The following is a 55,856-nucleotide window of genomic DNA, read 5'->3' on the forward strand; positions in this document are numbered from 1 at the left end:
AAGGCAGGTCCGACGGCGCAATCACGCGCGCGAAGGTCGAAGAGATCAAATGACCCACGCAGGCTCTCATCAACGCAAGCTCGCGGCCATCGCCATCGCGCTGGCAGCGCTGACGGCCGGCGCTGCCGCGCAGGATCCGCCGGCGGCACGCACCGCATTGCGCGTCTGCCAGGACCCGAACAACCTGCCCTTTTCAAACGTCAAGGGCGAGGGCATCGAGAACAAGATCGCCGAAGTGTTCGGAAAGTCGCTGGGTCTCCCGGTGGTCTATTACTCGTTTCCGCAGCGCCTGGCCTTCATCCGGAACACATTGAAGTTCAAGCTTCCAGGCCAGGAATATCCTTGCGACATCGTGATCGGCGTGCCCGCGGAATATGACCAGGTGTCCGCCACCAAGCCCTACTACCGATCGACGTACGCGCTGGTCTTCCCGAAGGGCAAGGGCCTGGACCAGGTGGCATCGGGCGAGGACTTCCTGAAGGTTGATCCGGCGAAGCTGAGCAAGATGCGCATCGGCATCTACGACCGTTCGCCCGCATCGGCCTGGCTCGCCAAACACAAGCTCGTCGACCAGGGCGTTCCCTACCCCGTGATGAACGCGGACCCGGATCAATACCCCGGCGAAATCATCGAAAAGGACCTCGCGGCGGGCAAGATCGACGTCGCCATTGTCTGGGGGCCGATTGCCGGCTACTACGCCCAGCGCGTGAAGACGCCCGAGCTCGCGGTGATCCCGCTGAAGTCCGAGCCCGGTGTGCAGTTCGACTACCAGATCGCCATGGGCGTGCGCTACGGAGAGCGCGAATGGAAACAGCAGGTCGAAGGCCTGATCGAATCCAACCGATCGCAGATCCAGGCAATCCTGAAGGACTACGGCGTACCGGTCGTCGACGCCTCTTACTCTTACGTTCCTCCGAAGCAATAGCGCTTCCCTCTCCCGATGAACGCAAACCCCGTGCTGAGACTGGCGCTCGCATTGATCCTGGGGATGCCGTGGCTGGCCTTCGCGGCGACCGATTACTCGGTCGCCGAGCAGGCGATTTTCATGGACGACCATCTCGGCAAGCTGCGGCCGCCGCTCACCCTGCACTACGTCTTCCGCAAGACCGGAACGCTGGAAGAGCCCTTCGACGACAAGGTCAACCTTCTGCTGACTGCGGAGCCCGACGGCAAGTGCTGCGCCGTTCGCGCGGAGTTCTTCAGCGGCGCCCGCGCTGTGCAGCAGCCAGAGGTGGAAAGCGCCCGAGGCAACCCCGCGATCCTGTACTTCCTCGAACGCGATATTCGCGAGATGCAACGCCTGACCAAGGGCCAGCCGAGCTACTTTCGCAAGCGCATTCGCATGGCGGTGTACCAGGGCGCCACGGTGCGCAACGTCAACCTGCCCTATCGCGGGCAGCCAGTGGCGGTGCGAGAGATCAGCGTCTCTCCCTACCTCGACGATCCGAACCGTCCGCGCTTCGAGAAACTGGCCAACAAGTCCTACGTCTTCCTGCTGTCGGACGCCGTGCCGGGCGGCCTCTACGGCATTCGCACAAGGGTTGACGCGCAATCCGCGGAAGCAGCACCATTGATGGTCGAGGAGATGCTTCTCGAAGGTGCCGGGCGCCAACCCTGACGGAACTCCCATGAAACGATCAATCACGACAATCGCCCTGCTGGGCTGGTGCACCTTGTCGATGGCCGCGGCCCCCACTCCAGTCAATGACTTTCCGACGCTGGACCGGGTGCAATACGTGCAGGAGTGCATGCGTGCGCACCCCGGGCCGACTTACGAGATGACGTCCAAGTGCTCATGCACGCTCGACGCCATCGCGAGCAGCGTGAAGTACAAGGATTACGTGACGATGAGCACGATCACCAAGGCCATGTCCATCGGCGGCGAACGTGGCGGCGCAATCCGCGACGTGCCGTCGTACGAGCCCGAGATCAAGCGTTTGCGCGAGCTCCAGGCCAAGGCCGAGAAAGGCTGCTTCATCACCGCCGGCCCGAAGTAGTTGCATCATGCCGGGCATCCCGCGTTCGATGCCGCTCCTGCTTGCCGGGATGGTGCTGGGCGCTTGCTGCGCAGCCGCGCCGGCGCCGGATTCCGAGGCCGTGCTGGCAATCACCGAAGTGAAGCCTGGCGTGTTCGTGCATGCCGGCATGCTGGACGACTGGGGGCCGGGCAACGGCGGCGACGTGGCCAACCTCGGCTTCATCGTCGGCCGGCGTTGCGTCGCAGTGATCGACACCGGGGGCACGCCGGCGGTCGGCCGGGCGCTGCTCGCCTCGATCGAACGCACCACACCGCTGCCCATATGCTGGGTGATCAACACGCATGCCCACCCCGATCACGTGCTCGGCAATGCGGCTTTCGTCAACGCGGGTTCGACGGCTCCGCACTTCGTGGCCCATGCGCGCTTCACCCCCGCGCTGGCTGCGCGCGAGACCTACTACCTGAACGCGCTGGAACGCGACTTTGGCCTCCACCTGACCCACGCCTCGATCGTCTACCCGGACACGGCGGTGGAAACATCGCTCGACCTGGATCTTGGCGATCGCGTCGTCACGCTGCGTGCCTGGCCCACGGCGCACACCGACAACGACCTCACGGTCTACGACCAGCGCACACGCACGCTCTTCACCTCCGACTTGCTGTTCGTGCAGCACCTGCCCGTGATCGACGGCAGCCTTCGCGGCTGGCTGGCGGTGATGGCGGACCTCGCGCGCATACCGGCCGACACCGTCGTGCCCGGCCATGGGAGCGTCAGCACCGACGAGTCGGCCGTGCTGGCCACGCAGGCGAGCTATCTGGAGGCCCTCGCGCGCGACACGCGCTCTGCCATCCACGACCATCGGACGATTCAGCAGGCGGTCGACAGCATCAAGATTCCCGCCGGCTCGCACTGGCTGCTTGGCGAACGCTTTCATCGTCGAAACGTCACTGCCGCCTATGCGGAACTGGAATGGGAAGATATTCCACCCACCACCGCCGAGGCGCCGCCTCGATCGCCTTCCAGCCCGCAGAAGTCGAGACCATGAAAAGCTGGGTCGTCCGATGCTTCCTGATGCGCGCGGCAGCGAGCTTCACGCTGCTCGCTGCGGGCCTGTTCTGCACCGGAGCCTGGGCGGAGATCAAGACAGCCGACAGCCCAGAGGCCAATCCCGTGTGGCAGAAGGTGCGCGCGAGCCTGTTCCAGTCCCGGCCGATCGCCGCTGCCAGCCACGATGTGATCTCGCTCGTCGTGCCCGCGCGGGCCGAAGATGCCGCCATCGTTCCGATTGCCATCCACACCCGGCTACTGCAGACGCCCACGCGCTACATCGACAAGGTCTATCTGATCATCGACAACAACCCTTCGCCCATCTCGGCGATCTTCCAGTTCACGCCGCAAAGCGGGCGGGCGGATATCGAGACGCGCGTGCGCGTCGACGAGTACACCCACGTGCGCGCGATTGCCGAAACCAACGACGGCCGGCTGCACATGGCGACGGCCTTCGTCAAGGCCTCGGGCGGCTGTTCGGCGCCGCCCGGCAAGGACGCGCAGGCGGCGCTCGCGACCCTCGGCCGCATGAGACTGAGCGTCGAGGGCCATGCAGAGGACAACCAGCCGCAGCTCGCGCAACTCATGATCAGCCATCCCAACAACTCAGGCCTGGCGCTGGATCAAGTCTCCCGCCTCTACACGCCGGCGTACTTCGTGCGGCAGGTCAACGTCAGCTACGCGGGGGTGCTGGTGATGTCGGCAGACGTCGACTTCTCGATCAGCGAGAACCCGAACTTCCGTTTCTATTTCTTGCCGCGCGGGGACGGCGAGCTCAAGGCCGAGGTGATCGACTCGCACGACTTGCGATTCCAGAGCACGCTGAAGTACCGGCGTGCGCAATGACCGGAAGGTGCATGCGCATGTGGCTGGCCGCATGGATCACCGCAGCAGCCGCCACGACGCTGCTCGCCGCCTGTGCGGCGTCCGGAGCGGCACAGGCGCCCGCCGTCGCAGAGCCAGTGGCGCTCGCTGCCGGCGTCTACATGGTGCAGGGTGCGCCCGGCGGGGTCGACACCCGCAACCTGGGCCGTGTCGGCAATGCGGGCTTCATCGTCGGCAGCAACGGCGTGCTGGCCATCGACACCGGCACTTCCTATCGTCAAGGCGAGCAGCTGCTGGCGGCCATTCGCAGCGTGACCGACAAGCCTGTGCGGCTGGTCTTGATCACCCACGCGCAGAAAGACTTCCTCTTCGGCGCAGCCGCCTATCGCGAGCACGGAATCCCGATCCTCATGCATCGCCAAGCCGCGGCGCTGATGGCGTCGCGCTGCGAACGCTGCCTCAAGATGCTCAAGGAAACGCTCGGCGAGGAGGAGATGCGCGGCACCGTGATGTTCACGCCGGACCAGGAATTCGAGGCCACGCAGAGCATCGATGTGATCGACCGGCCCCTCCGGTTGATGTACTTCGGGCACTCCAGCGGCCCGGGCGACGTCACAGTGCTCGATGCGGCTTCCGGCGTGCTGTTCGCCGGCGGCCTGCTCGACCATGGGCGCATCCCCGACCTACAGGACGGCGATCTCGAAGGCTGGTCGAACGCGCTGCAGGCCCTGAGAGCGCTGCCGGTCAAGGTCATCGTGCCCGGCCACGGGCCTCCGGCATCCATCGGGGACATCGACGCACAGCTTCGCTACTTTGCTCAACTGCAGGTGCGCGTGCAGGAATTGCTGCGCGCCGGCACCGCCCTCAGTGAGGTTCCCGATGCGGCGGCACTACCGGAATTCGCGCGCTGGGACCAGTACGAGAGCCTTCACCGGCGCAATGCGTCGATCCTGTTCGTGCGTCTGCAACGCGCGCAGTTGGAACGATGAGGAGCGAGACCCGCCTCAACAGCAGCCCACCATGCTGCGTCGCCACTGTCCGAGATAGGCGCCGCCTGGCGTCGGCATTCGTTGCAGGTCGGCGAACAGTCCGCTTCGGCGTTCGCCGCCGGCGGTGAGCAACGTCCGGTAGCTCTTCAGATCGTCGTCAGTCAGCGCCGTCGGCACGGCGAGTCCGCTTTTGTCGGCCGCAAGAGGCTGCGCGCCCAACGCGATCGTGCTTCCCAGCCCCGCGTAGAGACAACGTTCACCGAAGGCCTTCTGTAGCGCAGTGAATGTCGGTTCGCCGGTGCAATGGCCTGGTGCCACATAGGCGACCTTGAACGTGTCCCGCAGCGTCGTGATGGTGGTCTCGATCTCCGGATCCTTGGCGACCACGAGATGGAGACCACCGACGACGAACTGGATCTTCGGCTGGATCGCCACAGCCGCCTTGACGATCCTGTCGATGCCCGTGTGCGAGCAGCCTACCAGGATCACCATGCCGTCGGGTGCCTCCACCGCCAACGAGAGTTCGCGCAACTCGAGCGTGCCGGGCTTGTCGGACACCAGTGAAATCAGGTGGATTCCCGGCGCGATCATCGTGGGCTTGTCGACCAGTTCGATATTTGCTTTCGGCCAAGCACTTCCGAAGCGCATCACGTCAGGCGGCCTGCCGCCGTAATAGCGCTGCTCGGCCGGCAAGGACTCGTCCTTGCGAAAGAACGTGCTCGGGAGGTCGGCACCATAGACGCCGAAGCCTTCCTTGGGCGCGTAGATCCTGACCTTCGGATTGACGCTGAGCAGGTAGCCCATGCCTCCCATGTGGTCGCCGTGCCGATGCGACATCACGACAAAGTCGAGCCTCGCGAGATCCACGCCCATCACCGCCGCGTTCTTCGCCAACACGTCGGCGTTGTTGCCGGTGTCGAACAAGATGCGCCGCCCGTCGGCCTCCACGAACGCGGCATAGCCCCAGTCCTTCTGCAGCGCCGGATCTCTACTGAAAGCGTCGTAGCGCACCGTGATTTGCGCTTTCGTGGAGCGGCTGGTGTCGGGCGGTGTCGGGCTTGCGCAAGAAGCAAGCAGCAAATTTTGCGCTGCAAGCGTGGTGGTGATGAAGTCTCGACGCTTCATGACGACCTCCTGTTTTGGCGGGCGAACTCAATTGGCACCTCAGCGCCAGGACGCGGCGCTCATTTGGCGCCAAGCCGCTTCTCAAATCAAGAGATGGCACTGAGCCGGCGCGAGTTGGCCGGTTCGCGAAACACCAGCGGATGCTCCACGGCCTGCGCCGAGGTCAAGGCACCGGCGCGTTCGACGGCCTCGAGCACCCGATGGTGGTCCGGACTCTTCACGCAAGCGGGATCGGCAACGGCCGGATCGTTTGCCAGCATGTAGGCCTGGCAGCGGCATCCGCCCAGGTCCTGCTCGCGGAATTCGCAGCTCACGCACGGCTCCTTCATCCAGCCGGTGCCGCGATAGCGGTTGAAGCCCTCGGAGTTGAACCATATTTCGCGCAGGTTGTGCTCGCGCACGTTGGGAAAGCTCAGGCCCGGCAGCATCTTCGCGGTGTGGCACGGAAGCGCTGTGCCGTCCGGCGTGACGTTGAGGAAGGTGCTGCCCCAGCCATTGACGCAGCGCTTGGGCGTGCCCTCGTGATAGTCCGGCGCGACGAAGAAGATGCGCATGCGCTCGCCCATCCGCGCCCGCCAGAGGTCGGTCGTGCGCTCGGCCTGCTTCAACTGCTCATGCGTCGGCAACAACTGGTCGCGGTTGAGGAACGCCCATGAGTAGTACTGGGTATTCGCGAGTTCCAGATACTCGGCGCCGAGCTCGGCCGCCATGGCGATGATGCGATCGACGTGGTCGATGTTCATGCGATGGATCACCACGTTCATCACCATCGGCCAACCCTCGTCCTTGATGATTTTCGCGACCCGGCTCTTCAGCTCGAAGGTCTTCGTGTGCGAGAGAAAGTCGTTCATCTCCTTCGTGGAATCCTGGAACGACAACTGAACATGATCGAGTCCGGCTGCCTTCAGCGCCGCGGCGCGCGCCGCGGTCAGGCCAACGCCCGAGGTCAGCAGATTGGTGTAGTAGCCCAGCCGATGCGCTTCGCCCGTAATGGTCTCGAGGTCGTCGCGCACGAGCGGCTCGCCGCCCGACAGGCCGAGTTGCACCGCGCCCAGTTCGCGCCCCTGTCGCAACACCCGCAGCCAGTCGTCCGTGTTGAGTTCTTCCTCCTGGCGCGCGAAGTCGATCGGGTTGTAGCAAAAGACGCAATGCAGCGGGCATCGGTAGGTCAGTTCCGCCAGCAACCACAGCGGAGGCCCGGGCGTTGCCGCCGGTGGTGCGTGTTGCATCAGTCCCATGCGAGCCACCGTTGCTTGCCGGCGAGTTCGATGAAGGCCAGCACATCGTCACTCAGATCGCCGGTCGAGAAAGCCTGCTCCAGCTCGCCGACGATGGCCGCCACGCTGCGCTCGCCGTCGCAGCGTTTCATGATCTCGCCACCGCTCTGATTCAGCTTCACCATGCCCTCGGGGTAGAGCAGCACATGCGCGTTCTGCGCCGGCTCCCACTGCAGGCGGAAGCCCGTACCGACGCGAGGCCGGGAGGAAGTGCTCGGCGGCGTCACGAAGCCACTCCGTATTTCTGCGCCATCGCATCGTTCATGGCCCACAGGATGTCGAGCTTGAGCTGCAGCACCTCCAGCGCCCGTTCCTGCAACGGCCGGGTCGTGAAATGGGCAAGCGTGATCGCCAGTCCCTGTTCCACGTCGCGCCGCGCCTGGCTCACCCGATCACGAAAGTACGCCATCCCCTCCGGATCGATCCAGGGATAGTGTTCGGGCCAGTTCGCCAGCCGTTGCTTGTGGATCTCGGGGGCAAAGAGTTCGGTGAGCGACGAGCAGACAGCCTCCTGCCAGGGCGCGCGCCGCGCGAAGTTCACGTAGGCATCGACCGCGAAGCGCATTGCCGGGGCCACGTGGCGCAGGTCGAGCACCTCTTCGCGCGTGAGGCCCACGGCGGTGGCGAGTCGCAGCCAGGCTTCGATGCCGCCTTCGTCGCGCACGCCGTTCAACTCGAAGCCGTCGTGATCCAGGATGCGCTGCACCCAGCCCCTGCGGACCTCGCGCTCGGGGCAGTTGGACAACACCGCCGCATCCTTGATCGGGATCGCGATCTGGTAGTAGAAGCGGTTCGCCACCCAGCCACGCACCTGCTCGCGCGTCGCGCGACCGCTGTTGAGCATGACGTTGAACGGATGGTGGATGTGATACGCACGGCCGCGCTCGCGCAGCTTCGCTTCGAATTCGTCCCGCGACCATGCATCGGTGCTTTGAGTCATATGCAGATCTGCATGTTGTCCTCGCAGACCTCGATGCCGGCGTGCGTCAGCGTCGCGCGTTCGGGAGAGTCTTCGTCGAGGATCGGATTGGTGTTGTTGACATGGATGAGCATGCGCCGCGTGCGCGTCGGCAGCCTGACCATCCACTCCAGCATGCCGCCCGGACCCGACTGCGGCAGGTGGCCGATGTCCCGGGCCGTCTTGGCGCTGAGGCCGAGGCGGGGCATTTCGTCATCGGTCCAGAACGTGCCGTCGACCAGCACGCAATCAGCGAGCGACATGGCGTCGAAGACGGCCGGCGTGATCTGCCCGAGCCCTGGCGCGTAGAACGTGGTCTTGCCGCTGCGATCGTCGGAGATCAGCATGCCGATGTTGTCGCCCTCCACCGGCCTGTCCCGGTGCGGAGAGTAAGGCGCGGCCTTGCTCGACAGCGGCAACGCGCGGAAGCTCAGGTCGGCAACGCCGGCCACGGCGAACCGGCTGCCGTCCAGCGCGATGCAATGCCGCTCCACGCCACAGTAGTGGCCCAGGACGCGCAGCACGGGGTTTCCCTGCCTCAGGTCCTCATCGACCGGGTCGGTACACCACAACGGCAGCGCTCCATTGCGTTCGCGCAGCATGAAAAGACCGGTCGCATGATCGATCTGGCCATCCATCAGCACCACGCCGGCGATGGCCGTATCGCGAACCGAACGCGCAGGCTGCAGCGCAGGCTTGCTGCGGATCTGCTCGAGGATGTCGGGGGATGCGTTGAACAGCACGCCATCCACGCCGCCATCAGGGCGCACGAAGATCGACGATTGGGTGCGTGCCTTGGCGTTCAACGTGCCTGCGCGCAGGCCCGCGCAGTTGCGGCAATTGCAGTTCCACTGCGGAAAGCCACCACCTGCAGCCGAACCGAGGACAGTGATGCGCATCGGTGGCGTCGAAGGCCCCGACCCGTTGCGGCCAGGCCGGCACTCCGAAGACGAGTCCTGCGGAGCGCCGAGCGTGCCGTGACCCGGGTCAGCGGGCGGCGATGTACATCGTGATTTCGAAGCCGAGACGCAAGTCAGTCGCAGTAGGGGTTGTCCATTGCATAGAGGTCTCCTATGAGGATGACACGGGCGCCATGTGGCGCCGCGGGGATTGTTCTCTTCCCGTGAGCCATGGTCTCCCCTGGCGCTCCATTGGCACAGCCGCCGGATCATGATTGCGGGCTCATGATTTTCATGAATCGAACGCGCACAGCGCGGCGAGCCGCTACCATGACCCGCGTGTGTGTGCCAACCGGGCCCCGCGTCCGCTCATGAGCCTTCGGCTGAAGATCAACCTGATCGTCCTTGCGCTGACTGTTCTCTTCGCAGCAACCGTGCTCGCGCTGGAGATACGCAGCATGCGCGAGTCCGTGAACGAGGAAGTGGTGGCGGCCAACCGCGTCGCCGCACTGCTGCTGCAGGGCACCGCGGTGCGCTACGCAGCGCAGGGCACGCCGGCGATGCTGGCCTTCCTCCAGAGCATCGGACGGATTCGCTCGAACGATCTCACGCTGTTCGACGCGCAAGGCAAGGAGTTGTACCGCTCACCGCCGCCCACCTACAAGGCCGGACGAGACGCGCCCGATTGGTTCGGTGAGCTGATTGCGCCACCGCCGTCGGTGCAAGCCATCGCGTTCCCCGACGGCAAGCTGGTCGTGCGCGCGAATGCCACCCGTGCCGAGGTCGATGCCTGGGACTACGTGGTGACCCTCGCCGCGGGTGTGCTCGGATTTCTGGTCGTGGTCAACGCCATGGTGTTCTGGCTGGTCGGGCGGGCGGTGCGGCCCTTCGGCCAGATCGTGCAGGCGCTGAACCAGTTGCAGGCCGGGCGCTTCGACTCGGCACTCCCGCCACTGGCCGGGACCGAGGCCGCAGCGATCGGCGCGGCCTTCAACCGCATGGTCCGTGAGTTGCAGGGGCACATCGAGACAGAGCGCCGCGCGGTGCGGGCCGAACTGCAGCTCTCCGACAGCCGGGATCTCACGCAATGGATCGACAAGCACATCGAAGCCGAACGCCGCATGATCGCGCGTGAACTGCACGACGAGCTCGGCCAGTCGGTGACGGCGATGCGCAGCATGGCGCTGTCGATCGCCACGCGCGTGCACTCGTTCGATCCGCAGGCCGAACAGGCGGCGCGCCTGATTGCCGACGAGTCCTCGCGCTTGTACGACGCGATGCACGGCATCATCCCGCGCCTGACGCCACTGGTGCTGGACAACTTCGGGCTGGCCGAAGCATTGAACGACCTGGCGGAGCGCACTCAACGCGTCCACGCCGACGTGCAGATCGCCCTGAAGGTCGAACTGGCCGATGCGGCGCCGTGCGCCGACGTGTCGCTTGCCTTGTATCGGGCGGCGCAGGAGGGGATCACCAACGCGCTGCGCCACGGTCAGGCCCGCCATCTGCAGCTCAGCGTGGAACAGCACGCCGGCGATGTGACGCTGGACCTTGTCGACGACGGCAACGGCATGCCGCCCGAGGATCCCCGGCGCGCCGGCCACTACGGACTGCGTTGGCTTGCCGAACGCGTGGAGGGCCTGGGCGGCGCCGTGAGAATAGAGCGCGCGGTGCCTCGCGGCGTGCGGCTGCACGTGCGCCTGCCGATGTCCACCCGCAAGGAGGCTGCATGATTCGCGTGTTGCTGGTCGATGACCACAAGCTGGTGCGCATGGGTTTTCGCATGCTGCTGGCGGATGCACAGGTTGAAGTGGTGGGAGAGGCTGAAAGCGGCGAGCAAGCCTGCGTCGATTACCCGCGCGTCAAGCCGGACGTGGTGGTGATGGATCTCTCGATGCCCGGCATGGGCGGCCTGGAGGCCGTCCGGCGGCTTCTGGCGCAAGACCCAAAGGCTCGCGTGCTCGCCCTGTCGGCCCATGAGGACACTGCCCATCCACGGCGCGTGCTGCGCGCCGGGGCGCTTGGCTACCTGACCAAGCGCAGCGCGCCCGATGCACTGATCGCCGCAGTGACTGCGGTGGCACGCGGCGAACGCTACGTCGATGCCCAGACAGCACAGGCCCTGGCGCTGACACAGCTCGAAGGCTCCGCCAGTCCGGCCGACACGCTGAGCGAGCGCGAGTTCTCGGTCTTCATCCAACTGGCTCATGGCCAAAGCGTGGCGCAGATCGCCGAGACACTGAACCTGTCGCCGAGCACGGTCGGCACGCACCTCTACCACGTCAAGCAGAAGCTGGGCGCGAGCAACCAGTCGGAGCTGACGCTCGTCGCGCTGCGCTGGGGACTGATCCAGGCCTGAAAGAAGAACCGCTCACAGGTCGAGGATCGGCCATCCGGATGCCTCGGCGTGCGCACGCAGTCGTTCGTCCGGGCAAACCACCACGGGGTGCGAGACGGCATTGAGCAATGGCAGATCGCCCATGGCGTCCGAATAGAACCACGACTGCCCGAATTCGGCCAGGCCGTGCCGTGACCCAGATGGCTGCATGGCGAGCCAATCATTGACGCGCGTCACCTTGTGCTGCCGATAGCAGGGCTCGCCATCGATCTCTCCGGTGAAAGGGGCACCCTCCACACCATCCACGGTGGCGGGGCGCGTGGCCACCAGTTGATCGATGCCGAACAGGCGGGCGATCGGGCGGGAAATCAGTTCCGTCGTCGCCGTGACGATGGCGCACAGGTCACCCTTGCGCTGGTGACGCTTCACGAGCGCCAGGGTCGATGCCGGTATGCGCGAAGCCGTCTCGATTTCGAATTCACGTTGCCACTGCGCCAGCGTCGCGCGCGGAACCTGCAGCAGGGGTTGCATGTTCGCGCGGTGCATCGCATGGATGTCGAGCGTGCCTGCGATGTATTCGTGACAGTAGGCCAGGTAGCGCGCTTCGGCCTCGGCCGGCAGGATGCTTTTGCGTATGAGGAACTGCGTCCAGGCCATGCCGCTGTCGAAGGGGATCAGCGTGAGATCCAGATCGAACAGGGCGAGATCGCGGGAGACGGTGCGAGGACCCTTATCGGGCAATGATGATCTCCCCTCTTCCGTCCGCCGCCAAGTCGCCCAGGTGCCGTTCGGTGCGCCGTGCGGCCAGCGCTGCGAAGGGTCCGCCATGGCGCGCAAGATCACGCGCCAGCAGTTGCCAGAAGACCTCCGCCCCGCCGAGCGCGGGAACGAAGGTCGAGGAAATGTCCGAAGGTTCGGGCTCGCGGGCGAACACGACGCTGCCGCGTCGCATGCCCCAGCCCACATGTGCCCCGGCACGCCCGCCGATGGCGACGGTGCCGGCCACCAGGCGAGACGCGAGGAAGTCGCCGGCATTCCCATGGACGATGGCGCTGCCACGCCGCATGCGATCCCCGAATCGGGCACCGGCATGGCCCTTGACGACGAAGGTGCCGCCACGCATGCCGTCCATGCTGCCTGGCAGGGTGCACGCCGCGAAATCATCCACGTCGCCCTGCACCGTGAAGCTGCCGCCTGCCATTTCGCACGCGGCCAGCAAACCGGCCCGGCCTTCGACGACGAGCTCGCCCGCGCTCATGCAGCCGCCGGCATAGTGCCCGACGTTCCCGACCACGCGGATACGGCCTGCCGCCAGTTGCCAGCCCACCCGATCGAAACGCGACAGGTCGCCCTCGAAGATGAGCGAATCGCCATGGTCATGCGAATCGATCCGAAAGAACTCGGCCAGAGCAAGCCTTGCATTGCCGTATCCCAACTGCAGCCGTTCGACTTCGGCCGCCGAAAGTCCGGCCAGCGAGGTCGGCATCACGCCGCGCAGGTCCACCCGAAGCACAGGCGATGCCTTGAGCGTCAACCGCCAGCCGGTCATGGCCCGCCCTCCCCCAGCAGCCTGTGCAGATGGAAGTGGAACGGACCGAGCTTGCCGCCGTAGTTGCCGGCCGCGATGCGCAGCAATCCATTGGCAGCACCCCATGCGATGCCGGCCTGCATGCCCACGCGCATCGCCGCGCCGACGTCGGCTTCGGTCAGGCCATCGATCACGATCTCCATCACGCACCGCGTTTGCGGCGTCAGTTCGCTGTGCGCCACCAGGCCATGCAGGCTGGGGCAGAACGCATCGTTGGTCGACGCGTTGAGCGCGGCGTATTTGCTGCCCACCTTGGAGCCGGAGCGCACCACCCCCCCGGGGAAGGGCATGATCACATTGCGAAGCGCCTTCATCGCTCGCACGGCGGCCTCTGCGACGGCCAGCGCGCTGTCGGTGTCGCTGCACAGCAGCAGCAGGTTGCCGCCGCCCACGCCCTTCACCACCGCCGTGGTTTCCTGCGCAACGAACTCGCCATCCATCACCGGAACCCGCCAATAGCGGACGCCGTCAATCACCTTGGAGATCTGCCAGCCATCGCCGAAGAAGCGCAGGTTCTGTCCCAGCGCGATCGCCTCGCCTTCGGCGATGCCAGCGTAGACAGCCGTCGTCGGGCAGGTCAGTACGCATTGGCCGACACGCCGCTCGACCTGCTTGGCCAACTCCTTGCCCGACATCGAGAAGATCAGCACGCTCAGGCCTGGCCGTCCGTCGGGCGTCTCTTCGGAGCCGAGTTCGCGTTCGATGCCAGCCTCGCACCCGCAGGCAATCACCGAAGTCGCAAACCCGGTCGCCGACACCGCCGCGTGACGCGCCCAGGTGGCGTTGTGCGCGGTGATGACGATGCGCGTGGCCTTCATCGGAAAGGCTTCGGCAAAGCCATCGTCGATCTGTACGCCGTTGCGTATCAATGCATCGCTCACTGGGCAACCTCCGTGCTTCGCACTGCGGTGCGAGCTTGCTTGGAGCGGTCCGGCGCGGCGCTCATGAGACGCTCTTGAAGCACGCCGCCGGCAGAAGGCGCCCGCCATTGCAGCAACGGCACAGCTCGTCGTGCCCGATCGCAATGTGGTCGAAGCTCACGGAACCGTGCGACGCAAGATGCCGGCGCAAGGTCTTCTCGACACCGCGGTCGTAGTCCGGCTGGACGAAGTGCGTTCCGCCAACCGGCACCGCAGTGACGCGCCCTGCCCGCGCCACCAGTTCGCCATCCTTGAAGACGCACTCAGGCGTGGAGAACATGGCTTCGCGGTCAATCTGCTCGCGGTAGACCGCGATGTCTGCCGCTCCGCCCACGCCCAGGTGGCCGCGATCGCGCAGGCCCAGCAGCCTCGCCGGTGCGGCTCGCGTCATGATGGCGATCTCCCGTAGCGTCAACTCGCGCGCGATCGAACGCAGCGCGCAGTTCGCGACAACGTCCGGATGCAACCTGGCCAATTGCTCCTCGCGGAAGCTGCGATCCATGAGCAGGCGGATGAGGTGCGGGTAGCTGGTGAACGGTCCGCCGTTGGGATGGTCCGTGGTCAGCACCACGCGCCACGGGTCCGTGACAAGCAGGAAGATTTCCAGGCCGATGACCCACTGCAATGCATTCACGTAGCTCTGCTCGCGGTACTTGAACGGAACGACGCCGCAACCGGCCTCGCATTCGATGTCGCTGCCCGCCCACTTGCGCGGGCTGGCGAGTCCCGATTGGGCATGTTGACGCATCGAGTCGGCCGAGGCGGTGACGGTCTGGCCGAACATGATCTGTCCCACATCAATGCTGATGTTCGGGTTGGCATTGACCGCCTCCGCAAGTTGCAGTGCCGCCGATGAGAACTTCCTGGGTCCTTCGGTGCCGTAGGCGTGGAACTGCACATGCGTCAGGTGTGCGGGCAAGCCTTCGAGCGCCTGGATGGTCTGAAGGGTCGATTCGATGTTGCCCGCCACGCCCAGGTTGCTGCCATGGATGTGCAGCGGGTGCGGTACGCCGAGTTCCCGCAGGGCGCGTGCCAGCGTGTGCACGACTTGGCGCGGCGTCACCTGCCAGTGGACATGGCGCTCGTCGACGTCCAGCTTGCGCTGGTTGAACTTGAAGGCCGAGATGCCTGCGGGGTTGACCACCTTGACGCCCATGGCCTTGGTGGCGTGCATCGTCCAGCCCATGTAGTCGCGGATCGTCTCGAAGTTGTGGCCGGCCTCGCCGCCCTTGGCCAGCAGTTCGAGGAACAGCTCGTCATTGCCGAGCATCACATAGGCGCCATGGTCGAGGATCGGCGTGTCGCCCATCTCCATGTGCGCCTGGCGTGCGTTGCTCGCGATCATGGCCGGCTCGAAGGCTGCGGTGTAGCCCATCTCGACGTAGCGGTAGCCGGTGGCCAGCGTGCCGGGCGCGCAGCCGCCGCAGGACGCGAGTTCGAGCGGATTGCCGGGAAGCCCGATCGGATTGCCCTCGGCACGACGGTCCTCGGGCATCAGCAGGCGCGCCAGGTTGATCTTGCCACCGCCAATGTGCGTGTGCATGTCGATGCCGCCTGCCATCACGACGCATCCGGTCGCGTCGATCTCGGCATCGACCGGATCGCGCGCGTCGAGCGCGGCGATGCGTCCGTCCTGCACGCACAGATCGCGGATCGTGTCCGTGGGCTGCGTCGGATCGATGATCCTGCCGCCGCGAAGGCGAAGGCTGCTCATCGGCCGGCCTCCGCGTGCAACGCCGACACGCGCTGCGTGATGCTGCCGAGCACATCGCAAAGCATCGGCAAGGTGTCGCGATAGACCGGAACCAGCGGCAGCACCGCGCCGCCGTCGGCCCGAAAGAGGTGGCCGGGCGATCCGATGCCCGGTGTCGATACCGGAATGAAGATGCTCCCGGCGCGCCCAGCCGACGAAGCCAGATCGGGGTGCCCCAGCACGATAAGCGGCAGGGCCGTCGCGGGCGGCGTACAGGTGGCGTCGAAGCTCGAAATCCACAGCAGGCAGTCCACGGCCCCGTCCGCCAGCAGGCGCATGGCGTCGAAGCACAGCGGTTCGTGCTCCAGCCCGCCCGGGCCCGCACGCGAGCGCAAGGGCAATCCCGACGACCAGGTGAACACCTCGTTGACCGTGCGTGCGCCATTGCCGCCGCCGAGCCACATCGCGCCTGCGCGGGTGGTGGCATTCAAGATGGCGACGATCCGATGGACGCCTTCGATGATCAATGCACCGTGCGCCGGCAAGCGGTCCGTCTGGCCGACGATCACGGCGTAGCGCGCGGCGCGCAACCGCTCGGACAACGCTGCGAGCGGCAAAGGAACGTCGCGCACGGCGCGCCGCGCCACAAGCGCCGATAGCAGTGCGACCGTCGAGAACAGGTCGCCATGCAGAGGGATGGATTCGGTCGTGATGCCGCGGTGGTGGGCCAATGCCGCGAGGCTCGCCGAATCGGTCGCCCCATTCCCCAGGCAGACCACATGCCGCTGCGGCACCAGGCTCTCCTCCCCCAGCCCAGAACGCGCAAAGAACTCTGCGGCCGCGCCGCCGGGCAGTTCACCGATGCAAACGACGAGATCGGCGCGCGTGCGCACCTCGGCCAGCGTGGTGGCAAAGCCGCCGCGATCCTGCAGCGCTCGCACGGACTGCATGAGCGCGTCGCCGCCGGCGGGGTCGCAGATTGCGCCCGTCTTGCAGGCCAGACGGTAGATCCCCCGGGCGCCCGCGACGTCGGTGCCCAGGCCGCCGACGAGTGGCTGTCGGCTCTCGGCCAGGACGCTGGAAGCGGCAGAGACTGCATGGGCCAGTTCAACAGCTTGCCCATCGATCAGCGGTCTCGCCGCGGAGGGCTTGCCCGAAAACTGCGCGAGACCTATGCGCGCACTCGCGCATTCGCCGTCGGCCAGTTCCAGTGTTGTGCCGGATGCGCTGGGCCGAACGCTCAGGTTGTCACAAAGCAACAGACAGAAAGGACAGGTCCAGCGCACCGCGTCCCCTTTCGTCGCCAGCAATGGTTCGGTCATCGCGCTGCTTCACGCAAGCGATGTGCCACGGCGCACCACGACCATCCCCGCCCCCGCGCGAACGGACGGCCGTCAGAAGTGAAACACTGTGTGGCGCGCCGTGTTTCAGTTCTGACCTGAGCGCACCATCGCAGGCCCGCATGGCAACCGTATCGCGTTGGCACGAAACGTGATGCGGCAACGCCCATGATGCGAACCAACTCTGGCTTGGGTCAGCCGACTACGCGGGGCAACCCGCCATCATGCAGCGCGCTGGCCACCAGCCAGGCACCGGCACCGGCGTCGCTGGCTGCCTTCAGGTCGCTCTGGTTGCGGATGCCGCCGGCGCCGACGACGAAGGTCGTGGGAGATTTGCGACGCACGTCGGCCAACGTCTCCAGATCCGGACCCGCGCCTGCGCCGACGCGTTCGAGCGTCATCACGATCACGCGCCCAGGCCACAGCGCGGGTGCATCCCAGCAACCCGCGACATCCAGGTGCTGGCCGTCGCGGCGGTCCAGCGACAGCACGCCCTCCCCTCCATCGGCGAAGCAGCGCTCGAGTTCTTCGCGCGATGCCAGCGACTCGCTGCCGAAGACCGAAACGACCCGTTGGCTCGCGGCGCCGAGTTGGACCTTCATCGCGTCGGCCGCGCCTGCGCCGGCAAAGCCGGCATCGAGCCAAAGCTCGAGCCCCGGCATGGCTTGCAGAAGCGTGCGCAAGACTGCGGACTGGCTCGGGCCTCCCAGCAGGGCATCGAGATCAGCCACGTACAACTGGTGCGTAGCGCAGTGCTCGCACAAAATCTTCGCCACCGTGACCGGATCGCTGCTGCAGCACAGCCGCGACTCGATGGGTCGATACGACTGGCGGTTGCCGCGCACGGCACGCACCACTTGACCCTGCATGAGGTCGATGACGGGAATGAGGTTCATGTGGAGCGAGCCAAGAGGAGGAGACAGGTGGAGCGATGAAGCGGATCTTTGTCTATGAATACCTGAGCGGCGGCGGGGAGATGGCCTCCGGCAACCTGCTGGCGATGGGCCAGTCGATGCGCAACGCCATCATGGCCGACTTGCTTCGCCTTGGAAACCTCGATCTATCGGTCGCGACCTGCACGCTGGCGTCGCGCGTGCCGGAGCCGGCCCGGCCTGTGACGCCGCGCAACGGCGAACCGGCATTCGAGTTCGTCAGGCGCCAGGCCCATGCGCACGATCTCTCGTGGGTGGTCGCACCCGAAACCGATGGGCTTCTGGCGGGCTTGCGGCAATGCGTCGATGCGGAACGCTGGCTGGGCTGCGATGCCTCGGCGATCGAACTCGCGACGCGCAAGCGCATGACATTGACGACCCTGGCCGGATCCGGCATCGCCACGCCGTTGGCCTTCGAACACGAGCCCGAAGCCAGGCGCTGGGTGGTCAAGCCGGACGATGGCGCCGGGGCCGTCGAGACATGGCTCCACGACGATCAGGAAGCGGCGATGCAAGACTGGTCGATGCGCTCTCGCGCCGGCCGCGCGATGGCGATCGAGCCTTGGGTGGAGGGCATGCCGCTCAGCCTTTCGCTGCTGTGCGGCACGAAGGGATGCGAACTGCTGAGCATCAATCGCCAACACCTGGACGTCGACGCGCAGGGCCACCTGTCGTTTCTCGGCGTCGACGTGAATGCGGTGCCGCTCACCGATCCGCGCGGCGCGAGCTTGAGCGCCTTGTCCAGGCGCGTTCACCAGGCCGTTCCCGGTCTGCGCGGCTTCGTCGGCATCGACCTCGTGTGGCATCCACAGCGCGGCCCGGTGGTCATCGAGATCAATCCGCGCGTGACCAGCGCCTACGTCGGCCTTTCGCGCTCCGCGGGACGCAATCTCGCGGCCGAGGTGATCGCAATTCGGGAGGCGGAGCGGACCTCGCGATCGAAGGCGGCGCATGCCCATGGCTGAACGCATCGTGATCGGCTGGGACATCGGCGGCGCACACGCCAAGGCGTGCCTTCTGCAAGGCGGACAAGTGCTCGACGTGGCCCAATGGCCCTGCCCGCTATGGCTGGGCATGGACCGCCTCGATGCCGTGCTCCATTCGGCACGCCAGCGATGGAACGGCCTGGGAACGGCGCAGCACGGGGTGACCATGACCGGCGAGATGGTCGACCTGTTCGCAGACCGTGAAGATGGCGTGCGAAAGATCGCGGCGCAACTGTCGCATGCACTGGGGCCTGGTTCCGTTCACTTCTTCGCCGGCGACGTCGGCTGGTGCCGCCATGCCGATGTGCCGGACCTGTGGAACGCCATCGCCTCGGCCAACTGGCTCGCCACGGCGCGCCATGCCGCGCTGTACATCGGGACCGGCTTGCTGGTGGACATCGGCAGCACGACGACCGACCTGATCGCATTCAAGGATGGACGCATCCTCACCGGCAACCGCACCGACGCGCAGCGCCTCGCGAGTGGCGAACTGGTCTACCACGGCGTCGTGCGCACGCCGCTTTGCGCAGTGGCGCAGCGCATCGACTGGCGCGGCACGCCGCACAACGTGATGAACGAATTCTTCGCGACCAGCGCGGATGTGTACCGCCTGACCGGTGAACTGAAAGCGGCCCGCGATCTGTACCCCGGCGCCGACAACGCCGGCAAGGACCCGGATGCCACCCGGCAGCGGCTGGCCCGCATGATCGGGCTCGATCGGCGCGATGGCTCGACGGACGATTGGCTCGACTTTGCGCGGTCCTGGCGGGTGCTGCAGGTCGGCGTTCTAGGCAGCGAGATGCGGCGGGTGATCGGGGCACACGCGCTTCCGGACGGTGCGGTGATCGTCAGCGCCGGTTGCGGCGACTTCCTGGTGCCCGATGTGGTGGCGAGCGCAAGGGCTGGCACGCCCGGATCCCGATGCGTGCCTCATCATCTCGCGTACGGCCGCGATATTGCGCGCGCCTCCGCGAACGCTGACACCGACCGCGCTGCGGTACAGGAGTGGGCTCAGGTGTGCGCGCCGTGCGTCGCCGTCGCAACCCTCTTCGACATGGACCCCGCCGTATGTGGATCGTGAAGATCGGCGGAAGCCTGAACGCAAATCCGATGCTGCCGGTCTGGCTCGACCTGCTGGCCGAATGCGGCGGGGGACGCGTGATCGTCGTCTGTGGTGGCGGTGCCTTCGGCGACGAAGTCAGGCGCGCCCAGGCGCAGTGGCGCTTCAACGACCTCAGCGCGCACAACATGGCGATTCTCGCGATGGCGCAGACCGCCTACCTCATGCACGGCCTGAATCCCGCATTGCAGCTCACGCGAACCAAGTCGGACATCCACCGCGTGCTGCACAAGGGACAGACGGCGCTGTGGCTGCCGCTCGAACTGCAACGCAACCGGTCGACCGCCCAGACGAACTGGGAGTTCACGTCCGACAGCATCGCGCTCGATCTCGCGCATCGGTTGAATGCCGAGCGACTGGTGCTGGTGAAGGCGTGCGAGATCGACCCGAGGTTGAGCCTGGCCCAGTTGGGCGAGGCCGGCGTGGTCGATCGTTCCTTCGGGCCGCTGTCGGACGGCTCGGCCTTTCCGATCGACATCGTTCACTGCAACGAAGTGACGCGCGTACGTGCGTTGCTCCTTGGTCACGCCAGGTTCGACGATTGATGGGGCGTGCCGGCTTCGGCGCGCTCATGCCCGTGCATGAGCGCGACCAGTGACTGCAGGCGCCGAGGGTCGAGCGCCGAGCTTCGATCGCCCGCGCACACCGCCGTGCGAAAGCCTGCAAAGTCAGGCGCGAGCGTACGCAATAGCGGTTCGTGCATCGGGCGCAGCGCGCCGGCCAGGCCGACCATCGTCCCGGTCGCGCCCACGGCGGCAATGAAGCGGCGCAGATCCTCCATCGGCACCGCGTCGAAAAGGCTGCCGGCACTTTTGTCGAAGGTGTCGGCCATCACGCCCGGAAACCCCAACGCGCAGGCGTGCGCCACATCGGCCAGCTCCAGGCCCTTGTCCGCGATGAAGACCGGCACGATGGGCCAGGCACTGGCGGCAAGCGCGTCGAGCACCACGCGCGCTTGCGGCACGCGCTCGATGCCGACCTTCACATAGTCGACGCCGCACGCGCCGACGGCATCGACGCACGTCGCAATGCGGTGCGTCTCGTGCATCGCCACGTCGCCGATGGTGGCGCTGATCGCCAGGGCACTGTCATGCCGGCGCAGTGCGCCCACGATGTCGCGAATGGTGGCGATCGGCAGGCCGCCCAACGCACCATGGCCGGGCTCCTTCAGATCGATGAAGTCGACTTTTCCCTCGGCTGCCAGCAAGGCTTCTTCGACACTGCGAACACTCACGAGCAATTTCATGACGATGGTCCCTGGGTGGCATCGGCGCCCTCGGCGGCTTTGGCGGCTTTGGCGGCCTTGGCGCGATGCCGTTGCACTGCGTCGACGAGCCACCCCCAGGCTTCACGCTCCTGGGACCCGGCCGTCTTGTCGATGGCGATCTGCAGATAGGCCATCTCGCTGTCCACCTTCTGTGGCGGCAGCATGTGCAGCCGGCTCACCAGCACCGCACCCTCGATGACGGCCGCCTGCGCGCGGTTGAAGCCGGCGAAACTCGAATGCACGACCTCGTGAACCCGCATCATGTGCAGCGCCGGGCGCTGTACGTCATCGATGCGTTCGGCGAGGCTCAATTCCACGTGGCTCAAGGCGCTGTCCAGGCGCACACCGGCGATCTTCTCGGCCGGCTGGGTCGGCCAATCTCTACGGCCGGTCACGCAGCCGGCGAAGACGCGCGTGTCAGTCACGATGTTGAGCACCGCACAACCCGTCGCGGCGATGTTGTCATAGGTGGTCGATGGCTTGAAGGGCATCAGCACGACGCGCTCGCCGCGATAGCGCACGCCCATCGGGGCAACGTGCGGCTTGCCGTCGGGCGCGACGGTGGTCACGACGGTTTCGAAGATCACGTCGTTCATTTGGAGGGCTCTTCCGTGGCGCACCCCCAGTCCAGTGGCTGGTCCTGGACGTAGCGCTTTCCGAGCTTGTGGGCGATCTCGGCGTGCGCCAGTTCCACGCCCATGTAGAAGGCGTGCGCTGCATCGGCTTCGAGCCCGAGATGCGGCCAGAACTCGAAGGCGCCCTGCCCCCGGCGCAATCCGTCGCGGTTGTAGACATGCAGGCCGCTCGCCGATACCTGCACCCGGAAGTTCGGATCTCGCACCTGTGCGGCGGTGGCCGCGATCTCTTCGGGCGTATCGAGAAAGGGACGCTTGGCATGCACCGTCATCAGCGCATCGCTCAGGCCCTTGGGCAGCGTGGCGTGCTGCCGCGCGGCGTGCATGATGCGGCGCGCCCAGTCGGCCTCCTTCACTGCGCGACGGGCGTGGTTGCTGACTTGCGTGGTCAATACCGCGGCCACGTCGAGTTCGGCGCAGATTCCGAACAGCAACGCGTTGATGCCGCTGGTGTCTGCTTCCGTCAGTTCGGTCAGGTTGCCTACGCCCATCATGATCGGCGCCGTGGGAAATCGCTCGCGCAGGCGGTGATAGCGCACGATCGATTTCGTCAAGCCGAACGGGATCGGGTCGAGGATCGAATCGGCGAGAAACACCCTGCCGCGCCGCTGCATGGCTTCGACCGCTTGGTGCAGCGAGGCCTCGTCGCTGGGGTCGCGAGGGATCAGGATTGGAGTGGACGCGACTTCGTCGGCGACCCACAAAGTGTCCAGCGTCAGGCTGAGAAGGTAGTCGGCGCCCGCGCGGCCACCGCGCAGCAGTTCATCGGTGTCGACGGAATCGACGCTCACCTGGAAGCCCACCTCCTTCAGCGCCTGGACGGATTCCTCGAGATGATCGAACGGCGTCTCCGGCAGGCAGCCCAGGTCGATGACGTTGGCGCCATCGGTCCTCAGGCGCCCGGCACGCGCGACGATCTCCGGCACGCTCAGGCGCGGCGCGTCGACGATCTCGGCAAAGATCGCGACCTCGTATGCGTCCACCGTGATCGCATTGGCGGCACGATCAAAAAACCGCGGCAGGTCCTTCACCTCCTCGGGTCCCCGCTGCACCGGAATGCCGAAATGGCGGGACAGCGCATCCATGTCGCCGCGACAGCGCCCCGGGACGACGATGCGGTCGACACCCTCGGGCAGCGGCACCCGACGGCGGATCATGTCGGCCGTCATCAGCCCCGCAACCTGCAAGCCAAGGTCTCGCACTTCCCAAGTGAACGGGGCCGCCTCGATGCCGGCCAGAACCCGCTCCAGACTCGGCTGCGCGAGGTGCCCGGTCAGGAAGAGGATGTGTTCCATGAGCGAGAGATTTCCTTGAGTCGAACATCGAGTGCGGCTTCGAGCTCCGTCGGCGAGGTGACGACCCGACAGAAGTCGATCCCGCGCAGGTGCTCCACGTTGTCCAGTTCGATCCGCCTGGGCCGCACCGTGACCCAATCGTGCGGCGAACGGGTCACGACCACCGGTTCGGTATCGCATGCAAACACGATGCCCGGTATGCCGCGCTTGCCGGCCTGCGCGAACATGTTGGTCGGCAGCGAATCGCTGATGCCGCAGGCGCACTTGGCCACCGTGTTGCTGGTCGCCGGAGCAACGACGACGGTGTGATAGATGTCCTCGTACAGCATGCCCACGGGCACGCCGCTGGCCGTCTTGTCACGAAAGATCCGAAACCGCGACTTCAGATCGTCGAGGTGCATCCGGTAGATCTCCAGGACTTCCTCGCCTGCAGCCGAGAGAAACAGGTCGACGTTCGGCAGTCGCGCGGCCAGCGCCATCGCTTCGTTGAGAAAGTGGCCGGAGCCGGTCACGCACCAGGCGAAGCGCGAACGCGGCTCGCCATCGTCGGCCGACACCGGGTCGTCGGACTCGTCAGGATTCATGCTCGGGATGGGAAACCTCGATCTGGAGCTTGTGGATCTTGCGGTAGAGCGTATTGCGGCTGACATCCAGCGCCTTGGCTACGTTGCTCACATTCCAGCGGTACTGCTCGAGCATCTGCAGCAGCAATTGCCGCTCGTTGGCCTGGATCAGGTTGAGCTTGGCGCTGCCGGGCGCGTTGTCGACGTGCCCGTCGCGCGCCGAGCCCGGCGCGGCCGCCGATGTCGCGGCCGACAGAGACACAGACATGTCAGCCCGCTCGGCGCTCGTTCCAGGCATCGGCTCACTGTCACGCGTCGATTGGAGGTTGACCGCCATCGCCGGAAGGTGGACGCGGGTGATCGGCCTTCCATCGGCCAGGGCCGCAGCGGTGCGCAGGACATGCTTCAACTGACGGATGTTGCCGGGCCAGGGGTGCGCCATGAGCAGCCGCTCGGCCTCGGGGCTCAGCGATACGTCGGGCCCCCCTTCGGCAGCGAGCAGCGCGCGAATGAGTTCGAGCTTGTCGCTGCGCTCGCGCAACGGGGGCATTTGCACCTCGACGCCGGCGAGCCGGTAGTACAGGTCTTCCCGAAACCGGCCTTCTCGCACCATGGACGGCAGATGGCGATGGCTGGCGCTGATCAGCTGGAAGTCGACCGCATGGCTTTCTTCGGTGCCCAGCGGCGTGACGCGACGCTCATCGAGCACGCGCAGGAGGCGCGATTGCAGTTCGAGCGGCATGTCCGCGATTTCATCCAGGAACAGCGTGCCGCCGTGCGCCTGCAGGACCTTGCCGCGCCGTCCTGAGCGCTGTGCACCGGTGAACGCACCGGCGCAGTAGCCGAAGAGCTCGGACTCGATAAGCGCCTCCGGCAGGCTCGCGCAATTGATCGCCACGAAGGGCCCTCCCGCGCGCGGGCTGCCGTCATGCAGCGCGTGCGCCAGCACCTCCTTGCCCGAACCGGTTTCGCCGCACACCAGCACCGGCGTGCCGCGGGCAATCACCCGCCGCCCGATGGCCAGCTGCTCCGCGAGCCGAGGGTCTTCGAAGGTGCAAGCGGGCGTCGCGGTGCGCTGCACGTCGCTCGGCCGCGCCTTGGCGCGCGCAATGTGTGCCACGGCGAAGTCGACCGATGACGGCGCCAACGAGCCTGCGACTGCGTCCGCGACTGCGGCCGGGCGTCGCGCCACCGCGAAGAAACGCAACGCCGCGTCGGTTCCGTAGGTCACGACCGGGTGAAACGATGACAAGGCGCTGCGCTGCAGCATGTCGGCCAGCGAGGTCTGGAACAGGTCTTCGATGCGTCGCGAACGGATCTGGTCCATCGACTGCAGGCCGAGCTGGAACATCGCGCTGCGATTGGCGGCAAGAATGCGCCCGTCGTCGTCCACCGCGAGCTTGCCCTCGTGCAGTGTGTAGACGAATTCCGGCCGGCTGTGGAAATGCAGCGGATGCGCGTCGCGGAACTCGCGATCGATCAGGCGGTTCTCGATCATCCGTGCCGTCATGGACAACAGGACCAGCAGGTGCTGCTGCATCAGGCTGGAGCGGCTCGTGACGTCGAGCGCGGCGACGATGTTGCCCATGGGATCGAACACCGGCACCGCCGAACATGTGAGCTGCGTGAACTGCGTGTAGAAGTGGTCGTCGCGGCACACGGTCACCGGACCGGCCGCAGCCAGGCAAGTCCCCATCCCGTTGGTGCCTGCCTCGGTTTCGCTCCAGACGCCACCGGCACGCAAACCCAGCGGCCCGACTTCGGCAGCGAATTCGGGCGACGCCACCATGTGCAGGATCACCCCGTCGGTGTCGGTCAGCAACACTGCGATTTCGCCATCCGCCAACTGCTGGTAGAGGGTGGTCATCTCGTAGCGCGCGCACTCGATCACCGTTGCATGGCGCGTGCGCCGCTCCTGGAGCGGCACGCGGCCGATCACGTTCGGGTCGTGCGGCTTGTCGGGCCGGAGGTGGTACTGGTCCAGACAGCGGATCCATGAGCGCATCACCACGTCCGTGGTCTGGTCCGGGAAGCCGCCGCGCACGACGCCCAGCACACGATCCGCATGAGGATCGGCCGGCTTCGCGCTCTTTCGAAGAGTCAGCGCCATCGATGTCTCCGTGTGCAACCGACGCGCCGAATGCGCTGCCTGGGACGCACTGTATGTATGGCCCGCATTTTGCAACTTGAGTTCACAGTGCGCAAAGATACTTTTGCAACCGTGCGAACCCACCACGCGAAGGAGCACGATGACCGCCGAGCATCATCCAGCGACTTCCACGGCCAGGGTTTCGCCGAACCCACTGCCGGATTCGAGTGCGATGGACGTGATCTTCATCGAAGGCTTTGTCGGTGACACGGTCATCGGCATCCACGAGACCGAGTTGCACCGCGCGCAGCCGGTGGTGATCGACGTTCATGCGGGACTGGCCCGTGCGCGCGCCTGCGACACCGACCACATCGCGGACACCATCGACTACGCGGCCGTCTGCGCGCGACTGCGGCGCCTGCTGGCCGCGCACGAGTTCAAGTTGCTGGAAGCCTTTGCCGAGGCGATCGCCGACGTCGTGATCCACGAGTTCGGCGCAATCTGGGTCCGCGTCAAGGTAGTCAAGCCCAACAAGTTCAGCGACGTGTCCTCCGTCGGCGTGCAGATCGAGCGCCGCCCGCCGCCACCCGAAGACCACCCGTCCCGCGCAGGCGCAGGCGCGGTACTGCGTCTGATCGGCTCCGGCATGGTGCCTAAATAGCGCACCGACAAATCGCGAGCAACCAGCCCCTTCCAGAAACACCGCGGAACCGGCTCAGCCGGGCCGCCGGTGTTGCCCCCTGCAAGGGGGTGGAGAGCGACACGCAGTGCGCGAGCCTGGGGGTGTGTCAGGCATGCGCCGCGAACGGGTGGGCTGCACTGCCCTTCTTGCTCACCACTTCGGCAGCCGAGGGAGAACCGGCGACAGCGCGCTGGATCGCTTCCTTCGTGGCCTGGTAGTTGTAGTCCTGGATCTTCGTGTCGTCATCGGCCAGCCAGTGAATGAAGACGCCAACGCAGACGAACACATTGTCGGCTTCGGCCTGAGGAATGGTGCCGTCCTCGACACAGTCGGCCACGGCCATGGCGACGGCTCGCTGAGCTGGCCCAAACATCTGCACGGCCTGTTTGGCGCCCTTGATCGTGACCTTGTTGAAGAGCACGGTTGCGGGCTTGGTCAGCAGATTGGGTGCAACGACGGCCATCAGGCAGGTGAAACCGTCCTTCTGATTGGTCAGGGCATTCGCGTACGCTGTTTCGGCAGGGCTGCCACGGGGCCCGATGATCAGATCGATGTGGGCTACTTCGTTGCCCTCACCGACGAGTGACTCGCCGACCATCATGCGATCAATTTTTGCCATGGTTGTTAGTCTCCTGGATTGCGTTCCGGGCCAAAGGGACGCCGGCCTGCCGGCCGGCGCAATTCATCGGATATCACGTTCCGTGCCACCCGGGTCATGGGGAGGCTGTCACGCCCGCAATCAGCAACGCCGCGACCGTCAGATCAGCCGTGGTTCCGGGGTTGATCCCGTCTGCCTTGAGCGAGGCGTCCCAGGCTGCGAATTCGGGATCGGCGTCAAGCCCGCCTTCGCGGCAGGCGCGCAGCCGCCACCCCTGCGCCGCAGTCATGACAATGTGTGCCACGGCCTCGCCATGAATTCGAACAATGTGTGAATCCGCAACCCTGCCGAGCAGCGCCAGGTAGAGCCGTTGGACCGAAGCCACGGTCGCGGCATCGGGCGCGTCGTTCACCCAAGTCGCGTTCAGCGAGAACCCGCTTCCGAGCGTCGGCAACGCCAGATCGAACAACATGCCGTAGCCGTCGCGGTACTGGCGCGCGATGCTGTCCCGGTGCGCCGCAAGCGCCATGGCCGCGCGCAAGCCGACACTCGGCGCATCCCTGACGTCTTCATCAGGCGCAGTGCCGAGGCCGCCTGGGCTGGCTCGTGCGATAGCGCGGAAGGCGGCCTGTGCGTCGGACAGGTCGAGCGCGCCCAGCACCGATTCGATGGCCTCGCGCAAGGCGGCGGGTTCCGTGGCGTCAGGCCGCAGGTCGACAGCCCGCGCAATCGGCGCGCAGAGCAGCAGGATGCCCAGGTTGGTGTTGCACCCGGCGACCGCCCATGTCGCATCCACCGCGGCCTCGATACGCTCGCCGACCGATGCCCCGGGCTCGAACAACGGTGCGGCTGCGGCCTGTGCACTGGCAATGAAGCACTCGGCCGTCATGCGGTGCCCGGCCGATGCGCGGCTGACGTTGCCCGGCTTGCGCACGGCCACGTCCAACTCGCAGGCGCGCAGGAAGCACTCTCTGGCGCGGTCCGTCGCGCTCTGGCGTGTATCCGTGGCGATCGTGTTCATGCCTGGCGCGGCATCGCCGAGCGCGAGCCGGCCCGCGCACTCGCGAGCTTGCGGTCGAGCAAGTCATCGACGATGACGCGTGCGATGTCGAAGCGGGTCACGCGCTGCAGGCCCTGCCAGGCAGCGACGCCGTTCACTTCGATCACCTGAATGCCACGTTTCGACGGCATCAGGTCCACGCCGGCATAGTCCATGCCCAGCGCCAGCGCAGCGCCTTCGGACAGTTCAGCGAGCTCGGGCGTCAGGCCGGCCGGTTCGCAGCGCGCGCCTTGCGCAACGTTGTGAATCCAGTGACTGCTCACCCGCCGCATTGCGGTGACCGCCCTGCCCCCGACCACCAGCACCCGCCAATCGAAGCCTGGCGTCGTTTGCGGCGGAACGAAGCGCTGCAGATAGGCGAGCGATCCGTAGAGGGTGTCGATGCCCGGCAACGCACGATGGGCGCCACCCACCTGCCCCACCAACTGCAAGCCCTTGCCCTGCGAACCGAACAGGGGCTTGAGCACCAGCGCATGGCCGGCCGCGCCTTCGCGGATGGCGATGCGCTGCGCGTGAGCGAATGATTCTGTCGCCCATGTCGGTGGCGAGGCGATGCGCGCGGCGTGAAGCAGCAAGCTGGTCATCGACTTGTCGACGCTGCGTTCGATTGCCCGGGCATCGTTGTAGACGGGTACGCCGAGTTCACGCAGTGCATGCAGCACGCCGAGGCGCTTGGTGACCTGCTCGAAGGTGCCGCTCGCGATGCCGCGCACCAGCGCCGCGTCAGGCAGATCGCGGCCGAAGCCCGGCACGACCAAGCCATGCCAGGCGGCAGTGGTGTCGATCCGGCAATCCGCCAGATCGACGCAGCGACCGACGCAGCCTCGCGCACGCAACGCCGCCTGGAGCCGGCGCGTGTGCCAGCCGGTCTCGTCGGTCATGATGGCCACCGTGAGGCCGGTGACGCTGTTCATCACGCTTCCTGCCGCCACAGGCCGAGCAGCAAGGGCATGTCGAGGCCGCCGGCATGCCAGGTGTGCCCGCTGTCGATGTTGCTGACCCACACTTCGGCCGGTGCGAACAATGCGCCGTCGATCTTGTAGAAGTCGTATTCGGCCGCCTTGAAGATGTCGGCGAACGAACGACCATGGTCGCTCGAATTGCGCGACGGCAACAGCCTGGCAAGCTCGCGCGCGGCTGCATCGTCGCCGCGCACGGTGAGATGCACGCGCCCTCCGTAGAGGATCGCATCGTTGGTCCGTCCCATGGCTTCCACCCCATCGGGGCTGGGGGCCGGCAATGGCGCGGCGCCCGCGCCGCCCACGACGTTGCCGAGGTCAAAGCCCAACTGGTGCGTCTTGTGCAGCGCGACCTCCAGTACGCGCGTCACCACCTGGGTGGTGCCGGCAAGGCTGGTCGTCGGCGTGAGGATCAGCGTCAGCCTCTCTGCGCTCAAGTGGCAGTCGCGCAGCAGCTTGTCGATGATGACCTTCGGCGGCGTCCGATCGACTTCCATCACGAGCACGCCCGCATCCGCATGATCCTGGTAGCCGAGTTCACTGAAAAGCGTTTCCTTGACCGCCAGGGCGCGCGCCGGGCCGGAACCGAGCGAGAAGAACTTCCTGCCTCCCGTTTCTTCCTTGCTGGCCGCGAGGCTCCAGCCGGCGTACTGGCTGCCCAGGCAGGCCAACAGCGGTTGCGCGCTGTGCACCTCGACCCATGTGGGCCAGCCTTCCAGGCCATCAGGGCGCAAGCTGATGTGGCCGAGGCCGCCCATGCAGATCTCACCCACCAGCAGGCCCGCTGCGACGCTGCCGCCTACGGCGATGCCTGCATCGACGATGAAGGGGCCACCTTCGTCGCGGCTCACCCTCACGCCGAGCGCATCGGCATCGGCGAGCAAGCGCTCGACCAGCGGCCGGGCGAGCGCGTTCACGCTGAGCGTGCATGCCGCCAGGGGTGCTGCCGCGGTCGCGGCGGTCATGCGCAAGCCTCCAGGGATCGATGCACCGCATCGCGGCCGCGCTGCAGCAACTCGCGCACGTGCGCCGCGTCGGTGCCGCTGGCACTCACGCTGCACAGGGGATCGCCGGCTTCGAAGCTCGTTGCGCCGAGCGGAAGATCGTGGCAGCAGAGGCGTGCGGCGAGGCGCCGCGTGGCAGGCTCGTCCAGCCAAAGCCGACGCGGTGCGAAGACGACCTCGGTGCCGCGAATGAGACCGTGCGTCTGCATGCGAGCTTCCGGCAACTCGCCCTGCACGCAGGCACGCACGTGCGCCGCCACCATGCCGGGGCCGTAGAGCGCCATGCTGGCCGGCGGACGGGGGTTGACTTCGAGCACCTCGACGGCCTCACCATCGAGCATGAAATCCAGGCTGCCCAGACCGCGCAGTGAGAAGGCGGGCACCAGCGCACGCAGTGCGGCCGTGACGCAGTCCGCGGCGCCGGCAGGCAAGGACACTGGTCCCACCGCGCCGCAATACACGAAAGGCCGTCCCGCCAGCGGCCGCACGATTAGCTGGTTGAAGCCGAGCACCGAGGCATCGCTGCCGTTGGCCACGAATGTCATCGACATGGGCCTGCCTGCGATCTCGCGCTGGAAGTACTGATGGGCGCCCAGGACGTCGGACGATGCCGCCCGGCGAATGTGCCAGCCGCCGCAGCCATGCGCATCCTTGACCAGCCAGCCGGCTGCGTCATCGGGCGCGGTCGACCGTACCGGCGGATGCGCGATCCCTCGCGCATCGAGGAGGCCGAAGAAGGCCCGTGGGTCGCGCAAGCGCCGCATCGCGTCTGCACGCGTTCCGATCAGTGGCAACAGCGCCGCGCCGCTTTCCAGCAAGTCGGGCCGGCCCTCGAAGCCGGAGCCCGCGATCCAGCCGGCCACGCGAGCACGCTGCGCAAGCGCTTCCAGCGTGGACAGCAGCCGTGCGCCGTCGATGCTCAAGCTCGCCGGATCTCCGATCGAATGCCACTCGGCGCAGGCTCGACGGGTGTCCGCGTCGCCGAACAGATCCAGCGCCACCACCTCGAAGCCGTCATCGACGGCTGCTTCGGCCAACATGCGCACAGAAATGGAGACCACGGCAAACGCTGTCATGTCGGGTGCCAGAGCAATCAAGCCGCTTTTTCGGCGATGAAGGCGCGTGCGGTGGCAAACGCCTCCGTGAAGCTCAGCACCGCCGGCGCCTCGGCCTCATGCATCTGCACCAGTAGCCGTTGTTGCGTCTGGTATTTCACGTTGCCGATCGCCAGTGCACCGATGCCCACGGCCGAGGTGCCGGACAGCGGCTTGGCGTTGTCCATCGCAGCGACGCCGGCAATGCCCTCGGGCGGCACGGCGTTCACATCGGCTGCGACCTTGAGTTGCTTCGCGAAGGTCAACATCTCGGCCGAAACGACCTGGACACCTGACGGTGCGCAGGCAAGCAGCACGTCGGCATCGACGATCGATGCGCGCACAGCAGCCTGATCGCCGCCGGCCACGCCCCGCAGGCTGACCCCGAAACGCTTGCCGGTCTCGCCCGCGACTGCTTCGGCCGCATCAGTGCCACCGCGACTGGACAGGAAGACCTGCGCGCCCGTTTGCGCCGCGATCACACCGGCAATGCGGCCCACGGGCCCCGTGCCGCCGAGGATCACCACGCGCCGGCCATCCAGGCCTTGGGCATGCTGGCCGGAGAGCGCGGCCTCGACGCAGGCCACCATCGCCGCCGCGGTCGTGAAGGCGCCGCTGGGGTCGGCCATCAGCGACACGACGAAGGGCTTGAACATGGATGCCTTTGCGCGATCGAGCATGTCGGCGGCCTGGAGTGCGTCGCGCCCGCCGATGAAGATGCCGGTTCGCAGCAAGCCCTTCGGACTGCGCGAGAAGATCGTGTCCTGCGTGAGCCCGGCAATGCCGTCGGTTTCGACCCCGCAGTACGGCACGACGATCTGGTAGCCCGCGTCGGCCGCCATGTTGATGTCGAACGGACTCATCTGCCGGCCCGGTGTGAACATGTGGAGGATGTAGGGACGTTCCATGTAGACGACTCTGCGTTGAGTTCAGGGCTCGGGCACTTCGAGGCGCCGATCGAGCAGTGCGGCCCCGCTGTTGCGGCCGGACACGATGCGCAGCGTCAGCGACGGCGCGATGAGGTTGGCGGCCAGCATGGCATCGAGCGCTGTTTGCGCGCGCGCCTGCGACGGCAGGATTGCGAAGCCGGTCGGGCCCCAGGAACTCTGGCCGATCGCAGCGACGTGCTCGGCCTGCAATGCCCATCCGAGCAGGCGTCCCACCGCTTCGCTTGCGAAGATGCGGCCGCCCTGCGCGGGCGCGAAGTGTTCGCCCAGCACCTGCTGGACGTGCAGGACGCCTTGCGCGAACGACGCGAAGTCGGCGGTTGCGGCTCCCGGCAGTACGCGCATCAGCACCTGGTGGCATAGGTCGGCGGCGAGCGCTCGGGGCAATGGCGGCAAGCCGGCGATCCGTTCTCTTTCTTCATCACCCGACAAGCCCTTCTGTGCGCTGTCCTGGACGATCAGCACTCGCCAGGCTTCGGGCAGCGGGATGCGCGACAACACGGGCGCGGGCGCGCCGTTCGCACTTGGGCCGCCGTCGACGATCAGCCCGCCATGGTCGAATCCTGCAATACCGATGCCCGAGCGGAGCCCACGCCCGAGCCATTGCGCCAAGGTCGCTGTGGGAACGCCAAGGCTGTGCCAGAGCGCGAACGCCCTGCCGATCGCCAACGCCAACTGCGTGCCGGAACCGAACCCCGCATGGGCGGGCAAGACCTGCACGATCCGCAGATGCAGCGGTTCGGCGCGCCCACTGTGGGTTCGCAGAAGGCTCAGGCACGCGGCCGCGCGCTCTGTCTCGGCATGCTCCGCCGGTCCTCTGGCCGTGATCTGGTCGGAGGCCGACGCGCTGATCTCGACCTCCGTTTCGAAGCCGTTGATCATCAGGCCGACGCTGCCAAAACGACGGCCCAGTGACGCGGCAGGGTCGAGAAAGCCCAGATGCAAACGCCCAGGCGCGCGCAGGGCGACGAACTCTGGGCGGCCGACAAAGCCCTCTTCGGGAAAGTTTCGGGGGCGATCCATCGCGCTTGAGGGGTATTGAAGGTCAATGGTTGTTCAGGGCTTGCAAAGCAAGCTCCGTTCCGCTGGCCCTTCTCCCGAGGGCGCGTGCCGGCATGTATCGAGTTGAGGACACTGTGTCACCACGCAATGTCCTTGCGCGCCGGGTCAGTCGTACTTCAGGTACTTGAAGCGCGGGTCGTCGGGCGTGCCTTCGAGCGCCGCGCCTTCCGCGGCGCCGGGTTGCCACATCACGACGTCCTCGATCTTTCTGGCGAGTTCGAAGTCCTTCTCGGTGATGCCCTTGGCCGCGTGGTTCATGAGCTTCACCGTGACGAAGGCGTACGACACCGTGAGATCCGGGTGGTGCCAGGCGGCCTCCGCCAAGTGGCCTACCGTGTTGACAACCATCAGCGTTGCCTTCCAGCCGCTGGTCTTGAACTTGCGACGAATCCATCCATCCTCGAAGTACCACTTCGGCAGCTCCTCCGCGAGCCGCGCGACGGTTTCTTCGGGCGTGAACACGTCGGAAGCAGACTTCTTGCGCCATTGGGTCATGTCGGTCTCTTTCAAAGTGATGCTCATTGAATGCTATGACGCCGAGGACTGCAGCGTGCGTCGACCATCGGATAGCCGCGACGGCGAGAGAGGAGTCTGAATGAACAGTGTCGAGCGTTTCGCAAACGCCAGCGTGACCACGCTGCTGGCTGTGCTCGGGGTCCTGAATGCCTCGGCGGCTGACCTTTCCGTCGATCAAGTCAGGGCCGCGCTCGCGAGCGCATCGCCAGCCGCGGTGGCCGACCTGTCGGGCAAGGACCTGTCCGACCTCGACCTGAGCAAGCTCGACTTTCGATATGCCAACTTGCGAGGCACCAGCTTCTTCGGCAGCAAGCTCGTTCAGTCGGACTTCCGCGGCGCAGCATTGGAAGGCGCCAACCTGAACGGCGCGTGGCTGATGGGCACGGATTTCACCGGCGCCAACCTGACGCGCGCGAGCCTGCTTTCGGTCGTCATCCTGGGTGGCGAGGTCAAGAAGATGCCCATCTTCAAGGGCGCCAACATGACCGGGGTACGGATGATCGCGGACCTGCCGGGGGCCGACCTCTCCGGAGCCAACTTCAGCAATGCCGTCGTCGGTGTCAATATCAAGAACCAGGGAATGGGACAGATGCGGACCGATCTGGCCAGCGCCAACCTGGCCGGCGCCACGCTGGCTGGTGCCGACTTCAACCGGTCGTTGATGACTTTCTGCAATCTCACGGACGGCAATCTGCGCGGCGCGAACTTCTTTCGCGTCAAGCTTGGAGGCGCCGACCTCACAGGCGCCGACGTGACCGGGGCCGACTTCACAGAGGCCGATCTGGACGGCACGGTCTTTCGCGGCGTCAAGGGTTTCGCCGAAGCCAAGGGCCTTGACCGCGCAGCTAACCTCGAGAAGATCGTTCGTTGAGCATCCTGCGCGATAACAATTCAAACGCCGAGGAGACACCATGTCCGGCAACGCACGCGCGTTTGTTTTCTCGTCAGCGCCTGTGGCCACGGCGGTCCTGCTGCTGTGCCACGGCCTGACGGCCCACGCACAGGACGAGACCAGCGCTGAGCCCGCACCGGCCGTCCGGGCCGTGCCCGATCTGCCCACCATCAACGTCATCGCAGTCACGCCGCTGCCCGGCATCGACGTGCCGCGCGACCAGATACCGTCGAATGTGCAGACCGCGACGGACGCAGACATGGAGCGCTTCCATTCGCTCGACCTCTCGAACTTTCTCAACCGCGCGATCGGCGGCGTGACCGTCAACGAGACCCAGGGCAACGCCTTCCAGCCCGACATCAACTACCGCGGATTCACGGCGTCTCCCCTGCTGGGCACTCCTCAAGGACTCTCGGTGTTCCTCGATGGCGTGCGGCTGAACCAGCCCTTCGGCGACGTCGTCAGTTGGGATCTGTTTTCACGCACGGCCATCGCGTCGATTGCGCTGATGCCGGGCAGCAATCCTTTGTTCGGCCTCAACACCCTGGGCGGCGCCCTGTCGATCCAGACCAAGGACGGCATCCACTATCCCGGCACGTCGGTCCAGGTGCTGGGCGGCTCATACGGCCGCGCGGCCGCGGAGTTCGAGACCGGCGGCTACAACGCCGACAACGGCATGCACTGGTACGTCACCGGCAACCGGTTCACCGAAGATGGCTGGCGCACCGCATCGTCTTCCGACCTGAGCCAGTTGTTCACCAAGGTCGGACGGAAGACACGCGACGGCGACGTGTCGCTGACGCTGGCGCTCGCCGACAACGACCTCACCGGCAACGGCGTGCAGGAACAGGGCGCGCTGCAGCGTGACTGGGGCAGTGTCCGCTCCATCCCCGACAACACGCGAAACCGGTCCGCCTTTCTCAACCTGGCCACGGTGCAGGCCTTGAGCGATTCGCTCACCTTCTCGGGCAACGCCTACTACCGCAACATCAACGCCAAGACCTTCAACGGCGACGTCAATGGCGATTCCTTCAGCCAGTCGGTCTACCAACCCAGCGCGGCCGAGCAGGCGGCACTGGCGGCCGCCGGTTACACGGGATTCCCGACCAGCGGGGAGAACTCGTCGAACACGCCCTTTCCCAAGTGGCGCTGCATCGCGAACGCGCTGCTGAACGCAGCGCCGAACGAGCAGTGCAACGGCCTGGTCAACCAGACGGAAGCGCGCCAGACCAACTATGGCCTCGCGGGCCAGTTGTCGGCGCAGGCGCAGACCGGCCAGGTCGGGCATCAATTCGTCGTCGGCGCTGCCTACGACGCCAGCCGCGTGACCTTCACGCAAGGCACGCAGTTCGGCTACCTCAATCCCGATCGCACCATCACGCCGGTGTTCGGCCCCGGCGCCTTCGCCGACGGCAGCCAAGACTCCGAGAACGCGTTCGACGCGCGGGTCCATCTATCGAGCCGATCGAGCACTGGCAGCATCTATGCCACCGATACGATGGAGCTCAACACGCGGACGCACCTGACGCTGTCCGGACGCTACAACCACACCTCGCTGACGAATGTCGACGGCATCACGCCTGGAGGAGGACCTGGTTCGCTGGACGGCTCATACACCTTCGCACGCTTCAATCCTGCCGCCGGGCTGACCTTCGCGGCGAACGAGGTGGTCACCCTCTATGCAGGTGCAAACCAGGGCAGCCGGGCGCCCACGGCGATCGAGCTGGGTTGCGCCGACCCGGCGAGCCCCTGCAAGCTGCCGAATTCCTTTGCGGGTGACCCGCCGCTCAAGCAGGTCGTCACCACCACCTTCGAGGCCGGCCTGCGCGGCACAGTGGTCGGCACCGTGGCCTGGAACCTCGGAGTGTTCCGCTCCGACAACCGCGACGACATCCTTTTCGTTTCGGACAACTCGAGCGGCTTTGGCTACTTCAAGAACTTCGGCAAGACACGGCGTCAAGGGGTCGAGATGGGTCTGCAGGTCAAACCCGCCGCCAGCTGGACCTTCGGCGGCAATCTGAGCCTGCTGGATGCAACCTACCAAAGCCTGGAGACGATCGACGGCTCGGGCAACAGCAGCAATTCCTCCGCCGCCGCCGGCTTCCCCGGCACCGAGGGGACCATCCAGATCAGGCCCGGCAATCGCATCCCGCAGCTGCCGCTGCGCAGCCTGAAGCTCTTCGCGGACTGGGAGCCTGACGCGCACTGGCGTATCGGCGCCGACATGAACGCGGTGAGCGGCACGACCCTGCGCGGCAACGAGAACGGCCTGGACTCGCCCGACGGAATCTATTACACCGGCTCGGGGCGCAATGGGGGATACGCAGTGTTCAACCTCGGCGTCGACTACAAGCCCAAGCCGGGACTGAAGTTCTTCGTCCAGGTCAGCAACCTGTTCGATCGCAAGTACACGACCGGCGGCCAGCTTGGAATCAACGGCTTCACCACGAACGGCAGCTATATCGCGCAAGCGCTTCCGGCGAACGCGAATGGCGATTTCCCAGTCAGTCGCGCAACTCTCCTGTCGCCGGGCGCGCCGCGCACTGCGTGGGTCGGATTGCGCTACAGCTTCGGAACCTGAGCGGAGCGTTTTAGTGGAAGGTGGTCGCGGTCTACTCCGGGCACATCGTGCGCTTGCTCAGGTAGCGCGTAGACGAATAGAGCAGCAACGAGCGGCCGCTTTGGGCCCGATAGCGGAAGTACCCGGGCTCATCGTCGAACGTCGGGTCACCAGCGCTATTCGGACGCCCATTACCTGCTCTTGGGGAAGCTGCGTAGAGCAAATTGCCTTTGCATGAGGACGTGATCAAGGCCGGTGTCGCACCCGGTTCTTTAGGGCTGGCCAAGTAGCTTCGTGGCGGAACTCGTCAGTAGCTTCTCGCTGATCACCTACTTCTAGCATGCAAGCCATCGCGAGTCATTAAACTCAGGCTCCAGTCTCGCCTTCGCCGCGGGGTGGTTCTATTAACCCTCCGCGCCAGCTCGCCTTGAACCGGCATGACGACCTCTCATCTCAAGCGCCTGAAACTCATCCTCGTTTCCACGTGGACTCTTTGCGTAAGCTGGTGGGCACCCTCAAATCGATTTGCTCGCAATCAAACCACTGACCCTGAGTGCGCGAGCGTGCAATGAGGCCTCGCGTGACCATCCTAGATCGATCTCGATTTCGTAAGCGGCGCGCTACGGAACGCAGCGCTCTCGCGCAACATATCGACAGCGTTGATGTGTCCGGCGGCGAGGGCGTCGAACCCATCGAGACTCCCTATTTCCGGCGCAAGTTGCGCATCCTCGACGAGGCTTCGGAACGCGAGATCCTAGACTCGAACCTGTTGGGCCTCGAGCGATCCGTAGTCGTTCTCGGCGAGCCAGGTATGGGCAAAAGCGAGCTCATTGGCGAGCTTGGTCGAGCTGGCGGCGTGGCGCCAGTGTCGGCTCCGAGATTCATGCTGAGCAAGAGTCCGGGGAGCTATGTGACCTCAGGGTGCCCGTTGCTGATCGATGGCTTGGACGAAGCGATCGCGCGTGACGAGAACGACGCGCTAGACCGGGTTCTCGCTCAGCTTGAAGATGCTGGCTGCCCTAGGTTCGTCCTCTCGTGCCGCTCTCGGGAGTGGCAATCGCGTTCGCTCCGCAGCTTCAAGGAGATCTACGGGGCCGAGCCGCTTGTGGTCTCGATCGAGGAATTCACGCGCGAGGAGGCCCGCGCGTTCTGGTCGTCGCGCAGATTCACGAGCTCCGTCGACCCCGTCTTGGACGGGTTGGACGAGCAAGGCCTCTCGGACCTCTACCGAAATCCGTTGACCCTGAGCCTGCTCGGCCGCGTCGCCGACAGCGGGAAGTCGCGGCCTGCCACACGAGCCGAGCTCTTCGGACACGTCTGCGAGCTGATTTGGCGTGAGGAGAACGACGCTGGCCAAAACACGCAATTGGCACAGATCGGTCAAGAGCAGGCCCTGTCGTCGGCTGGCGCGTGCATGGCGGCGATGATCTTCGGCGGCGTCGATGCAATCAGGCTGGGCGGAATCGCGGAACGTCAGGAGGGTGAGGTTTGGATCGGCGACTTGGAGAATTTGCCCGGCGGCGCCGACGCGCGCTCCGTCGTCGCTTCCAAGCTTTTTAAAAGTGTCGGGGTGGGCCGCGCCGCGCCCATTCACCGCGTCATCGCGGAATTTCTGGGCGCTCGGTGGCTTGCCGCTCAGGCGACGACCAGCCTCAGCAGGCGTCGACTTCTCGCCCAATCTCACGGCGGCGGTGCGGTTCCGTCGAGCTTGCGAGGTCTGCATGCCTGGCTCGCGTTCCATAGTCCCTACCTCTCGGCGCGCGTCATCGCGGCCGACCCCTTCGGCTTGCTTCGCTACGGAGAGACGGCCGTTCTCGACGCAGCTCAGGCCGCAGCCCTGCTCAACGCCCTAGAGCGCTTAGCGCGCGCGGACCCATATTTCCGCGCGCAAGACTGGGACGCCCGCTCGGCGAAAGGACTTGCCCAGGCTTCTCTCGCGCCTCGGATTGACGCGATCCTGGCCGACGCGGGATCGAACTTCCATCTTCGAACCTTGCTGCTAGAAGCGATCAAGGACACGCCGCTCGCCTTGTCCCTTTCAGCCATCCTCGAGAAACTCGTCCTCGATGACGCGCGCTACTACGGCGAACGCGAGGAGGCCTTGATAGCGGTGTTTGCGCACCGCAGTCGGCCATTCTGGCAGACTGCCGCGCAGGCGCTGGTGGACCAAGCCAGCGAAGACTCCGCGCGTCTAGCCGGCCGACTCATTGAGATGCTCGGCTACGACGTGGCCGACGATCTCCTCGCGTCGACGCTGCTGGCAGAGATCGGCCTGCAGGTGTCGCAGTTCCCTCGCGCGAGCGAACGTCAACCCATCAGGTTCCGTCGGTTCGAAACGCTCGTCTCTGAGCTGACCCCGTCGCGCTCGAAGACGCTGCTCCGCGGCATCTCTTCGCGTGTTCCGCCGAGGGCGACCGAAGACCACGACTCCCGGCGCGACCTATCCGAGATCCTCGCGCTGCTGCTCTTGCGAGCGCTGCGAGGCGGCGCTATCGAGCTCAGGGACGCGCCGTCCGTTTGGGCTTGGCTCGGTCAGATCAACGAGCAGTCCTCCGCCGACAGGGAAACTCTGGAGCAAATCCGTGACGCGTTCGATGGGCGCGACGAGTTGCGACACCCTATCCAGCGATACGGGATGCGGACCGCCCTCAAATCGAAAACGCTGTGGCAAGCAGACCACCATATGCACTTGCGAGGCATTGGCCTTGCCCGCAATGCGGAGGACGTGGCCTACTTCCTGCGCGAGGTGGCTGCGAAGCGATCGCGCTCGCGGCGCGCGAGGTCCGATTGGAGCGACCTTGTCTCGCTAGGCGTCAGGACCGGAAGGGACAACCGGGAAGTGCTGGCGGCGGCTCGGACCTTCCCCGCTTTCCGGCTCAAAGAACGCGCGGCCATCCGCCGCGCCACGCATCCGTCAAAGCCTCCGTGGAAGATTCGACAGGAGGCGGAAGACGCAGCCCGGCGCGCGCGCGACGAGGCGGCCCATCAACAAGCGATTGCCGAGTTCACAGCGATCGTTCCGAAGATCAAGGCGGGCGACCTTGACGCGACGTGCAATCCCGCGAAGTTTTACCTGGGAGTTCTGATCGCCGCGCGAACCCAAGAGAAGATGCCGCCAGAGGAGCGGATAGTCGCAGTCTTCAACGAGCAACTCGCAAAAGAGTTTGCCGCCGGCTTCGAGGCGACGCTTCACAAGTCGGATCTGCCAACCCTGCAGCAAATCGCGGACAGCCACGTGCAGGGCAAGATTTGGCACGTCGCCTACCCGCTTGTTGCCGGCTTGCTCCGAAGACATCGCATCGGCCAAGGGTTCTCGGGAGTATCCACCGACACGCTGAAGAAGGCGCTTCTCATCTGCATGCAGCAGCGTGGACTTTCCAGAGACGACGACAACGATCATCTGCGCGTCGCACTCGAACAGGCCGCCGCACGGCAACTCGCCGACAAGCGCGCTCTGCTGCGCTCTTGGATCGAGCCGTATTTCAATGCCCGCCTCTCGCCGCATCATGAGCTAGGGGTGATCGAGCGCATGCCGTTGTGGAACGACGCCATGGCATCGCTCGCGCGCGAATGGCTTCTCGGTTACCCGGAGATGCTGGTGGACGCCGAAATGGACCTTGTGGACGCGCTGTCTCGCACGGGGGGGGTTTGCACGATCGTCGAGGTGGCCAAGGCTCGCGACGCGGGCATCTACCGGGACGACGACCAAGCGCTCGCTTGGCTGGCGATCGACGTCGCGTATCGGTTCGAAGAGGTCCGTCCCGAGTTGGCGAACGTCGGCCGCGACCATCCTCAATTCCTGTGGCATTTGCGCGACCGACTGCAGACGAAGCGGCGAGGCCCTCTTGTCGACGCCGGCCTCGGGGTCTTCGCTTGGATCGTTTCCGAGTTCCGGAGCGCATTTCCCCACACCACCATCTCAGGTCCCAGCAGTGGCGACAAGAACGCGTTTGACGCGACGGACTTTCTTGTTGGCTTGGCCTCCGCAATCGCCGGCAACACGTCGGATCAGGCCGCCCAGCTCATGGCCAAGCTCGTAGCGATGCCGAGCGACACCTACTCCGATGCGTTCCGGCACTTCGCCGCCGAGCAGTCGCAGAAGCGAGCCGAAGAGAGCTTCGCGCCGCTCCTACCAGCCGAGCTCTCCGCGATTTTGACCTCCGGCGCGCCATCCAACATTGATGACCTGCGATCGGTGGTCGGGGAGGAGCTGGCCGAAGCGCAGAAGGTCTTGTTGGCCGACGACCTTGACCAAGTTCGAGATTTTTGGACCGATCAGAACATCCCTCGCGACGAGAACCGCTGTCGCGACCGTCTTGCGGCTCTCATCCAAGGCCCGCTTTTCGACTCCTATGGCGTCAGTCGCATGACCGAGGCGGACATGCCTCAATCGAAACGGGCCGACCTCGCTTTCGCGCGCGGCCCCAAGCAGCTGCCGATGGAGGTCAAGGGCCAATGGCATCCCGACGTTTGGGATGCGGCCAATTCGCAATTAGCGGCGCAATACCTGATCGATTGGCGCTCGGAGGGTCGTGGAATTTATTGCGTCCTGTGGTTCGGCGACGTGCCCTCCGCCACGGGCCGGCGATTGAAACCGGCCCCCTTCGGTGTCGCGCCCCCGTTGTCGCCCGAGCAAATGCGTGAGTCGATCATTGCTCTCATCCCGGAGGGGCGCCGACCCTTCATCGACGTGTTCGTCCTTGATCTGTCGTCGGGTAAGAAGTGAATGGCGCGGGGATTCGCTGCGGCTACGGCAGATCACTTCGATCGCAAGTAGTCGATCGCCAACCGTCACTCGGTCCGCCATGGTCGAGCGACAGTGGACGAAGGTGCGCCCGTCGCTCGAGGTTACGTTCTCCGAACGACCGGTGATTGCCATAGCTGCCGTTCAGGCCCTCGATCTCGAGTGACTGGGTCCAGTCTTACTCGGGCATCCATTCGGTGTCGACTCGCACCTTCTCAGGGCCAAATGCGCGGCATGAGCAACATCGCTTCCATCTCAAAGTCTGAGATCTCTCGCGTAGCGCGCAAGCAGAAAATGGAACTTCCTGCCGCAGCGGCTGATTATCACAATTAGAGCGGCCTGCGCTCGACCGCTCCGTTGAACGCGCCGCCACGTCCAAACTTCACAAACTTCAGCTCTCAAGCAATTCGGCCGGGAGAGCGCTTGCTTGACCGCTGTCTCAATCACACCAGCGACCTGATGGTGATCGCACCTTCTTGACCGCCGCCGCACTGACCGACCATGCTGCTGTCAGCGGCCCAGGGGATTTGAGGTTTCGGCAGTTGTAACCGACCAGTGATCGGATGGAATTTCCCGACAGATGTTGATTAACCGTGACAGACCTCAATACTTCCCAACATACCAGTGGGAAGATGGCAAGCTGACCCACAGTGCCTCGCCATACCCGAGCGGCGACATCGATGAAGCTGACAAGGACTTCATCTGCGACGCGTCCAACAGCTATCTCGCAAAGAGCCTGATCGGGCTCATGCTCCCCAAGCTCCTCGACGGACCAGTCTTCGAGCCGCGTAGTAACTAGCGCATTCCGGTGCCCCTGGCGGGTGCCGGCGCCGGCTGCTTCACCTTGAAGCTGGTCACCAGCGGCGGCACGCCGGCGCCGCGGATAACGGCGCCACGGATCTGCGCAGCAAGCCACGTGTACAGCAGCGCGTAGTGGAAGTGGTCGTCGCCGTTCGAGGGCTTCATCCACAGCGAGATCTTGCCGTCCTCGGTCACCTTCTGCGCGCGCTTGGAGGCGATCAGCTGCGCCTTGATGTCCGGCGCGTCCGGCGTCTTCTTGATGAGGATGTTGCCGCTGCGAATCCCCTCGAGCAGCACGTCCAGCGCCGCGTGCTTGTTGACCGAGACCTGGCGCAGGGCGGTCTTGCCCTCTTTCTCGTTCTCCTCGCGGCTCGTCGTGTCGTAGACGTTCAGGCCCTTGCGTGTCACGAAGTACGCGGCGAAGAGGTTGCGGTCGGTCTCCTGCAGGTGCAGCAGCGTCTCCACGTAGGGCTGGGCGTCAAGCACCTTGGCGGTCACGCGGTACTGGCGCGCCAGCTCCGGGTAGCGGCGGCGGAAGTCGCCGATCGGGATCTGCTCGGTGTGCACGATGATCATCTGGCCTTCGGTCGTCACTCCGGCAACGAAGAGGCGGCAGATGAGACCCATGTCCGAGCCGATCACGTGGGTCGTCAAAGGGCTCGACTCCATCTCGACGAGCATGCGGTCGACGTCGTCGGGGGTCAGACCCGAGTCGGCGTCCTCGGCCGGCAGGCCCAGGTTGAAGTTCACGAAGTCGGCCCAGCGCGCGTAGCTGGTGCTCGCGCGCACGAGGTACGGGATCTCGATGATGTTCGGCGCGTCGAAGGGCTGCACCTGATAGCCGGCGGCCAGGTGCTTCTCCAGCGAGTTCTCCACCACCCACTCGCGGTTCTCGGGCTGCAGGCTGGGCATCTTGCCGCAGTGCGGGCACAGCAGCACCGCCTCCTGATAGCGCACGTGCGCGAGCTTGGCCTTGGTGAGCTTGCTCAGGTCGTCGTAGCCGGGGATCTTGACGTGCGCCAGGTAGTCCGGGCAGAAGCGGTGGCCGCAGTGGTGGCACTTGACGAAGTTCCAGTGCCGGCGCGAGTCGCGGAAGGCAAGGTCGATCGGGCCGCCTGGAACGCTCGGCGTCGAGAGAAAGGTCTGGATCTTGTGCTGCGAGTGGGTGAGGCGCGACTGGAACTGGCCCGCGATCTCCTGATTGGCGAAGTCGTACTCGTCGTAAATGACGGCGTCCGCTGCCACCGAGATCGCCGCGGTGTCGCTCGAAGCGCCGCGGAAGTAGAGGAACCCGCCGGCGCCCAGCTGCTTGACCTCGGCCGAATCCGAGCCGTCGCCGCTCTTCACCGCCTGCCGCAGGAAAGGCGACCCCGTGATGATCGGGTTCAGGCGCGTCTTCACGTACATCTGCGCGAAGCTCAGCGCGTACCACCTCCTACGGGCGTGCGTGCCTGAAGGTTTCGCCATTGATCGCCAGCTCCGGCTGGACAGTAAAGAAGAACGCGGCGCCCTTGCCTACTCTGCCCTTGGCCCAGATGCGCCCGCCGTGGCGTTCGATGATCCGCTGAGCGGCCGTGAGGCCGATGCCCTGTCCCTCAAACTCCGCTGAAGTCGGAAGTCGATGGAATGGCTTGAAGATCCACTTCGCGTCACCCGGATCAAAACCGGGGCCGTTGTCGCGCACGAAGAAGATCGTTTCGGTCAGTCCCGCCCGCGCCCCGACCTCGATGATGGCCGCCTGCGTGAGCGCCGTGAACTTCCATGCGTTGCCAATGAGGTTGGACAGCACCACCTTTAGGAGTCTGGCATCTGCCGTCGCGTACATCTGCTCCTGAACGCGAACGTCGACCAAGCGGGTCGGATTTGCGGCCCGCAGCGACCGCACGATTTCATGTGCCATCAACGTCACGTCGAGATCCTGCCGCTTGACGGCGGCCTTTCGCGCAAGCCCCAGGGCTCCCACGTCTTGTGCGAGTCCTTCCATCTTGATCGCGGACGCAAGGACATCCTCGCACGCGTCCTCGCCCAACGCCGCCACCTTCTCGGGGTGAGCTTGCAGGATGTTGCGCAGCTGACCGAGCGGGGTCGAAAATTTTTGCGACAGCGAGATGGAAAAGTCTTCTATCTGATCAATTTCCTGGCGCAGTTCGCTTTCCTTCCTTCCGAAGCCTTCCTCCACAGCGCGCAACTGGCGGCTATCTCTCTGGTAAACAAACCAGCCTGCATAGCACAGAGCAGCAAACAAGCTCAGGCACGACGCCGTCCAGGTCACACGTTCTTGGGCGAAGTCACGCCATGGTGCAACTACTTGATCTAGAGGAAAGCCAACACGCATCACGACATCAACGCCTTCGAGTTTTCGGTAGCTGAGGATCCGCGTAACACCATCAAGTTCGCTCGTGGATTCGTATGAGCCGTCCTCGTGGATCGGACTACGGTGCACCCCAATGACTCCTTCGATGAAGGGGTGACGGAAAATGACCTCCCCATTGCGCGAAAGGATCGAAAAGCTGGCCTCCCGCAAATTTCCCAGCTTCTCGTAAAGGTCTCGCATGTAAGAGAGGTTGATCGCCACGCCGACCACGCCCAACATCTTTCCGTCGCTCGACGCAATGACGCGGGAAATGGGCAGAACCCAACCACCGGTCATCTCCGAATACTTGGCATGGTCGATATGAATTCCAAGATCCATCGGATGGCTGAGGTGATAGGCGACGACTGGGCGGCCTCGCACCGACTGACCTTCCCGAGTTTTTGACATGCCAACGCTCGCCATGACTGTCCCGGTCGAATCGATCACGAACATCGCTTGCGTGCCGACAGAGTCACCGGCTGCGCGCTTTAGTTCCGCGCTCACCTCCGAGGCTGCGAGACCGCGCGGCCCCCCGTGCGCTTCCATCGAGATCGAGACGGCGTTCAGGCTGGAAATGGCGCTGCGCGTGACCGCGGAGAATTGCTCCGCAAGGCCGAGTGTCTCTTGCTGTGTCCCTCGGCGCGCGTTCTCAAGCGCCGCATTACGCATGGGCAGCGTCGACCACCAGGCGGCAAAGGTGACAAGAACGATGGCAGCGAGGACGGCCAGCCCCGAGAGAATGCGGAGTGCTACCGAGCGGGACAACATGCCATCGAGGTGAAACTAGAGTGCCGTGATACTAGCTGACGGCGCCGGCAGATTGATTTCCCCCGCGCGAGCGCGGACCACTTGCGCTTGCCGGGCCGGGTCAGAGCGGGCCAATGTACTCGCCGCGCGCCGGGTAGTCGTTCTTCACGACGAAGTCCAGGGCCTGGATCATCTCGCCGAAGGGGGGCCGCACGAACGGCATCGACTGGACGGAAAGATAGTAGACAGTACGATCGGGCCGAATCAGGAATACGCCGGGTTCCGAGAAGAGCGGAGGTTCCTCGATGCCGATGGATGTCCTCCCGCGGGACTCGGAGATGTACAGGCCCCAGTCGCGCGCCACCGCCAGTGGCAGACCGTACCCGACGCGGAGCTGCGACGCCCGGATCTTGTGCGACATTTCCCTCGCACGCGCTTCGCCGTCGGAGCTGATGGCGATCGTACTCACGCCGCGCTCCTCGAAGGCCGGCGTCAGCCGCTCCAGTTCCTTAAGGTAGTTCGTGCAGATGGGGCAGTGCAGGCCACGATAGAAGCAGACGAGCGTCATGCTCCGAGGCTCTTCCCGGGCAAGATCGAAAGAACCGTGGGCGACGGTGTCGACGATGAGTTGCGGTGCGGCTTGGCGTGGAACGAGCATGGCACAGGGCCTGGTCAAGTGGAAGTGGATGGGATTGTTTCGCGCCAAGCATTCCCGGCGGTCCGGATTTCGTGTCGGCGAGTCCAGTTCCTTCGCCGAGCCCCCGTCACTTGTCGAGCCGCCCTGGTCCACATACTCGTAGAAGGCAGGCGCCGGAACACCGTGCGGCTGGCGATGTGTCCAGGAGTCCGGTTCAAGCATCCGATCGTCGCGCCGTGGTCCATGAGCGGCGCATGCCGAGTGTTCTCGCGGAGGTACGCGCTACATTGAGCGCTGGTACTCGGACGACGGGAGTCACCGCTTGCAGCCTGAGCAATGGGACCCGGTAGTCATTGGGTCCAGCCGAGCCGGGCCCGCCCTTCGGCTGGTACGCGACAAAGAACGCATTTCTTCGGGTAACGACCTTGCCACGTTCGTCCACTTCCGCGCCTGGGCCGGCCGCTTCGGGCAACTTCCTCCGGCAGGCGATTGACCGCGACATCGCGAGTCGCACTTATGCGTCTCGCCGCTGGGCAGGCAGTCCTGGAGAGGCCCGCCATCACGCCGGCGGCCCGCCGGACTGGGCCCGGATTCGCACCCGGTTCCCGCCGGAGCCCAACGGCTACCTGCACATCGGGCATGCCAAGAGCATCAACGTGAATTTCGGCCTGGCGCGAGACTACCAAGGCGCCTGTCACCTGCGCTTCGACGACACGAATCCCGAGAAGGAAGAGCTCGAGTTCGTCGAGGGCATCAAGGATGTCGTGCGATGGCTCGGTTTTGATTGGGAGGCAGGCGGCACCCGGCACCTCTACCAGGCCAGCGACTACTTCGATTTCATGTATCGCGCTGCCGAATACCTGATCGAGGCGGGGCTCGCGTACGTCGATGAACAGGATGCGGAGCAGCTGCGCATCCATCGTGGCGATTTCGCCCGTCCGGGTGTTGACAGCCCGTACCGGGAGCGCAGCCCCGCGGAAAGCCTGCACCGCTTCCGCGAGATGCGCGACGGAAAGCTACCGGAGGGAGCGGCGATCCTGCGAGCCAGGATCGACATGGCGAGCGCCAACATCAACCTGCGGGACCCCGCCCTCTACCGTATCAAGTACGCGCACCATCACAACACCGGCGACAAGTGGTGCATCTACCCGATGTACGCCTTCGCGCATCCTATTGAAGACGCGCTGGAGAACATCACCCACAGCATCGCCACGCTGGAATTCGAGGATCAGCGGCCGTTCTACGACTGGCTGCTGTCCCATCTGGCGCAGGGCGGCCTCATCAACACGCCGCCGCCGCGCCAATACGAGTTCGCCCGGCTGAACCTGACCTACGTGGTGACCAGCAAGCGCAAGCTCAAGCAGCTGGTCGACGAAGGTCACGTGGCAGGCTGGGATGATCCCCGGATGCCCACGATCGTGGGTTTGCGACGCCGCGGCTACACACCGGGCGCGCTCCAGCTCTTCGCGGAACGCATCGGCGTGAGCAAGGAGCAAAGTTGGATCGACTACTCCGTCCTCGAAGGTGCCTTGCGGGACGACCTGGAGCCCACGGCCGCTCGCGCCATGGCAGTGTTGGACCCCGTTCGCCTGGTCGTTACCAACTGGGACGAGGTCATGGGCGCGGGTCATCTGGAATCCTGCTCGGCATCGATCCATCCCAAGGCACCGGAGCGCGGCGAACGCACGTTCTCCTTCGGGCGCGAGTTGTGGGTGGAGCGCGCTGATTACGCCGAGTCACCGAGTCCCGGCTTCCATCGCCTGTTTCCCGGCAATGTCGTGCGGCTGAAGTCCGGGTACGTCGTGCGATGCACCGGTGCGGTGAGAATGGCCGACGGAGCGCTGGCCGAGATCCACGCAGAGGTACTACCGGAGACCAAAAGCGGCACGCCGGGTGCGGCCGCCATCAAGGTCAAGGGAACCATCACCTGGGTGAGCGTCGCCGATGGCGTAGAGGCGGAAGTGCGCCTGTATGACCGACTCTTCGCTGTTCCGCGACCCGACGCCGGGCACCGCGGCTTCCTGGCCGAACTCCATCCCGCCAGTGTCCGGCGCGTCACGGCGTACGTCGAGCCGTTGCTTCGCCAGGCGACGCGCGAAGAGCGTTTCCAGTTCGAGCGCATCGGCTACTTCGTAGCGGACAGGGAGGACCATGCGCCGGGTCAGGGCAAGCTGGTCTTCAACAGGATCACGACTCTGAGGGAGACGTTCGCCGGCTAGGGAGCAGGCGGGGTCCGGCGTCCACGGTGGTGTCGGTGTGCGGATTGCGTGCGCCGAGGACCGTAAACACGGTGGCGGCAATGGCGAGTCCGCCGTACCCGAGGGCGATCTGCGGCAGCGAGAAGGTGTTGGACAGCCGGCCCGAGATGAGGCTGGGAAAGGCAGCGGCACCATAGCAGAGCAAATAGATCGTGCTGAAGATCGGCGCGCGCTCCGCCACGGGGCTGCCTTGCAGCAGGCCTCGGGTAGCCGCGCTGATGGCGATGCCTTGCCCGGCGCCCGCAACAACGGTTGCGATGATGAACAACGTCAATGTGCCAGCCGCGATGGCCGCGATGACGCCCGTCAATCCGGCCAGGAAGGTGATCATGCCGATGCGCTGGGCGGCCGCAGATGTAAACCGGCCGCCGAGGGGAGCGCCGAGAACACTGGGGGTCATGTAGGCGGCGAACACGAGTCCGAGGATGAGCGGACTGCGGGTGTGGAGTTGGTCTTCCACCAGGGCAGGCACGAACGCCTGGTAGAAGGCCCCGGTCGCCCAGGTGGCGAGGAAAACGGCTGCCGCCACGGCGAGCAGGTGCCTCACTCGGGACGGTACGCGAACCCGCGGTAGAAGCGATCGCCATGCGCCCGGCGTCGGGGCTGCCGTTTCCGGGCTGATGGCGATGAGAACAGCAGACAGCAGGAGAAGGCAGACGCAAACCAGGTAGATCAGGTCGCGTGGCCAGGGGCCTAACTGGACGAGCGCGCCGGAGCCGATGGCGCCGACGGCGAGGCCAAGCATCGGCCCCTGGCTCGAGGCAACAGTGGCCAGCCATTCGGGCTTGCTCGGAGCGGCGTCGACGATGTAGGCGCTCAGGCTGCTGCTGGCCAAACCGGTCCCCATGCCCACCAGGAACCGGCCAGCCAGCAGGGTGCCGACGTCGTGCACCTCCAGCAAGACCAGGCAGCCAAGCAGGATCACGCCGAGACTGGCCATCGCAGTGCGCCGGCGACCCACGTGATTGGACAGTCGTCCCAGGACCAGCAGCGCGGCGATGGTTCCGATGGCATACACGACGACAGCCATCGAAATGCCCGCGTTGGTGAACCCGTCCTCGGCTCGGTAGATGTTGTACAGCGGGATCGGAGCGGCCACCGCGGCAAAGGAGACCACGAGGGAAAGCGCCGCGGAAAAGAATGCCAGCCGGAGCATTCCGCGCCAGTGAGCCGGGTTGGTGTCTCGTGCCACCGTCCCGGCGACTTCACCGGCCATCGACGAGGAGCGCAAACTCGCTTGTCCTTCCGGAGCCATCACGGGCGGACGCGGATGATCGTCTTCCCCGGGCGTCGCATGGTTGGACTGAAGGCCGCGACGGCATCGTCGAGGGACGCGACGGTGCCGATGTTCGTCCGCAGTCGCCCATCCCGCACACGCTGCACGATCTCATGCAGTTGGGCGCGATCGGACTCGACGACGAAGTCGATCGCCACACCGTCGGCGGGTCTCACCTCCGACGGCCCTACGATGGACACCAGCGTCCCTCCGGCCCGAAGCAGGCGCGCCGACCGCTTCCCGATCTCGCCGCCAATCAGGTCGAACACCAGGTCGACTCGGCCCACGTCTTCCAGCGCCTCGCTGTCGAGGTCGACAAACTCGTTGGCTCCGAAATCGAGCGCAGCCTGGCGGTCGGCGGCGCGTCCGGTGCCGATGACGTAAGCACCGAACTCGCGCGCGAGTTGCGTCACCATCGATCCGACCGCGCCTGCTGCACCATGCGCAATGACACTCTGCCCCGAACGAAGGCGGCCGTGCTCGTGCAGGCCCTGCCACGCAGTCAGGCCGGAAATCGGCAGGCTCGCGCCGACGGTGAAGTCGACGTCGCCCGGCAGCGGTGCGAGGTTGCGTGCCTCGACGGCCACGAACTCCGCGAGGGTGCCGTCGCGGTACCAGTCCGTGAGGCCCAACACACGCTGCCCGACCGACAGACCCGTCGTGCCGTAACCGAGGGATGTGACCACTCCGGCCAACTCGTGCCCGGGGATCGTCGGCGTCCGGTCGCGGCCGATGCGGTCGGCCCAGGTCGAAGGCCAACTCAGTTCGGTGTTGACGAATCCCGACGCATGCACCTGAACGACGACGTCGTTGATCGATGCCTGCGGCTCGGGCCGCTCCGCCAGTTTCATTCCGGCCATTCCCACGGCCTGGTCCGAGACTGTGATTGCCTTCATGGTCTACCTTTCATGTTGCGTGTTCGCCTGCACCGCAGGCAACCCATCTGTTGAGCTCCCTAGCGCTCCGCCTTCGTCGCAGGAAGCACCCAATCCGGCCGGATGTAATGGCAGGTGTAGCCGTTCGGCCTGCGCTCCAGATAGTCTTGATGTTCCGGCTCTGCTTCCCAGAAATCACCCGCCGGCACCACCTCAGTCACGATCTTTCCAGGCCACAGGCCGGTCGCATCCACTTCGGCGATGGTTTCGTGCGCGATGCGCTTCTGCTCCTCGCTGGTGTAGAAGATGGCAGACCGGTAGCTCGTGCCGGTGTCGTTACCCTGCCGGTTCCGGGTCGAGGGATCGTGAACCTGGAAGAAGAACTCCAGCAGATCGCGAAACCCAAGTCTTTTGGGATCGAAGATGACTTCGATGGCTTCGGCGTGTGTGCCATGGTTGCGGTACGTGGCGTTGGCGACGTCCCCGCCTGAATACCCCACCCGAGTTGTTATGACGCCGTCACGGCGCCGGAACAGCTGCTGCATCCCCCAGAAGCAGCCGCCGGCAAGAATCGCGCGTTCCGTGGTCATGGCGTCTCCTCTTCGCTGCAAAACTTGATCATGATTAACCTTTACTGGCCGCATCTTCGGACCCTCGACGATCCACAAGTTCGGGGTCGCCATTCTCCTGCGCCAGGGAGAATTCTCCGCCACGCCATCAGCCTCCGCATCCGGCAAACGTGTCAACCCGTCCTCGAGTGATATCGAAACTTCGGCGCGATCGCGTGGAGGCGCAGATCGAGTGCTCCGGAGTCCGGAAAACGTTGCAACGCGTCTCCGGCATCTAGGCCGGCCGGTCCTCGGTCGCTACGATGGGACTCTGCTCACTCGCGCAGTCAGACCAAAGAAGGAGCTCCCCCGTGGCAACCAGAGGCTTTACCGGCCGTCGCGTCGATCCCGAAACCGCTGCACGCTTGCCGCCGGGACAGCACGCGACTCAGGACTTTCCGGTTCTGTCGGCGACCCCGACACCGCAGATCGATCTGGGCGACTGGAGGTTCACGCTGAAGCAGGGCTCCAGGCCGATCGCCAGCTGGTCATGGCTGGAATTCAGCCAGCTGCCTCGCACCACTTGGACAGGCGACATCCACTGCGTCACCTCATGGTCGAAGTTCGATATGGCCTGGGAGGGGGTGTCCATCGACCATCTCTTGAAGGAGGCGGGTGTCGGGGAGCTGACATCATTCGTTCTGGCCGAGTGCTACGGCGGCTACACGACCAACGTTCCCACTGCGGATCTGGTGGGCGGGAAGGCGATGGTGGCGACCGTGTACGGAGGGCGCCCCCTGTCTGTGCAGCACGGAGGCCCTTCGCGCCTGCTGGTTCCGCACCTGTATTTCTGGAAGAGCGCCAAGTGGTGCAATGGCTTGAAATTCACCGAGCGTGACGAAGCAGGATTCTGGGAACTGCGCGGCTATCACATGCGGGGCGATCCGTGGAAAGAGCAACGGTACTCCGGTGACCGTTAGCCCGACGACTCGCCTGCACTGGTCGCCGGCGACGGTTCGGGCGAAGCGCCTTGCCACCCCTGACGCCGTCAGCCTGCTGCTGGAGAACACCATCGGCGAATACGTGGCAGGCCAACACGTGGACATCCGTCTCGTCGCCGAAGACGGGTACGAGGCGCGGCGCAGCTACTCGATCGCGTCCGCTCCCGGCAGTTCGGCGCTGGAGTTCCTGGTCGAGCGCCTGCCCGGCGGAGAGGTGTCCCCGTTCATCGCGGACGAACTCCAGCCTGGCGACACGCTCGAGATTCGCGGCCCTGTCGGCGGACATTTCACGTGGACGCCTTCGGATCGCCAGCCCATCGCCCTCATCGCGGGCGGCTCGGGCATCGCACCGCTGATGTCGATGGTCCGGCATCGGTCTGCAGCGCCGGACCCGGCAGCTCCGGCGCTGCTCCTGTACAGCGCCAGGAAGTGGTCGCACATCGCGTTCGCGGCGGAACTGGAGAGCCTGGCGGCGAGCGACTCGAGCTTCTCCTTTGTCGCAACGACGACCAGAGAGCCGGCGCGGCGGCCCGGCGACTTCGGCCGACGCATCGACATGGAAATGCTGGCCGCGGTGCTTGACTCCAGGAGCGACCGCCAGGAACTGGCGTGCTTCATCTGCGGGGCCACCGAATTCGTGGAAACGGCGGCCACTGCCCTCGTGCGGCTGGGGGTACCAGCGGAGGCAGTAAAGACGGAGCGATACGGAGGCGCCTGATCCAGCCTCAGGCAACCGCCCGGATCTTCCAGTCGCGCCCGCGGAATGCGACGACATCGCCAGCGGCCGCGCCTGCGAGAGCCTTGTAGATGGGCGCGTCCGTGGAAATTCCCATGTACGTCACGCCGTCGCACTCGAATGCCTGGCTCGCAACGCCTATGACGTACCAACGGCCGTCGACCTGGACGGCAGCGCCCTCCTCCACGCGCGACTTCGGCCCGAAGTCGATGGACTGCAGGCGTTTCAGCGCGGCCTCGTAGGTTCGCGTCGGCCCCTCGAAGTACTCCGCCAGTTCGGCATTGCCGAATTCCTGCGATGCCTGGTCCTGGTCAACGGGTTCCGTGCGATCGCGCCTCGCCGCGGCGAGGTAGGCCGCATAAGCGTCGCGCGACTGCCGCAATTGCGCCTCCTGGAGGTTCCTGATGGTCGTCTGAAGGGAAGTCTTGCTCAACATGGTCTGCTTTCGATAGGTGCGGGCGCTCAGGTTTCCGCCAGGACGATGGCTCCGTCGGAGACGTACCGGCAGAAATTCGCAAACGGCATGGCCGCCTCCTCTCGCCAGTTGCCATCCGACCACGTAAACACGGCGTCACCTGAGGAGAATGTGATCTCGACCGAGCCCTTCCGGATCTCCAGGAGCGGACCTTCTCCCAGGCGAAACTCCACGCGTCCCAAGATGTTCGCCGTCACGGAGGAGGGCGTTTCCGTACTGAGCTTGAAGAACGAGTTCAGCTCCTTGCCGCTTGCGGGCTTGCCAAAGTCGAAGCGGCCGTTTTCGGCGATCGACCGCGCGGCGCGCATGAAACCACCCCAAGCGCTGCGCGCGAGCGCCGCTCCTACGCTGATGCGCCGCACGCCGAGAGATGCAATCTCGTCGAAGGTCAAGGCCGTGTCTGGCCCGACGAGCACGTTCAATGGCTTGGGGTGCACGGCATTCACGAGCGCCGCGATGTCCTCGCGCCTCGTGATTCCGGGGGCGTAGAGGACGTCGGCGCCTGCTTCGGCATAGGCCCGCACGCGCAGGATGGTGTCCTCCAGGTTGGGGTTCCCGACCGAGAAGTTCTCCGCGCGTCCGATCAAAAGCGGTGCATCGGGCCCGTGCTCGTCGAGCACGGCACGCGCCGCCCGCAGCCGTGCGACAGAGGAGCCGATGTCCCGCACGGGATTCGAAGGAATGCCGCTGGCGTCCTCGAGCGAGATGCCAGCGACCCCGGTGTCTACGGCCTTGCGAAGGTTGTCGGCGAGTCCGGCTGCACTTTGCGCGAAGCCAGATTCGAAGTCGGCGTTGACGGGGATGGCCGTCGCATCGACGATGTCCTGCAGGTGCTCGAGCACATCGTCCAGAGACAGATTCCCGTCCGCGCGTGCTCGTGACCAGGCTGCGCCTGCACTGGTGGTTCCCAAGGCCTTGAACCCCAAAGCCTGCAGGTAGCGTGCACTGCCCCGGTCCCAGGGATTCGGCATGACGAAGCATCCGGACTGATGCAGTTCACGAAAGGCGCGGCGACGTTGGGCAATGTCGGCGGGTTGGGATGACATGGAATTGCTCCTGAATAGCTCTCTGCGGAAGACGAAGGCGCCAATGCTCCCCAGCGGCAAGGTCTGGCCCCCGCCCTGGGCGCGATCGCGTGAAGGGCGACCGAGTCGGTTATCGGGAAGCGAAGATGCATTCTCTGCCGTCATCGCTTAACGGCATCGGTCGGCGAACTCGTGGACGCAAGGTAGTGAATCACCGCCTGGCGATCGGCCGCCGAAGCGAGGGAAAACGCCATCGCAGTACCCGGAGCGACCGATTGCGGGTCCCGCAACCACATCTCCAGGCGCCGCGCATCCCAGCGTCCGTTCACGCGCTTGAGGGCGCCCGAGTACGTGTAGCCGGCAACAGAGGCCACCTCGCGGCCCACGACGCCGCGCAGCATCGGGCCCACGCGGCTCGCGTCGAGTGAATGACAGGCTGCGCACCTGCTTTCGAACAGCGTCGCGCCCGCGCTTGCGCTTTCGACGACCTGCGCCGCCACGGACAGCGGCAGTGCGCCAAGGACGGCCAGGAGCGCCATCGTGCCGGCCACCGGCAAGGGACTGGTTCGCATGCGGTTCAGCCGAACAGGTAGGCCCGGGGGCGGATCTCCAGCCCCTGCGCGTTGTTCAGGGTCGCCCAGTGCACTGCTTCGTCGGCCGCGAGGCTGCTGAAAAGCTGCGCCAGCTTGGGGTCGCGCAGCGCCGCGACTTGGCCGACATAGGCGCTCGCCGCTCCCTGCTCGAGCTTGGTCGCGAGAGCCACCACATCGCCCTCGGTCTTGAGCGATCCCAGGTTGAGCGACTCCACGTAATGGCCGTCCGCCTGCGGCTGGACCGGCGTGCCCCCCGCCTTGGCAATGAGCGCGGCCAGCGAGTCCCGGTGCTGCTCGTGGTGCCCCATGAACACCTTCGCGATCTTGAGGGTGCCGGGCTTGAGCAGGCCGCTGCCGCCAGCGAGCCGATATGCGGCGATGCCTTCGTGTTCCAGTGCGAGGGCCGTCTGCATGACCGACACGTCCCTGGATGCGTCGTTCGACTTGCGCCCGGCCGCCATCGCGGGAGTGGATGCGGCAATGAGACCCAGGCCCGCCAGGCCGAGGAATGCCCGGCGCGGCTCCTGCGCGATCGGCTGGTTCAGGGG

General features: G+C 65.5%; 54 protein-coding genes and 1 pseudogene (2 of these 55 running past the window's edge). 20 read left to right on the forward strand and 35 right to left on the reverse strand.

Annotation, left to right across the window (positions count from 1 at the left end; genetic code table 11):
• The 7 genes in view from AC1DEK_RS25390 to AC1DEK_RS25420 are tightly spaced (at most 15 nt apart) and all read left to right on the forward strand, a layout consistent with a single transcriptional unit that may run on beyond the window.
• Positions 1–53, forward strand: the end of a protein-coding gene (locus AC1DEK_RS25390; RefSeq protein ID WP_478128077.1) for a c-type cytochrome. 343 nt of this gene lie to the left of the window's left edge; only the last 53 of its 396 coding nucleotides appear in the window; its start codon lies beyond the left edge, outside the window; its stop codon occupies positions 51–53.
• Positions 50–925, forward strand: a complete 876-nt coding sequence (locus AC1DEK_RS25395) for a substrate-binding domain-containing protein (RefSeq protein ID WP_478128078.1) — start codon at positions 50–52, stop codon at positions 923–925. The genes AC1DEK_RS25390 and AC1DEK_RS25395 overlap by 4 nt, the downstream gene beginning before the upstream one ends.
• 15 nt (positions 926–940) lie before the next feature.
• The gene (locus AC1DEK_RS25400) at positions 941–1,618 is read left to right on the forward strand and encodes a hypothetical protein (protein WP_478128079.1); all 678 of its coding nucleotides are present in this window, start codon (positions 941–943) and stop codon (positions 1,616–1,618) included.
• Positions 1,619–1,628: 10 nt separating this feature from the next.
• Complete coding sequence (locus tag AC1DEK_RS25405; protein WP_478128080.1) at positions 1,629–1,997, forward strand: hypothetical protein; 369 nt, start codon at positions 1,629–1,631, stop codon at positions 1,995–1,997.
• A gap of 7 nt (positions 1,998–2,004) precedes the next feature.
• Positions 2,005–3,024 carry a quinoprotein relay system zinc metallohydrolase 2 gene (locus tag AC1DEK_RS25410; protein ID WP_478128081.1) on the forward strand — a complete coding sequence of 340 codons (1,020 nt, stop codon included), beginning with the start codon at positions 2,005–2,007 and terminating at the stop codon, positions 3,022–3,024.
• Positions 3,021–3,872 (forward strand): quinoprotein dehydrogenase-associated SoxYZ-like carrier, encoded by an 852-nt coding sequence (locus AC1DEK_RS25415; RefSeq protein ID WP_478128082.1) that lies wholly within the window; start codon positions 3,021–3,023, stop codon positions 3,870–3,872. Before AC1DEK_RS25410 ends, AC1DEK_RS25415 begins: the two co-directional genes overlap by 4 nt.
• 11 nt (positions 3,873–3,883) lie before the next feature.
• On the forward strand, positions 3,884–4,840 hold the full coding sequence (locus AC1DEK_RS25420) for an MBL fold metallo-hydrolase (protein WP_478128083.1): 957 nt from the start codon (positions 3,884–3,886) through the stop codon (positions 4,838–4,840).
• Between the two features lie 15 nt (positions 4,841–4,855).
• Here AC1DEK_RS25420 and AC1DEK_RS25425 read toward each other — a convergent pair whose 3' ends face one another.
• From AC1DEK_RS25425 to pqqA, 6 genes are all read right to left on the reverse strand, one after another.
• On the reverse strand, positions 4,856–5,965 hold the full coding sequence (locus AC1DEK_RS25425) for an MBL fold metallo-hydrolase (RefSeq protein ID WP_478128084.1): 1,110 nt from the start codon (positions 5,963–5,965) through the stop codon (positions 4,856–4,858).
• An 86-nt stretch (positions 5,966–6,051) separates the two neighbouring features.
• Positions 6,052–7,194: a pyrroloquinoline quinone biosynthesis protein PqqE gene (pqqE, locus tag AC1DEK_RS25430; protein ID WP_478128134.1), complete on the reverse strand. Its 1,143-nt coding sequence runs from the start codon at positions 7,192–7,194 to the stop codon at positions 6,052–6,054.
• Entirely contained in the window at positions 7,194–7,469 is a 276-nt protein-coding gene (pqqD, locus tag AC1DEK_RS25435; RefSeq protein ID WP_478128085.1) for a pyrroloquinoline quinone biosynthesis peptide chaperone PqqD, read from the reverse strand. Before pqqD ends, pqqE begins: the two co-directional genes overlap by 1 nt.
• Positions 7,466–8,182, reverse strand: a complete 717-nt coding sequence (pqqC, locus tag AC1DEK_RS25440) for a pyrroloquinoline-quinone synthase PqqC (RefSeq protein WP_478128086.1) — start codon at positions 8,180–8,182, stop codon at positions 7,466–7,468. Before pqqC ends, pqqD begins: the two co-directional genes overlap by 4 nt.
• A complete protein-coding gene (gene pqqB / locus AC1DEK_RS25445) occupies positions 8,179–9,099 on the reverse strand; it encodes a pyrroloquinoline quinone biosynthesis protein PqqB (RefSeq protein WP_478128087.1) in 921 nt (306 codons plus the stop codon). Before pqqB ends, pqqC begins: the two co-directional genes overlap by 4 nt.
• A gap of 88 nt (positions 9,100–9,187) precedes the next feature.
• Entirely contained in the window at positions 9,188–9,262 is a 75-nt protein-coding gene (pqqA, locus tag AC1DEK_RS25450; RefSeq protein WP_478104087.1) for a pyrroloquinoline quinone precursor peptide PqqA, read from the reverse strand.
• A 208-nt stretch (positions 9,263–9,470) separates the two neighbouring features.
• Here pqqA and AC1DEK_RS25455 point away from each other — a divergent pair, with 208 nt between their 5' ends.
• Both AC1DEK_RS25455 and AC1DEK_RS25460 read left to right on the forward strand, forming a co-directional pair.
• Positions 9,471–10,832: an ATP-binding protein gene (locus AC1DEK_RS25455; RefSeq protein WP_478128088.1), complete on the forward strand. Its 1,362-nt coding sequence runs from the start codon at positions 9,471–9,473 to the stop codon at positions 10,830–10,832.
• Positions 10,829–11,458 carry a response regulator gene (locus AC1DEK_RS25460; RefSeq protein WP_478128089.1) on the forward strand — a complete coding sequence of 210 codons (630 nt, stop codon included), beginning with the start codon at positions 10,829–10,831 and terminating at the stop codon, positions 11,456–11,458. The genes AC1DEK_RS25455 and AC1DEK_RS25460 overlap by 4 nt, the downstream gene beginning before the upstream one ends.
• Before the next feature lie 12 nt (positions 11,459–11,470).
• On the opposite strand, the gene AC1DEK_RS25465 is transcribed toward AC1DEK_RS25460, so the two are convergent.
• The 6 genes from AC1DEK_RS25465 to AC1DEK_RS25490 all read right to left on the reverse strand — a co-directional run bounded on the left by AC1DEK_RS25465 (position 11,471) and on the right by AC1DEK_RS25490 (position 17,874).
• On the reverse strand, positions 11,471–12,178 hold the full coding sequence (locus AC1DEK_RS25465; RefSeq protein ID WP_478128090.1) for an HAD family hydrolase: 708 nt from the start codon (positions 12,176–12,178) through the stop codon (positions 11,471–11,473).
• Positions 12,168–12,986 (reverse strand): formylmethanofuran dehydrogenase subunit C, encoded by an 819-nt coding sequence (locus AC1DEK_RS25470; RefSeq protein ID WP_478128091.1) that lies wholly within the window; start codon positions 12,984–12,986, stop codon positions 12,168–12,170. Before AC1DEK_RS25470 ends, AC1DEK_RS25465 begins: the two co-directional genes overlap by 11 nt.
• A complete protein-coding gene (gene fhcD / locus AC1DEK_RS25475; RefSeq protein WP_478128092.1) occupies positions 12,983–13,906 on the reverse strand; it encodes a formylmethanofuran--tetrahydromethanopterin N-formyltransferase in 924 nt (307 codons plus the stop codon). Before fhcD ends, AC1DEK_RS25470 begins: the two co-directional genes overlap by 4 nt.
• Positions 13,907–13,967: 61 nt before the next feature.
• A complete protein-coding gene (locus AC1DEK_RS25480; protein ID WP_478128093.1) occupies positions 13,968–15,659 on the reverse strand; it encodes a formylmethanofuran dehydrogenase subunit A in 1,692 nt (563 codons plus the stop codon).
• Positions 15,656–16,960, reverse strand: a complete 1,305-nt coding sequence (locus AC1DEK_RS25485; RefSeq protein ID WP_478128094.1) for a molybdopterin-binding domain-containing protein — start codon at positions 16,958–16,960, stop codon at positions 15,656–15,658. Before AC1DEK_RS25485 ends, AC1DEK_RS25480 begins: the two co-directional genes overlap by 4 nt.
• 212 nt (positions 16,961–17,172) lie before the next feature.
• Complete coding sequence (locus AC1DEK_RS25490; protein WP_478128095.1) at positions 17,173–17,874, reverse strand: HisA/HisF-related TIM barrel protein; 702 nt, start codon at positions 17,872–17,874, stop codon at positions 17,173–17,175.
• Between the two features lie 35 nt (positions 17,875–17,909).
• Between AC1DEK_RS25490 and AC1DEK_RS25495 the strand changes: the two genes are divergently transcribed.
• The 3 genes from AC1DEK_RS25495 to AC1DEK_RS25505 are packed head-to-tail and all read left to right on the forward strand — an operon-like array spanning position 17,910 to position 20,561.
• Entirely contained in the window at positions 17,910–18,875 is a 966-nt protein-coding gene (locus tag AC1DEK_RS25495) for an ATP-grasp domain-containing protein (protein ID WP_478128096.1), read from the forward strand.
• A complete protein-coding gene (locus AC1DEK_RS25500) occupies positions 18,868–19,977 on the forward strand; it encodes a hydantoinase/oxoprolinase family protein (RefSeq protein ID WP_478128097.1) in 1,110 nt (369 codons plus the stop codon). The genes AC1DEK_RS25495 and AC1DEK_RS25500 overlap by 8 nt, the downstream gene beginning before the upstream one ends.
• Positions 19,965–20,561 carry an amino acid kinase family protein gene (locus AC1DEK_RS25505; protein ID WP_478128098.1) on the forward strand — a complete coding sequence of 199 codons (597 nt, stop codon included), beginning with the start codon at positions 19,965–19,967 and terminating at the stop codon, positions 20,559–20,561. The genes AC1DEK_RS25500 and AC1DEK_RS25505 overlap by 13 nt, the downstream gene beginning before the upstream one ends.
• Here the strand turns inward: AC1DEK_RS25505 and AC1DEK_RS25510 are convergent.
• Genes AC1DEK_RS25510 through AC1DEK_RS25530 form a run of 5 tightly spaced genes read right to left on the reverse strand, consistent with a single transcriptional unit; the run spans position 20,540 to position 25,886 of the window.
• Entirely contained in the window at positions 20,540–21,262 is a 723-nt protein-coding gene (locus AC1DEK_RS25510; RefSeq protein WP_478128099.1) for a (5-formylfuran-3-yl)methyl phosphate synthase, read from the reverse strand. The two genes, AC1DEK_RS25505 and AC1DEK_RS25510, sit on opposite strands and share 22 nt — an antisense overlap.
• Positions 21,259–21,879 carry a DUF447 domain-containing protein gene (locus AC1DEK_RS25515; RefSeq protein WP_478128100.1) on the reverse strand — a complete coding sequence of 207 codons (621 nt, stop codon included), beginning with the start codon at positions 21,877–21,879 and terminating at the stop codon, positions 21,259–21,261. Before AC1DEK_RS25515 ends, AC1DEK_RS25510 begins: the two co-directional genes overlap by 4 nt.
• Positions 21,876–23,213, reverse strand: coding sequence for a DUF6513 domain-containing protein (locus tag AC1DEK_RS25520; RefSeq protein ID WP_478128101.1), 1,338 nt, complete (start codon positions 23,211–23,213; stop codon positions 21,876–21,878). The genes AC1DEK_RS25515 and AC1DEK_RS25520 overlap by 4 nt, the downstream gene beginning before the upstream one ends.
• The gene (locus AC1DEK_RS25525) at positions 23,192–23,797 is read right to left on the reverse strand and encodes a flavoprotein (protein ID WP_478128102.1); all 606 of its coding nucleotides are present in this window, start codon (positions 23,795–23,797) and stop codon (positions 23,192–23,194) included. The genes AC1DEK_RS25520 and AC1DEK_RS25525 overlap by 22 nt, the downstream gene beginning before the upstream one ends.
• Positions 23,787–25,886 (reverse strand): sigma-54-dependent Fis family transcriptional regulator, encoded by a 2,100-nt coding sequence (locus AC1DEK_RS25530; RefSeq protein WP_478128103.1) that lies wholly within the window; start codon positions 25,884–25,886, stop codon positions 23,787–23,789. The genes AC1DEK_RS25525 and AC1DEK_RS25530 overlap by 11 nt, the downstream gene beginning before the upstream one ends.
• A gap of 139 nt (positions 25,887–26,025) precedes the next feature.
• Here AC1DEK_RS25530 and AC1DEK_RS25535 point away from each other — a divergent pair, with 139 nt between their 5' ends.
• On the forward strand, positions 26,026–26,526 hold the full coding sequence (locus AC1DEK_RS25535) for a dihydroneopterin aldolase (protein ID WP_478128104.1): 501 nt from the start codon (positions 26,026–26,028) through the stop codon (positions 26,524–26,526).
• A 127-nt stretch (positions 26,527–26,653) separates the two neighbouring features.
• Here AC1DEK_RS25535 and fae read toward each other — a convergent pair whose 3' ends face one another.
• From fae to AC1DEK_RS25575, 8 genes are all read right to left on the reverse strand, one after another.
• On the reverse strand, positions 26,654–27,166 hold the full coding sequence (fae, locus tag AC1DEK_RS25540) for a formaldehyde-activating enzyme (protein WP_478128105.1): 513 nt from the start codon (positions 27,164–27,166) through the stop codon (positions 26,654–26,656).
• A gap of 94 nt (positions 27,167–27,260) precedes the next feature.
• Positions 27,261–28,166: a triphosphoribosyl-dephospho-CoA synthase gene (locus AC1DEK_RS25545; protein WP_478128106.1), complete on the reverse strand. Its 906-nt coding sequence runs from the start codon at positions 28,164–28,166 to the stop codon at positions 27,261–27,263.
• Positions 28,163–29,119, reverse strand: a complete 957-nt coding sequence (locus AC1DEK_RS25550) for an ATP-grasp domain-containing protein (protein WP_478128107.1) — start codon at positions 29,117–29,119, stop codon at positions 28,163–28,165. Before AC1DEK_RS25550 ends, AC1DEK_RS25545 begins: the two co-directional genes overlap by 4 nt.
• Complete coding sequence (mch, locus tag AC1DEK_RS25555; protein ID WP_478128108.1) at positions 29,119–30,129, reverse strand: methenyltetrahydromethanopterin cyclohydrolase; 1,011 nt, start codon at positions 30,127–30,129, stop codon at positions 29,119–29,121. The genes AC1DEK_RS25550 and mch overlap by 1 nt, the downstream gene beginning before the upstream one ends.
• Complete coding sequence (locus AC1DEK_RS25560; protein ID WP_478128109.1) at positions 30,126–31,244, reverse strand: ATP-grasp domain-containing protein; 1,119 nt, start codon at positions 31,242–31,244, stop codon at positions 30,126–30,128. Before AC1DEK_RS25560 ends, mch begins: the two co-directional genes overlap by 4 nt.
• 17 nt (positions 31,245–31,261) lie before the next feature.
• Positions 31,262–32,170, reverse strand: coding sequence for an NAD(P)-dependent methylenetetrahydromethanopterin dehydrogenase (locus tag AC1DEK_RS25565; protein ID WP_478128110.1), 909 nt, complete (start codon positions 32,168–32,170; stop codon positions 31,262–31,264).
• 21 nt (positions 32,171–32,191) lie between these two features.
• Positions 32,192–33,232, reverse strand: a complete 1,041-nt coding sequence (locus AC1DEK_RS25570) for a beta-ribofuranosylaminobenzene 5'-phosphate synthase family protein (protein WP_478128111.1) — start codon at positions 33,230–33,232, stop codon at positions 32,192–32,194.
• A 144-nt stretch (positions 33,233–33,376) separates the two neighbouring features.
• Entirely contained in the window at positions 33,377–33,766 is a 390-nt protein-coding gene (locus tag AC1DEK_RS25575; protein ID WP_478128112.1) for a 4a-hydroxytetrahydrobiopterin dehydratase, read from the reverse strand.
• Between the two features lie 100 nt (positions 33,767–33,866).
• Between AC1DEK_RS25575 and AC1DEK_RS25580 the strand changes: the two genes are divergently transcribed.
• The 4 genes from AC1DEK_RS25580 to AC1DEK_RS25595 all read left to right on the forward strand — a co-directional run bounded on the left by AC1DEK_RS25580 (position 33,867) and on the right by AC1DEK_RS25595 (position 42,782).
• A complete protein-coding gene (locus AC1DEK_RS25580) occupies positions 33,867–34,658 on the forward strand; it encodes a pentapeptide repeat-containing protein (RefSeq protein WP_478128113.1) in 792 nt (263 codons plus the stop codon).
• Positions 34,659–34,698: 40 nt separating this feature from the next.
• A complete protein-coding gene (locus AC1DEK_RS25585) occupies positions 34,699–37,260 on the forward strand; it encodes a TonB-dependent receptor (protein ID WP_478128114.1) in 2,562 nt (853 codons plus the stop codon).
• A 1,216-nt stretch (positions 37,261–38,476) separates the two neighbouring features.
• The gene (locus AC1DEK_RS25590; protein ID WP_478128115.1) at positions 38,477–41,965 is read left to right on the forward strand and encodes an NACHT domain-containing protein; all 3,489 of its coding nucleotides are present in this window, start codon (positions 38,477–38,479) and stop codon (positions 41,963–41,965) included.
• Positions 41,966–42,563: 598 nt separating this feature from the next.
• The gene (locus tag AC1DEK_RS25595) at positions 42,564–42,782 is read left to right on the forward strand and encodes a hypothetical protein (RefSeq protein WP_478128116.1); all 219 of its coding nucleotides are present in this window, start codon (positions 42,564–42,566) and stop codon (positions 42,780–42,782) included.
• Here the strand turns inward: AC1DEK_RS25595 and AC1DEK_RS25600 are convergent.
• From AC1DEK_RS25600 to AC1DEK_RS25610, 3 genes are all read right to left on the reverse strand, one after another.
• Positions 42,779–44,251, reverse strand: coding sequence for a phage terminase large subunit family protein (locus AC1DEK_RS25600; protein WP_478128117.1), 1,473 nt, complete (start codon positions 44,249–44,251; stop codon positions 42,779–42,781). The genes AC1DEK_RS25595 and AC1DEK_RS25600 overlap by 4 nt on opposite strands.
• Positions 44,220–45,905, reverse strand: coding sequence for an ATP-binding protein (locus AC1DEK_RS25605; RefSeq protein ID WP_478128118.1), 1,686 nt, complete (start codon positions 45,903–45,905; stop codon positions 44,220–44,222). The genes AC1DEK_RS25600 and AC1DEK_RS25605 overlap by 32 nt, the downstream gene beginning before the upstream one ends.
• A gap of 100 nt (positions 45,906–46,005) precedes the next feature.
• The gene (locus AC1DEK_RS25610; RefSeq protein WP_478128119.1) at positions 46,006–46,542 is read right to left on the reverse strand and encodes a peroxiredoxin-like family protein; all 537 of its coding nucleotides are present in this window, start codon (positions 46,540–46,542) and stop codon (positions 46,006–46,008) included.
• 404 nt (positions 46,543–46,946) lie between these two features.
• Here AC1DEK_RS25610 and AC1DEK_RS25615 point away from each other — a divergent pair, with 404 nt between their 5' ends.
• Positions 46,947–48,740 carry a glutamine--tRNA ligase/YqeY domain fusion protein gene (locus AC1DEK_RS25615; protein ID WP_478128120.1) on the forward strand — a complete coding sequence of 598 codons (1,794 nt, stop codon included), beginning with the start codon at positions 46,947–46,949 and terminating at the stop codon, positions 48,738–48,740.
• On the opposite strand, the gene AC1DEK_RS25620 is transcribed toward AC1DEK_RS25615, so the two are convergent.
• Genes AC1DEK_RS25620 through msrA form a run of 3 tightly spaced genes read right to left on the reverse strand, consistent with a single transcriptional unit; the run spans position 48,709 to position 51,520 of the window.
• Positions 48,709–50,010 (reverse strand): MFS transporter, encoded by a 1,302-nt coding sequence (locus AC1DEK_RS25620; protein ID WP_478128121.1) that lies wholly within the window; start codon positions 50,008–50,010, stop codon positions 48,709–48,711. The genes AC1DEK_RS25615 and AC1DEK_RS25620 overlap by 32 nt on opposite strands.
• A 23-nt stretch (positions 50,011–50,033) precedes the next feature.
• Positions 50,034–50,951 (reverse strand): NADP-dependent oxidoreductase, encoded by a 918-nt coding sequence (locus AC1DEK_RS25625; protein ID WP_478128122.1) that lies wholly within the window; start codon positions 50,949–50,951, stop codon positions 50,034–50,036.
• A gap of 59 nt (positions 50,952–51,010) precedes the next feature.
• Positions 51,011–51,520 carry a peptide-methionine (S)-S-oxide reductase MsrA gene (gene msrA, locus AC1DEK_RS25630; protein WP_478128123.1) on the reverse strand — a complete coding sequence of 170 codons (510 nt, stop codon included), beginning with the start codon at positions 51,518–51,520 and terminating at the stop codon, positions 51,011–51,013.
• A 329-nt stretch (positions 51,521–51,849) separates the two neighbouring features.
• Between msrA and AC1DEK_RS25635 the strand changes: the two genes are divergently transcribed.
• Positions 51,850–52,458 carry a sulfite oxidase-like oxidoreductase gene (locus AC1DEK_RS25635; RefSeq protein WP_478128124.1) on the forward strand — a complete coding sequence of 203 codons (609 nt, stop codon included), beginning with the start codon at positions 51,850–51,852 and terminating at the stop codon, positions 52,456–52,458.
• Positions 52,448–53,197: an FAD-binding oxidoreductase gene (locus AC1DEK_RS25640; RefSeq protein WP_478128125.1), complete on the forward strand. Its 750-nt coding sequence runs from the start codon at positions 52,448–52,450 to the stop codon at positions 53,195–53,197. Before AC1DEK_RS25635 ends, AC1DEK_RS25640 begins: the two co-directional genes overlap by 11 nt.
• Before the next feature lie 7 nt (positions 53,198–53,204).
• Here AC1DEK_RS25640 and AC1DEK_RS25645 read toward each other — a convergent pair whose 3' ends face one another.
• The 4 genes and pseudogenes from AC1DEK_RS25645 to AC1DEK_RS25660 all read right to left on the reverse strand — a co-directional run.
• A complete protein-coding gene (locus tag AC1DEK_RS25645; RefSeq protein ID WP_478128126.1) occupies positions 53,205–53,651 on the reverse strand; it encodes a hypothetical protein in 447 nt (148 codons plus the stop codon).
• A gap of 260 nt (positions 53,652–53,911) precedes the next feature.
• Positions 53,912–54,736, reverse strand: a pseudogene (locus tag AC1DEK_RS25650) (isocitrate lyase/PEP mutase family protein); the annotation flags it as partial.
• 140 nt (positions 54,737–54,876) lie between these two features.
• A complete protein-coding gene (locus AC1DEK_RS25655) occupies positions 54,877–55,287 on the reverse strand; it encodes a c-type cytochrome (RefSeq protein WP_478128127.1) in 411 nt (136 codons plus the stop codon).
• Positions 55,288–55,292: 5 nt separating this feature from the next.
• Positions 55,293–55,856, reverse strand: the 3' portion of a protein-coding gene (locus AC1DEK_RS25660) for a ferritin-like domain-containing protein (protein ID WP_478128128.1). Its footprint extends 9 nt past the window's final position; 564 of the gene's 573 nt are visible here — the last part of the coding sequence; its start codon lies beyond the right edge, outside the window — the gene reads right to left on this strand; it ends in the stop codon at positions 55,293–55,295.

The organism is Variovorax sp. 10N420, from assembly GCF_056394705.1.

Bases quoted from the DNA above. Each gene is read 5' to 3' on its own strand.
- AC1DEK_RS25395 (WP_478128078.1), top strand. From the start codon at position 50: ATGACCCACGCAGGCTCTCATCAACGCAAGCTCGCGGCCATCGCCATC.
- AC1DEK_RS25400 (WP_478128079.1), top strand. From the start codon at position 941: ATGAACGCAAACCCCGTGCTGAGACTGGCGCTCGCATTGATCCTGGGG.
- AC1DEK_RS25405 (WP_478128080.1), top strand. From the start codon at position 1,629: ATGAAACGATCAATCACGACAATCGCCCTGCTGGGCTGGTGCACCTTG.
- AC1DEK_RS25410 (WP_478128081.1), top strand. From the start codon at position 2,005: ATGCCGGGCATCCCGCGTTCGATGCCGCTCCTGCTTGCCGGGATGGTG.
- AC1DEK_RS25415 (WP_478128082.1), top strand. From the start codon at position 3,021: ATGAAAAGCTGGGTCGTCCGATGCTTCCTGATGCGCGCGGCAGCGAGC.
- AC1DEK_RS25420 (WP_478128083.1), top strand. From the start codon at position 3,884: ATGCGCATGTGGCTGGCCGCATGGATCACCGCAGCAGCCGCCACGACG.
- AC1DEK_RS25425 (WP_478128084.1), bottom strand. From the start codon at position 5,965: ATGAAGCGTCGAGACTTCATCACCACCACGCTTGCAGCGCAAAATTTG.
- pqqE (WP_478128134.1), bottom strand. From the start codon at position 7,194: ATGCAACACGCACCACCGGCGGCAACGCCCGGGCCTCCGCTGTGGTTG.
- pqqC (WP_478128086.1), bottom strand. From the start codon at position 8,182: ATGACTCAAAGCACCGATGCATGGTCGCGGGACGAATTCGAAGCGAAG.
- pqqB (WP_478128087.1), bottom strand. From the start codon at position 9,099: ATGCGCATCACTGTCCTCGGTTCGGCTGCAGGTGGTGGCTTTCCGCAG.
- AC1DEK_RS25455 (WP_478128088.1), top strand. From the start codon at position 9,471: ATGAGCCTTCGGCTGAAGATCAACCTGATCGTCCTTGCGCTGACTGTT.
- AC1DEK_RS25460 (WP_478128089.1), top strand. From the start codon at position 10,829: ATGATTCGCGTGTTGCTGGTCGATGACCACAAGCTGGTGCGCATGGGT.
- AC1DEK_RS25470 (WP_478128091.1), bottom strand. From the start codon at position 12,986: ATGACCGGCTGGCGGTTGACGCTCAAGGCATCGCCTGTGCTTCGGGTG.
- AC1DEK_RS25480 (WP_478128093.1), bottom strand. From the start codon at position 15,659: ATGAGCAGCCTTCGCCTTCGCGGCGGCAGGATCATCGATCCGACGCAG.
- AC1DEK_RS25485 (WP_478128094.1), bottom strand. From the start codon at position 16,960: ATGACCGAACCATTGCTGGCGACGAAAGGGGACGCGGTGCGCTGGACC.
- AC1DEK_RS25490 (WP_478128095.1), bottom strand. From the start codon at position 17,874: ATGAACCTCATTCCCGTCATCGACCTCATGCAGGGTCAAGTGGTGCGT.
- AC1DEK_RS25495 (WP_478128096.1), top strand. From the start codon at position 17,910: ATGAAGCGGATCTTTGTCTATGAATACCTGAGCGGCGGCGGGGAGATG.
- AC1DEK_RS25500 (WP_478128097.1), top strand. From the start codon at position 18,868: ATGGCTGAACGCATCGTGATCGGCTGGGACATCGGCGGCGCACACGCC.
- AC1DEK_RS25505 (WP_478128098.1), top strand. From the start codon at position 19,965: ATGTGGATCGTGAAGATCGGCGGAAGCCTGAACGCAAATCCGATGCTG.
- AC1DEK_RS25510 (WP_478128099.1), bottom strand. From the start codon at position 21,262: ATGAAATTGCTCGTGAGTGTTCGCAGTGTCGAAGAAGCCTTGCTGGCA.
- AC1DEK_RS25515 (WP_478128100.1), bottom strand. From the start codon at position 21,879: ATGAACGACGTGATCTTCGAAACCGTCGTGACCACCGTCGCGCCCGAC.
- AC1DEK_RS25520 (WP_478128101.1), bottom strand. From the start codon at position 23,213: ATGGAACACATCCTCTTCCTGACCGGGCACCTCGCGCAGCCGAGTCTG.
- AC1DEK_RS25525 (WP_478128102.1), bottom strand. From the start codon at position 23,797: ATGAATCCTGACGAGTCCGACGACCCGGTGTCGGCCGACGATGGCGAG.
- AC1DEK_RS25530 (WP_478128103.1), bottom strand. From the start codon at position 25,886: ATGGCGCTGACTCTTCGAAAGAGCGCGAAGCCGGCCGATCCTCATGCG.
- AC1DEK_RS25535 (WP_478128104.1), top strand. From the start codon at position 26,026: ATGACCGCCGAGCATCATCCAGCGACTTCCACGGCCAGGGTTTCGCCG.
- fae (WP_478128105.1), bottom strand. From the start codon at position 27,166: ATGGCAAAAATTGATCGCATGATGGTCGGCGAGTCACTCGTCGGTGAG.
- AC1DEK_RS25545 (WP_478128106.1), bottom strand. From the start codon at position 28,166: ATGAACACGATCGCCACGGATACACGCCAGAGCGCGACGGACCGCGCC.
- AC1DEK_RS25550 (WP_478128107.1), bottom strand. From the start codon at position 29,119: ATGAACAGCGTCACCGGCCTCACGGTGGCCATCATGACCGACGAGACC.
- mch (WP_478128108.1), bottom strand. From the start codon at position 30,129: ATGACCGCCGCGACCGCGGCAGCACCCCTGGCGGCATGCACGCTCAGC.
- AC1DEK_RS25560 (WP_478128109.1), bottom strand. From the start codon at position 31,244: ATGACAGCGTTTGCCGTGGTCTCCATTTCTGTGCGCATGTTGGCCGAA.
- AC1DEK_RS25565 (WP_478128110.1), bottom strand. From the start codon at position 32,170: ATGGAACGTCCCTACATCCTCCACATGTTCACACCGGGCCGGCAGATG.
- AC1DEK_RS25570 (WP_478128111.1), bottom strand. From the start codon at position 33,232: ATGGATCGCCCCCGAAACTTTCCCGAAGAGGGCTTTGTCGGCCGCCCA.
- AC1DEK_RS25575 (WP_478128112.1), bottom strand. From the start codon at position 33,766: ATGACCCAATGGCGCAAGAAGTCTGCTTCCGACGTGTTCACGCCCGAA.
- AC1DEK_RS25580 (WP_478128113.1), top strand. From the start codon at position 33,867: ATGAACAGTGTCGAGCGTTTCGCAAACGCCAGCGTGACCACGCTGCTG.
- AC1DEK_RS25585 (WP_478128114.1), top strand. From the start codon at position 34,699: ATGTCCGGCAACGCACGCGCGTTTGTTTTCTCGTCAGCGCCTGTGGCC.
- AC1DEK_RS25595 (WP_478128116.1), top strand. From the start codon at position 42,564: ATGTTGATTAACCGTGACAGACCTCAATACTTCCCAACATACCAGTGG.
- AC1DEK_RS25600 (WP_478128117.1), bottom strand. From the start codon at position 44,251: ATGGCGAAACCTTCAGGCACGCACGCCCGTAGGAGGTGGTACGCGCTG.
- AC1DEK_RS25605 (WP_478128118.1), bottom strand. From the start codon at position 45,905: ATGTTGTCCCGCTCGGTAGCACTCCGCATTCTCTCGGGGCTGGCCGTC.
- AC1DEK_RS25610 (WP_478128119.1), bottom strand. From the start codon at position 46,542: ATGCTCGTTCCACGCCAAGCCGCACCGCAACTCATCGTCGACACCGTC.
- AC1DEK_RS25625 (WP_478128122.1), bottom strand. From the start codon at position 50,951: ATGAAGGCAATCACAGTCTCGGACCAGGCCGTGGGAATGGCCGGAATG.
- msrA (WP_478128123.1), bottom strand. From the start codon at position 51,520: ATGACCACGGAACGCGCGATTCTTGCCGGCGGCTGCTTCTGGGGGATG.
- AC1DEK_RS25645 (WP_478128126.1), bottom strand. From the start codon at position 53,651: ATGTTGAGCAAGACTTCCCTTCAGACGACCATCAGGAACCTCCAGGAG.
- AC1DEK_RS25655 (WP_478128127.1), bottom strand. From the start codon at position 55,287: ATGCGAACCAGTCCCTTGCCGGTGGCCGGCACGATGGCGCTCCTGGCC.